Genomic DNA, 57671 nt, shown 5'->3' on the forward strand with positions numbered 1-57671 from the left:
TGTAGCTGTAGTGAGTGGCTGTGGTGCAAAAGTAAGTGATGTTGCATTGGTAAGTGATATTGGTGGGCACACTGTAGAGGCTAAAGCAGAAGTGCAAGATACTATTAGTTTAGTTGATGGTCGAACTGGTACTGAAGTGAAAAAATTAGATTTATCTGGTTTAGGCTATTTTGAAGATGAAGCAAAATTTAAAAAGTCTGTAACAAAGGTTGTTGGTGAGGTTGGAAAAAGCGTCGACAAAAAAATGGTTCCTTCACGTATAGCACCTGATGGAAGTTGGCAAGAAGGAAAACCTTCTTATGAATTAATGGAAAAAGAATTAGTAGATAAATTGTTAAACGTTGGTATGTGGGATGCTACGTATCAGTTGCCGATTGTGGAGAAAAAACCAGTCGCAACATTAAGTGATGCGCAAGGAAATGGTACGGTAATTGGTAGATATGAAACGAACTTAGGTGGTTCAACAGGTGGCCGTATTGAGAATATTCGTTTGTCAGCAGCGAGCATAAATGGAGTTGTGTTAGCAAAAGGAGATCGTTTCTCTTTTAATTCATTAATCGGTGATACGACACCAGATAAAGGATATCAATTAGGGAAAGAAATAGTTGATGGTAAATTAGTAGATGGATATGGCGGTGGTGTTTGTCAAACATCTTCAACTTTATACAATGCAGCAGATCAAGCTGGCCTGAAAATGGTGGAGAGAACTACACATTCTAAAACGGTAGGTTATGTTCCACAAGGAAGAGATGCTACAATTGCATATCCATATTTAGATTTAGTATTTGAAAATACGAATGATGCACCTGTGAAGCTTTATATGGGCATTCAGGGTGGAAAGCTAGTTGCTGAAGTACATAAAATGAGATAAGAGTTAAAAAGCCACCTTTTCTAAAAGTTAGAAAAGGTGGCTTTTTATTATGAAAATAAAAATGCATGTAAATTCTGACTTTTCTTATTTACATAGGATGATTTTAGTTGTATCCTTCATAGTAACGGTTATATGTAATGGGAAAATATAGGGATAAGGAGATGAAGTTATTCATGGTACAAATTCATCCGAAAACACGTATTGGTCATGTTGAATTTAAAGTGAAAGATTTAGAGCGTCAAATTGCTTTTTATGAGAATGTTGTAGGATTAGAGGTAATTAAGCAAGAGGGGAATAAAGCATATTTATCTGGAAAAGGTGGAAAGAACGCGTTACTTGTTCTTGAAAAGTTAGAGGACGGGGTACTGCAAGAACCGCGTACGACTGGTATATATCATGTAGCCTTTTTAGTTCCGACTCGTGAAGCTTTTGCTTCTGCGCTATTTGGGGTTCTTCGTAATAAGAATGTAGTTGACAGCCCGGCTGAGCAAGAAGGGCGTTATACATATTCAAATGAAATTTTACCAATTTCAAGGTTTAATAGTGCAAGTGATCATACATATAGCGAAGCTTTTTATTTGCAAGATTTAGAGGGGAATGGTATTGAAATTTATGCAGACCGACCGCGCGATCAATGGGGAGAAGGACCAGGAGAAAGTACACCACTTGATTTAAAAGAATTGGCAACATTCGTTGATTATGAGTTTGATGGTTTGCCTGCTAATACTGTCGTTGGGCACGTACATTTAAGAATAGCTGATGTAGAGAAATCACATGAATTTTATGTGAAAACAGTAGGTTTTGAAGTACAACAGCGTGAAGAGGATTGCTTATTTATTTCAGCAGGGGGATATCATCACCATATTGGTGCAAATACGTGGAACGGAGTAAACAATCCACACCCGCCAGTACATGCAACTGGACTAAAGGTATATGCGATTGTACTACCGCATAAAGAAGCATTAGATGAAGTGAAAGAAAGATTAATAGAAAAACAACATGAAATAAATAAAACTACAAATGGGTTTGCGGTAGTAGATCCAAGTGGTATTACAGTGCAGTTTGAAATAGAAGCAGTGTAAAATAAGCGAGAAAGTGTTTAATCACTTTCTAGCTTCTTTGTGATCATTCATAGCTCAATCCAAAATCTTCTTACTACATTTCCATCTTCCTCAGTGAAATCATCATCACGAATCCCGCCGTTATGTAAAATCGTTTTTTCAGAAGCGGTATTTACTGCGTCGCAAACGACAAGTACTTTCGTGATGTCTAATTCCTTCGTTTTTTCTAATGATAATGCTAGTAACTTCGTAGCATAACCTTTTCTTCTTTCAGAAGGGCGAATGCCATAACCGATATGACCGCCAGCGTTAAATAGATGTTCAGTTAAACTATGACGTATATTAACAGCTCCCACAATTTTATTTTCATCTGTAACAAGCCAATATGTAGAGTCTGGTACCCAAGTTTCAGGGATATTTATTCCGTTATGCGCATCGAGAAGTTCTTGAACCATAGCTGGGAAGTTGGCAGGATTTTTTGAGATAACCCACGGGATCATTGTTTCATCGCTATCTTTCCATTCGTTATAGAAATCTAAGTATTCTTCTTGTAAATCAGTAGTAGGTGTAAGTAACGAGACGTTCATTGTTAGTAAGCTCCTTTAGTTATGTAGTTTTTATAAAAAATTATGACACAAAATGAAAGCGTTTTCTAAAATTTCTCAACCTAATTTCATGTAATTCACCTTTGTTTTTTTAGAAAATTAGTGGAGGTTTAAAATTAGAAGTTATTTATTTTATGTTAATATTTAAAATATTAACATAAAACGGTCGGAGTATTAAGTTTATTTTAGTGGTATTCTTTCGTATCGATAAATGGATGTTTGTGATAATTTTTGTTTTATCTATCTATAATGAATGAAAGGGGGAAGTGCCCGTGAGTGTAGATTTTGATTTTATTATACGAATCGGTGTTGCTGGCTTGTTAGGAGCAATGATTGGTATTGAAAGAGAAATTCGATCGAAAGAAGCTGGATTAAAGACTCATTTCCTCGTAGCGGTAGGAAGTGCGTTAATAATGGTTGTTTCGAAATATGCCTTTTCAGATATTGTGTTTGAAGAGCATATGTCTCTAGACCCAAGTCGTATTGCAGCACAAGTCGTTAGTGGAGTTGGCTTTTTAGGTGCAGGCACAATTATTATTCAAAAACAGGCGGTGAAAGGATTAACGACCGCGGCTGGTTTATGGGCTACTGCCGGCATAGGATTAGCAATTGGAGCGGGAATGTATGTAGTAGGCATTGGAGCGACGATTCTCGTTTTAATTGGTTTAGAAATTGTAAGTCGTATTTTTAAGGTGCAATTTTTATTTCCACAAAATATAACAGTGCAAATGTTTGTAAATAAACATGAAGCGATACAACAAATATTAGAAACACTACAAGTGAAAGGCATCCCAATACTCTCATATGAGGTGGAAGCTTCACAACAAGGTACAGAAACTGTTTATAAGGTAGGGATGCAACTGAAAAATATATCGTCAGAAGAAAAGAATGAGTTTATTCAGCATATGCAAACATTACCGGAAGTTACGTTTATAAAGTTAAAATCATAGTGTTGAAAACGAGGATAGATGTAGCAGGAATTTTGCTATTATCTATCTTTTTTTGATCTAAAATGCACGGAAAGTCAAGCGTTAATTTTACATGAAATGAATATATGTGTGAACGTTACCTTATTTTTTCTCAATACAGGACAAAAAGTAAAAATAGTAAAATAATGGAGCAGGACACTAAAAATGTAAGGTAGGGGAGAGTATGAAAGGCTATTCAAAGAAAATGTTAGTAGGGGTAAGTTTTGCTAGTTTAATGTTAGGGAGTTTTCAAGGGGGCAGTTTGGCAGAAGATACTAAGGGAGAGCAAGTTTCTTATCGAAATGTGCTCAAAATGGAGCCAGTCGGTGTACAACTACCAGTACAAGAATTAGCTCATTCATCGAAAGTGCTCGAAAGCAAGTCTTTTGAGAAAAGGCTACAATTTGCCGATTTATCACAAAGACCACCTGAGGTGAAAAAAGAAAGTAAGCAATTAGCTGTAGCGAAAACTTATACAATTGCTGAATTAAATCAATTAAGCAATCAGCAGTTAGTAGATTTACTTGTAACAATTGATTGGGAGCAAATTACGGGGCTATTTCAGTTTAATACAGACAGTCTAGCATTCTATCAAAATGATAGTAGGATGCAGGCGATTATTGATAAATTGAAGCAGCAAGGACAAGCCTATACGAAGGATGATTCAAAAGGGATTGAGACATTAGTGGAGGTATTACGTTCAGGATTTTATTTAGGATTTTATAATTCGGAACTTAGTAAATTAAATGAACGGAGTTATCATGATAAATGCTTACCTGCATTAAAAGCGATAGCTAACAATTCAAATTTCAAGCTGGGTACATTAGAGCAAAATAGAGTGGTATCATCATACGGAAAGTTAATAGGAAACGCTTCGAGTGATGTGGAAACGATAACATCAGCTGCGAAAATTTTCAAACAATATAATGATAATTTTTCTACATTAGTAGATAATCTTTCAGCTGGAAATGCTATTTACGATATTATGCAAGGTGTTGATTACGACATTCAATCGTATTTGTACGATACGAGGAAAGCACCGAAAGATACAGTATGGTATCAGAAAATAGATAGTTATATTAATGAACTAAGTCGTTTTGCATTAATGGGAACGATTACAGCAAAAAACGGTTGGCTTATTAATAATGGCATTTATTATACAGGTAGACTTGGTACGTTCCATAGTACAGGAACGAAAGGGTTACAAGTTGTAACAGATGCGATGAAAATTTATCCGTATTTAGGGGAGCAATATTTCGTAGCTGCTGAGCAAATCGCAACGAATTATGGCGGAAAAGATGCAAATGGTAAAGTGGTGAATTTAGATCAAATAAGAGAAGATGGAAAGAAAAAATATTTGCCAAAAACGTATACGTTTGATGATGGGGCAATTGTTTTAAAAGCTGGAGATAAAGTGACAGAAGAAAAAGTAAAACGTTTATATTGGGCGGCAAAAGAAGTGAAGGCACAATTCCATCGTACGGTTGAAAGTGATCAACCTTTAGAAAAAGGAAATCCTGATGATGTACTAACGATGGTTATTTATAATAGCCCAGCAGAATATCAATTTAATCGTCAATTGTACGGTTATGAAACGAATAACGGTGGTCTTTATATGGAAGGAACAGGTACGTTCTTTACTTATGAGCGTACGCCAGAAGAAAGTATTTATAGTTTAGAAGAATTATTCAGACACGAGTTCACGCATTATTTACAAGGTAGATATGAAGTACCAGGGTTATGGGGACAAGGGAAAATATATGAAAATGAAAGATTATCTTGGTTTGAAGAAGGGAATGCTGAATTTTTTGCAGGGGCAACGAGAACGGATAATGTTGTACCGAGAAAGAGTATTATAGGAGGATTATCTTCAAACCCAGCAGAGCGTTATACGGCAGAGCGAACGTTAAATGCAAAGTATGGAACGTGGGATTTCTATAATTATTCCTTTGCTTTACAATCTTATATGTACAATAAGAGATATGATATGTTCGATAAAATACATGATCTTATTAGGAAAAATGATGTAACAGCATATGATGCATATCGCTCTACATTAAGTAAAGATGTGAATTTAAATAAAGAATATCAAGACTATATGCAAATGCTAGTTGATAATCGTGAGAAATATAATGTGCCATTAGTATCAGACGATTATTTAGCGAATCATGCATCAAAGCCAGTTTCAGATATTGCGGCAGAAATAACGGCGGAAGCAAAATTGAAAAATGTATCAGTGAAGAAAAATAAATCACAGTTCTTTAATACATTCACACTACAAGGTACATATACAGGAACCGAAGCAAAAGGAGAATATGAGGATTGGAAAACAATTACACAAAACGTTAATGATACGTTAAAACGTTTAAGTGCAAAGGAATGGACAGGCTATAAAACAGTAACAGCATACTTCGTAAATTATCGCGTGAATGCATCAGGACAATTTGAATATGATGTTGTGTTCCACGGTATTAATACAGAAGAAGGTGCAGAGAATAAAGCACCAGTTGCAGTTATAAACGGTCCGTATAGTGGAAATGTAAATGAAGCAATTTCATTTAAAAGCGACGGATCAAAAGATGAAGACGGGAAAATTACTTCGTATAAATGGGAGTTTGGTGATGGAGCAGTAAGTAATGAGCAAAATCCAACTCACGTATATACAAAAGAAGGAACGTATACAACGAAATTAACGGTAACAGACGATAAAGGAGCAACTAATACTGCTACAGCGACTGTAACTGTTCAAAAGAAAGAAGATAACAGTGTAGAAAAAGAACCGAATAACTCATTCCAAACAGCAAACAAACTGCAGTTAAATCAAGTTTTACGTGCTAGTTTAGGAAATGGCGATACAAGTGATTTCTTTGAAATTAATGTGGAGACTGCTAAAAACCTTCAAATTAACGTAACGAATGAAAATAATATCGGAATGAACTGGGTACTTTATTCTGAAGCAGATTTAAATAATTATGTTACGTATGCTCAGCAACAAGGGAATAAACTAGTAGGTAGTTACTACACGTATCCAGGGAAGTATTATTTACATGTGTATCAGTATCGTGGTGGAACAGGGAATTATAGGGTGGAAGTAAAGTAGTAAAAAGGGGGTTGTCTTTTTCAATGAATGGCATAAGGTCTGTACTTTAATGGAAAAACAATTGTAGGAAATGTCTATAATGATAATAACAAATTAAGTGCCGAGAGATGTTATATTTACATTAAACAAATCTAATCAGTAAATGAGATAAAGTCGATGAACTAGTATTTCATCACGATGTAAGAAAAGTTATAAATATTAAGTGTTTTTAATTGAATTAAACTAAAGGATCAGAGTATATCTGTAACAATAGATAAGCTCTGATCCTTATTATTTTTAATTAACTAAACAGAAAATTTTTATCGCATTAGTAAGGGATACTAATAGAAAAGCGTGTCCCTTTACCTAAGTTACTCTCTATCTCTATATCTCCGTTTAATTCTTTAATAATACTATAAGCAATCATAGTACCAAGTCCAGTTCCTTTTTCTGTTGTTGAATAGAATGGCAAAGCAATTCGTTTTATTTGTTGAGATGACATCCCAATTCCTGAATCAATAATATCAATTATGATATTTCCTTTTACTTTTCGTATATTTATTTGTAATAATCCACCATTTTTCATAGCCTCAATTCCGTTTTGGATGATGTTGTTTAGACAGAGTTTGAATTTTTCGGGGTCCCCATTTATATAAAAGGAATCTGTACTATTTTGTTTGATTTCAACTTTGTATGATAGAGCGAGTGGTGAAATAGTATCTTTCACCTGATTTAAAATGTAATTAATATCTATTTTCTCTTTTAGGGTGTTCTGTGGTTTGGTTAAAGATAAATAGTTATTAATAGTAGATTGTATTTGCTGCATTTCAATTAACATGATTTCTAAGTATTGATCCTGAGATAGCTTAGAGGCATGTTTTTCATTTAATAATTGAGTGAATCCATGTACCGTGGTTAGTGGATTGTGGATTTCGTGTGCAATTGACGCTGCTAGTTCGCTAGCTATATAAAATTTTTCAGCCCGTTGTAGCTTTTCTTTCATTTTATATTTCTCGATCATTCCCTCTATTAAATAAACTGATAATAATACTGTGAAAATATTAATGATTATGTAATTTAATAAAAATTCTATGAGAGTAGAGTCTATTTTCCCTCCTGTATGTATTTGAGTTACAACACCGCAAATAGAAAGTGAAGTTGTACATACTAAAATAAGGAGTAAGCTTAATAATACTTTTTTTTCTTTAACATACATAGGTAATAAGTAACGAAAGAGCATTGTTATACCAAAAATAATAGTGAAGATAATAAATGATGGAAGAACGCCATTTCCGCCTAAGTAAAACCGATAAGAAAGATATAAAATTCCTATAAAAACAATGTTTTTTGTATTTCCATATAGAAAAACTAATATTATAGGAATAAAACGTAAATCATAAATAAATCCCACATGTAAATGAAAAGGAAAAGTCATACAAAAAATAATAGCAATGGAGGAAAGGATAGAAAATAATATATTATTACATGTTGTTTTTTCTTTAAACTCTAGCCAAAATACGTGATAGCTAAGGATACAAATTATTATAATAAAGGTATTTAATAAAAGAGTAGAAATTCCCATAGTTTTGCATCTCCGATAGTTTGTAAGTAGAATTATGTATGAGTTGGACATAGATGTTTAGTATTAGTAGACTTTTTATCTAAAAAAGGAAGGGTACTTGAAAAACATGCTGTTATATTACTCGTATTAAAATTGATAAGGATAATAGAAAAAATCTATTTAAATTTATGTACATATGAAATTATAAACTAACTTTTGTATAGGTAAAATTTGGATTGAGTTACTGATAAAATAAGGTTTTTAAGTATGAATATTCTGTGAAAATGATATGCGTGGTGACTCCTGTTTGTAGCCTTCGTTATATTAACATGGAATATATCAAATTACAAAGTGAAATTTTAGAAAAATTTTATTAGTACATTTTATCTGAAATAGAAATGCTATTTATGTGAGTATTTTAGTACTTACTCGTATAAAACTTTGTTAGAAAAAGAATTTAAAATTTACATGTTTTTTATGAAGCGTAATATTGTAACTTTATCTATGTGGGTTTCTCAATAACTATTAAGGTGAAGAGTTAAGATATATAGGTTTATAGATATGAATTATTACATAAAAACGCACTTGGAAAAGGATGTATGATGGTAATAGAATACAAACATCAAGGGGGAACTTAAAATGAAGTTAAATAAACTAGTGCTTAGTTGTGGAGTAGTTTCAGCATTAACACTTGGTGTGTTAGGGAATAATACTTATGCTGAAGAAGTACACAAAACGAATGATCCAATTCATGTAGTTGAACATGTTTCTGCAGACTTATTATTAACCCAAACAATGGATTATAGTGGCGAGGCTGAAACTTCTTTCGTATATGATGGGAGTACTGACTTAAGCTTCTCTATGAAAAATAATGGTCAAAATACAATGGGATATAGTGTAAAAGGTCCAAATACAGAGCTAATTGTTGGTGGTTATATAAAACCTGGAGAACAACAAATTAATGTTACAAATGTACGGAATGCTTTATCTCCATTACCGAATGGAACATATAAAATTTACGTTTCAAATGATGATGGTTCTAAGGGGCAATTCCAAGTTTCAGTAAGATCTATGAATTAAATTTAAAACGCTTTGCTTTTAAGTTAATTTAATCTTTACTTATTGGAAAGAAGCTAAATTGAATTGAGAATTACCGATAAAAATGAAAACGAGCACCTTATCTAATTGTGAGAGGGTGTTCGTGTTTTGCTATTAAACAGAAAACAATTATAAATACATTTTGATATTTCCATTGCTAACCTACTAGATTGTGTCAACGAGAGAATGTCTACTATAAAAGATATCAAAATAAAGATGATGTAACATTCCGCTAAATTATATGGGGAAATAGAAAAACCACTCTTATATGAGTGGTTTTTAGTAATTATTTTTAGGTTATACATTTAAAATTAGGCTAAGTTATAGAAATAATAAACATTTAATCCGTTGTTATTATTTTGGTTCTGGATAATGATTGTAGTATGAGATTCTAATAAATTCTTGGTAGACATTTGTTAATTTAGCATCTCTAAGAGCATCGTTGAATTTTTGCATACGTACACTCCCTTGAGCGTAGCCTCCACCTGGAGTATAAGGGTTTCTTGCTTCAAAGTCATCCAAAAATACTTTTAATTTTTTATAGTCTTGAGATTGATAGAAAGCCACGGCCTCTTCAGGAGTGACATCAAAGTAAGAGGATGACGTTGAGTTATAAGAAGCTGCTTGAGCAGTAGGTGCCTCTAGCATAGTTGCAGCTCCACCGAACATAGTAAGCGCCATAGAAGATACAATAATTTTTTTAAACATAATAAAACCTCCATGTAGAATATTGGATTAATAGTAATCCTGTAATCATTATAGTTACAATGAAAATGATTATCAAATGCAATATTGCATAATGTATCCCGCTATTTTGGGGCAGTAAGACTCCCGCCCAAAAATTCAATGAAAGCAAAGAAGTTAGATGGGAATCGGGAGGATTAAAGTTTCACTTTATTCTTTGAACGAGAAGTCACCTTTATATTTAAATGGAGGAGTGTAATAGATTAAAAGAGGTGTATAAGTTACTCAGGTTAACAAGAAAATGAAGAGGATATTTTTAATAGGGGGAAAGCTTAATAACTGGAGTAAAGGAATTGCTATTTATATATTTAACATACATATTTGTTTTTTAAATTGTAGGCGTGTTTTAGAATTTGTATATAGTAAATTCGTTAAAAAACTTGATAAACAATAAAATGTGTAAATTTTTTGACTATTTAATTAAAATTATTTAATATTTGTAATTTATTGTTTTATAATGATAATCGGGTCGATCGTGAATGTTTTAGATATTGCGATATATACTCGGATTAATTTATTCTAGGGAGGTTACAAAATTGGGTAAGAGAGTCATTATAAGAGTTTTTACATTATTATCAGTACTGGCATTATTCCTTAATGTATTTTTACCTAGGGCTAGTGCAGAGGTTATGACGCATGAGAAATATTCAATGGACTGGAGTTATAGTAATAGTCTAGGTAAGTACATTCGCACTGAAATGATTAAAAATTCAAGTGGTCAAATTGCTTATTGCTTAACCCTTGGATTAAAATCACCAAATGGTGAAGATCTTCCTGAAATGGGGAAAACAGATAATGTAGTATATAGAGTCTTATTAAATGGTTTCCCGCAAAAAAGTGCTGAACAGCTGGGAGTAGCTAATAAGAATGAAGCGCATTATGCAACGCAACTTGCGGTTTGGAATGCATTAGGTCAACTCGATGTAAATGAATTAAAACATGAGAATAAAAATGTTGAAAAAGCAGCTAAGGCTATTATTAGTAATGCTAATAATAGTGAAGAGACTCAAGATGTTTTTATGAATGTGATTCCTGCTGAAAAGCAAAAAGCAGAATTAAAGGGTGAATTCTTCGAAACAAATCTATATTCAGTACAAACAAATGCTAAGAGTGGTTCTTATAAGGTAGTAGCGAAAAATGCACCTAATGGAGTTAGAATTGTAAGTGAAAATGGAGAAGTGAAAGATCAGCTTTCAGTTGGAGAAAAATTTCGTATCCAAATTCCTAAGAATACAAAAACGGGTGAATTTAATTTAAGTGTTGCTGCTAATTTAACTAAAGTTCAAGCAATTGCTTACCGTGGTACGGATACTGTTCAGAATGCTACAGTACTATTAGAAAGAAATGAAGAAAAGCTTAGTAGTGATCTTGCAGTAAATTGGGAAGCAGCTGGTTCTTTAAAAATTAAAAAGGTTGGAGAAAATGGAGAAGTTTTAGCGGGTGCAGTATTTGAGGTCTTTAATGCAAATAATAAATCAGTTGGAAAAATCACGACTGGTGCTGATGGTATGGCAGAATTAAACAACTTACCAATTGGTACTTACACATTAAAAGAAATTAAAGCACCAACAGGCTATGTTTCAGATGATAAACCACAAACTATTGAAGTTAAGACAGGAGAAACAGGAGCTGTCCAAATAGTAAATAACAAAGTAAAAGGTAACATCGAAATTAAAAAGCTCAGTGATTCAGGAAAGGTTTTACCAAATGTTGAATTCACAGTCTTTACTGAAGATGGAAAAGAAGTGCAAAAAGTAGTAACAAAAGAAAATGGAATTGCAAACGTTGAAGGTCTTACGTATGGTAAGTATTATTTCTTAGAGACAAAAACACCTAATGGATATATTGGAAATAAAACAAAGTATCCTTTTGAAATTAAAGAGCACAATAAAACACTTACTTTTACAGTGGAAAATACCGAAGTGAAAGGTAGTGTAAAATTACTAAAAGTAGATAATGAAGATATTAGCAAAAAATTAGAAGGTGCAGTATTTGAATTGAAAGATGAAAGTGGAAAAGTAGTTGGGGAATATAAGACAGATAAAAATGGCGAGATTAACGTCAAAGATTTAGCGTATGGTAAATATTCATTTGTAGAAAAGGCTTCTCCACATGGTTACGTTCTTGTTAAAGAACCAATTATGTTCGAAATAAAGGAACATGGGAAGATTATTGAGTTATTGGCAGTTAATCATCTTATCAAAGGTGATCTAGAAATTACAAAGGTAGATGTAGCTGATGGAAATAACAAGCTTCCAAATGCAGAATTTACGATTTATAACGAAGCAGGAAAAGAAGTAGTAAAAGGAAAAACAGACGATAAAGGAATCGCTAAATTTGAAAAATTACCATTTGGAAAATACACATATAAAGAAACTGTTGCGCCAAAAGGTTATGTATTAAATGAAGAAACGTTCTTTTTTGAAATTAAAGAGAATGGTCAAATCATTAAACACATTGTCAAAGATGAAAAGATTCCTTCAATAAAAACAACAGCTACTGATAAAACAGATGGTACAAAAGAAATGCACACGTCTAAGTCTGTAACAATCCAAGATAAAGTGGAATACAAAGACCTACAAGTAGGTAAAGAATACACTTTAAAAGGTAAATTAATGAATAAAGAGACTAATAAACCATTAGTTGTAAATGGTAAAGAAGTAACAGCTGAAACGAAGTTTACACCAAAAGAAGCAAATGGCTCTATTACATTAGACTTCACATTTGATGCAACTGGTTTAGAAGAAAAAGAGGTAGTAGTATTCGAAGAGTTATTGAAAGAAGGAAAAACTGTTACAACACATGCTGATATCAATGATAAAGGTCAAACAGTTAAGTTCGTTAAGCCATCAGTAAAAACGACAGCAACAAACAAAGCTGATGGTGGAAAAGAGATTCATTCAAAGGATTCCATCACTATTCAAGACAAAGTGGAGTATACTAACTTAGTTGTAGGTAAAGAGTACACTGTAAAAGGTAAACTAATGAACAAAGCTATTAACAAACCATTATTAATTGATGGAAAAGAAGTAACAGCTGAAACGAAGTTTACTGCAAAAGAAAAGAACGGTCTTGTAACATTAGACTTTACTTTTGTTGGTGCTGAACAGCAAGGAAGAGAAGTAGTCGTGTTTGAAGACTTATTATATGAAGGTCAAGTAATTGCAACACATGCTGACATTAACGATATAGGTCAAACAGTTCGATTTGTAGAACCTTCTATTAAAACGACAGCAACAAACAAAGCTGATGGTTCTAAAGAGTTAGACGCTTCTAAATCTGTAACAATCCAAGATACAGTGGAATACAAAGACTTAATCGTGGGTAAAGAGTATGTTGTAAAAGGTAAACTGATGGATAAAGCAACAAACAAGCCATTATTAGTTGATGGTAAAGAAGTAACAGTAGAATCTAAGTTTATTGCTAAAGAGAAGAATGGTTCTATCACACTAGATTTCACATTTAATGCTTCTGCATTACAAGGTAAAGAAGTAGTCGTGTTTGAAGAACTGTATCAAGATAATATATTAGTAGCTATTCACGCTGAAATTGAAGATAAGGGACAAACAGTGAAATTTAAAGAGGTAAAGCCGGAACAACCTAAACCAGAACAGCCAAATTCAGATAAAAATACTCCAACACCAGAGCAGCCTAACGAGCAAGTAAAAGAACAACCACAACCTAAGCAAGAAATTCAATCTAAAATTGGATGGTTACCGCAAACAGGTACTAATCTTACAAGTTGGATCTCTATGGCTGCAGGCGCATTACTGTTAATTGTTGGTGGAGTGATTTTCTTAAAACGTAAAAATGCATAGAAATTAAAAAATAAGCACATCTGTTTTTATAACAAGATGTGCTTATTTTTATCATTTTAGCCAAGAAGACTCCTATATTCAAGCGTGAATGGTATTTAAAATAGCAAATTTATTTGTAGTAAATAATACATAATTTTGTTTTACTGTTTTAATTAAAATACGGTCTGTTGTCCCATAAGCTGTTCCAATACGTATGACATCTACTTCTTCAACACCAGCATAGGTAGCATCTTCGGTAATCTCAATCACATCACGTAATGGAATTGTAATCTCCGCCAATTGCCATGAAATAATTAACTCTTCATTTGTTTTTTTTACATTAATGCCTAGCATTATACCAAGACCCTTCAATAATAATACGCTACACTTCTAATCTTATTATATAAATTTTTAGATTTTTTATCTATATGTAGGAATAGAATTTATTTATATTTGTGAGCATCTTAATGATGTCAAACAAATAGAAGGATATACAGTCTTTCTATTAAGAAATATGGTAAGAACAAAAGTTCACTTCAAATTAATATGAATTTGATATGGTTGAGATATTATGAACGAGAAATAGTAAGAGTTGCAGGAAGGAAATGAATAATGAGACTTAAATTAGTAGGAATTTTCATTTGTGTAATTATGATGTTAGGTATCTTTATAATTTACACCAATCAATCTATTGGTAAAGAACCAGATAAGACGAACTATGAATCTCGTGAAAACTCCATAAATAAAGAGAAAGATAGTAGAGGAAAAGGGCAATCAAAATACAATGAAAGTTCTTTTGCTAGTATACAGGCTGTAGTTAATAAGGAATATGGATTACCCGAAGACTATAAACCAGAGGATTTAGTTGTACCAAATGTACCATTCTCATTTAGTGGAACGGTAGAAAAGAGCCACCTCCGTAAAGAGGCGGCAGAAGCACTGGAAAAGTTATTTGATTTAGCAAAGCAGGAGGGGATTCAGTTAAATGCTGTTTCGGGATTTCGTTCCTATGACTATCAACAACGATTGTATACAAACAATGTGAAAAGAAAAGGACAAGAGCATACGGATCGCTTCTCGGCAAAACCAGGACATAGCGAACATCAAACAGGGTTAACAATGGACGTTTCTTCTAAAAGTGCGAACAATGAACTAGAGTTATCCTTTGCTAATACGAAGGAAGGAAAATGGCTGAAAGAAAACGCGCATCGCGCAGGGTTTATCATTCGTTATCCTAAGGGAAAGGAAAGTATTACAGGTTATGCATATGAACCTTGGCATATTCGCTATGTAGGAGATATTGCTGAAAATATATATAAACAAAAGCAGACTTTAGAAGAATACATGAATCTATGAAAATAGAATTGAAGAATTAAACTGGCTATCAATAGACGTGAGATTGTAAAAGGCAGGGGATATAAATTAAGGTGTTTTTTAATTTTTTTGGTGAAGAGGGAAGGTATCCCTCTTCTTTTTTCAGTCCTTGTAAAATTTGAGGATGTCTTAAGGGAGTGAAAAGATGGATTGTGTGAGTGTATTAATAAAGGCTACTTTAGGTGGCTTCTAGAGATTTTTTTTGAGGAAATACTAGTATTCATTGCAGCAATCGCCTATATTATAGGAGCATTCACGTTGGGATATAACAGAGAATTATAGAGTAAAGTAGGATTCAAAAGCATTGTTGAAAATGCGGTGGTTATAAGTTATTTTCCTATTAAAATAATTAGTCTTTGTTCAAAATTTAAGATTGTTATTTTATTATATCTAGTAACTATTTATAATATTTAATAATTACTTGGTTTACTATTAAGGTGGTTATCTTACAAAATTGTAAGGTTATTTTAATTGACACTCGTATGTATAAGTAACTATACTGGTTACACGATGTTGGTGAGTATATTTAATAATCTCTATCTATAAGTGTATGTCCGAGGATTATTTTTAGAGTAATAGTTCGATTTAAAATTCATTATCCGTTATATATTAATATAAACGAATTAATCTATTCTTTATTCAAGGTCGTATTATTTAAAGATTAATTATAAATGATATATTTACCAAATTGTAATAACTTGATAGAGGTGTTCATTTTGAAATACAAATTAATTGCTACAGGAATTCTTGCTGGAAGTTTATTATCCTACTCATCTAATACATTTGCAAATACTCATAAGTTCCTAGATGTTCCTGCATGGGCGGACAAATCCGTTAATTATTTAGTTGATAAACAGGTATTGAATGGCTATCCAGACGGAACTTTCGGTTCAAATGACTCATTAGACAGAGCTTCAGCTACAAAAATTATGACAAAAGTTTTAGATATACAAATTGACTCTAATGCAAAACCATCATTTACAGATTCACAAAACCACTGGGCTACTCCGTATATTGCTGCTGCTGAAAAAGCTGGTATTGTTAAAGGTGAGGGTAATGGAATCTTCAATCCATCCGGAAAAGTAACTCGCGCTGCTATGGCTACGATGCTAGTAAATGCATATAAACTACAAAGCACACCAAATCATAACGAGCAGGTTAAATTTGAAGATTTAAAAGGCCATTGGGGAGAAAAATATGCCAATATTTTAATCGGTTTGAAAATTTCTAATGGTACTGAGAACGGTTGGCAACCAAATAGATTTATAACACGTGCTGAAGCTGCTCAACTTACTGCAAAAACAGATATGATGCAACATCGTCCAAAAAACCCATTAGAAAGCAAAATAATCATTATTGATCCTGGACATGGTGGCGAAGATCCTGGGAAATCCACAAAGGGATTACCTGAAAGTAAGATTGTACTAGACACTTCTTTACGTCTACAACAATTACTTGAAAAGCATACACCATTTACAGTTTTATTAACTCGTCAATCTGATAATAGACCAGGACATGATCAAAAAAGTTCTTTACAGGAACGTGTTAAATTTGCTAAGAAAAATCAGGGTGATATCTTTATAAGCGTACATGCAAATGCTTTTAATGGTAATGCAAAAGGGACAGAAACATATTACTATAAATCTTCTAAATCCGAAAAAACAAATCCTCATGTGGAAGAAAGTCGTGTTTTAGCGGAAAAAATTCAAACACGTTTAGTAGAGGCACTTCAAACACGAGATAGAGGAGTTAAACATGGAGACCTTCATGTTATAAGAGAAAATGACATGCCAGCTGTGTTGACGGAACTGGCGTTTATAGATAATGGTATTGATTACAGTAAATTATCTACGGAAAATGGCAGACAAATTGCAGCAGAAGCCATTTATGAAGGAATTTTAGATTATTATGAATGGAAAGGAAATAATGTATCTGAATATAGGCTGTAATAAGTAATTGAAAATATAGTAATTCTCGAAATGAAGAATTCTATAATTTTTTTGCAGTTTTTTAAACAACAATTTTAAATTTGTATTTAAAATTGTTGTTTAAATCGTTATTTTATGTTTTAATAATGTTGATAATAGTTATCAATAATAGTGAGAGGAAGATTAGTGAAACATGTGTTTTTAGTTAGTGTCATAAAAGTTAATGAATTTCTATATTGTATGGCTATGAATCTATCTCTATTTTTGTGAACTAGAAATAATATATTTATATCTTTTAAATGTTTAAGAAGGAGTGGCTGTCTGTATGAAAAAAGCAAAAGAAATAGCTAAATGCGTTGCGGTAGCGTCCGTTATTATGTCTGGATCATTTGGTTTACAAGCAACATCTGCATTTGCAGATTCTAAAGGAACTGTAGAAAATCTTCAAAATGGTGGGAAGGTCTATAATAGTTTTAAAACTACTTATGACATGAAGCAGAATATCAAAAATTCAGTAAAAGTTTCTTTTATTGAGGATCCTTACGCAGATAAAAAGATTGCAATTGTTACCACTGATGGTAGTAATATAGATGCTAAATATACAATTAATAGCGGATACTATAACGCAGGTTTAAAATGGCCATCAGCCTATCATACTGAAGCAGAAATAACAAGTGGTGATAGTGCTCAATTCCATAAAGCTGCCCCAGTTAATACAATGACTTCAGCAAAGGTCACTTCTGAGGTAGGGTATACACTTGGTGGAAGTGTTAAAGTAGGAGTAAATGATAAAGGGCCAAATGCCGATGCAAGTATCACAGGTAGCTTTGCTTGGAAAGAAAGTGTATCTTATGATCAAGTAGATTATAAAACGGTATTAGAGACTCACACAGATAAAAAATTAAATTGGAAAGTAGGATTCCAATCATTTAATTTCCCAGAATGGGGAATTTATAATCGTGATTCATTCAATACTTTCTATGGTAATCAACTATTTATGAAATCACGTAGTTATAATGAAGGAACGAATAATTTTGTTTCAAAAGATACAGTACCAGCTTTAACAGGCTATGGTTTTTCTCCAAACGTAGTAGCGGTTATTACTGCTGATAAAACAGAAACTACTTCAGATTTAAAAATAACAAATCGTAGAATTTCAGATCAGTACAATATCGAATGGGTAAGTTCAAAATGGTGGGGAACAAATAATAAAGATACATATAATGAATTCTTTACGAACCACTATAAATTAGACTGGAAAAACCATCAAGTTACTCTTGATAACCAAAAAGCCCTTGAAGAACAAATGAATAGTATCAACAGCGTGAATGATAAACTTAACAAAGGAAAAGGGAAATTATCTCTTTCAATGAATGGAAATCAACTCAAAGCTACGTCTAGCAATGCTGGTTATGGTATCAGTTACGAAGATAAAAATTGGGGTATCTTTGTAAATGGTGAAAAGGTCTATACTTTTAATGAAAAATCAACTGTAGGCAATATATCTAATGATATTAACAAATTAAACATTAAAGGACCTTACATCGAGATTAAACAGATTTAGTCAGAAAATGATGGACGATTGATGGATAATTATTTCATCAAGATACGAGTGCGCTAGTTTATTTTAAATTTGTATAATGTAACGAAAGGATCAGATCTTATTTATTTTATAGATAAGGTCTGGTCCTTATTATTTTTTTGTTTGCACACGAAGTTAAGATAACATTAGATGTTTTTTGTCCAGACTTTCACTCGATTAGAAAAGAGCGTAAAGTAGTTGAAAGCTATTGATGCTACGCAAGGGGATATTGTTTAAAGTAATCAGAACCTCATCGGTTGTTAAGTTACCACTTTAAATATATAATTAAATTTCATTAAAAAGATACTCTATTCAAAGTCCTTATTGGGTTTTTGAAGTGAAATATATACTATTTGAGGTGTGTGAAATGGGGAAATCTCGAGAGCAGACGATGGAAAATATCTTAAAGGCTGCTAAGAAAAAATTTGGAGAGCGTGGCTACGAAGGTACGAGCATACAAGAAATTGCAAAAGAAGCGAAAGTGAATGTTGCTATGGCTTCTTACTATTTTAATGGGAAAGAAAACCTATATTATGAGGTATTTAAGAAATATGGCCTTGCTAATGAGCTACCCAATTTTCTTGAGAAGAATCAATTTGATCCTATCGATGCCCTTAGAGAATATTTAACGGTTTTTACTATACATATAAAAGAGAACCCTGAAATTGGATCGTTGGCATATGAGGAGATTATTAAGGAAAGTGCACGATTAGAAAAGATTAAACCGTATTTCATAGGTAATTTTGAACAGTTAAAAGAAATATTACAGGAGGGTGAAAAGCAAGGAGTTTTTCATTTCTTCTCCATAAATCATACGATACATTGGATCACTTCTATTGTTTTATTTCCAAAGTTTAAAAAGTTTATTGATTCTTTAGGACCAAATGAAACGAATGATACAAATCATGAATGGATGCCGGAAGACTTAGTGAACAGGATTGTTACTGCATTAACAGATAAACCTAACGTGTAAATTATTCAGTGTATATGAATTTTATTATTACTATTTAAAGCCTAATTTCTCAATGTATTGTAGAGAAATTAGGCTTTTTTCAACACGTCATTAAAGTTTTTATAATTCAATGACTCAATTTGCTGATTATATTTTCAAGTATTCGTTTTGAGCTACATAGATATAGTTTTTGTTGCAACTGTTTGTTGAAATGCTTTATCATGCTCAACAATAACCATTGTGGGATTAAATTGTTGAATAAGCTCTTCGATCTGCATACGGGAATAGATATCTATAAAATTTAGTGGTTCGTCCCATATATATATATGAGCTTTTTCACATAAGCTTTTAGCGATAAGTAGTTTTTTCTTTTGGCCACCAGAATAATGAGATATATCTTTCTCAAATTGAATGCGGTCAAAGTCCATCTTACGTAGGATGGATTTAAATAAGGTCTCATCAATCTTGTGCTGTTCAATAAAGTCTGATAGTGATCCCTTCAAATGAGAAGTATCTTGTTGGACATAGGAAATGATGAGTCCTGTACCTAAAATAACTAAGCCTGTATGCTGTATCGGATGTCCTAGAATTAGTTTTAGGATACTACTTTTTCCGCTCCCATTCGTTCCATCAAGTACAATTCGGTCACCTTGCTCGACTATGAAGCTAATCGACTCATTCACAATTTGGTCATCGTACTTAACGGACACATCAATCAAAGTAATCAATTCATTTGATTTAAATTGTAATTGTTCCAATTTTAATGACTCAGTTTTCTCCACATTTTTTAGTAATTTTGACTTTTCTTCAATAGCTTTTTGTTGCCTTGATTCAAGGTTTTTTGCTCTTTTCATCATCTTGGCTGCTTTATGTCCTACAAACCCCTTATCCAACTTAGAGCCTGAATTCCTCGTTCCATTTTTTGAAGCTTCCACATCATGAGACCAACTTGCTGAACGCTTGGAAGACTGTTTTAATCTCCCTATGTCTTTTTGTAGACGCTCATTTGTAGTCTCTTCGTGCTCTTGCTGTCTATCAAAATTTAACTTCCAAGAAGAATAGTTACCACTTTGAACTTCAATATTTGCTCTATTTATAGATAGGATATGGTCAACGCATCCATCTAAAAAGATTCTGTCATGTGAAATTAAAATAAATCCTTTTTTCTTCCTTAGATAATCAGAGACTATCTTTCGTGCATCAGTATCTAAGTGATTTGTTGGTTCATCAATTAATAGAAATTGACCCTCATTTAAAAACAGTGCAGCAAGCAACACCTTTGTTTGTTCCCCATTTGATAATGTTTTAAATGGTCTGTACATGACCTCAGCATCAACATTTAAATAGGATATCTCACGCAGAAATTCCCAATCTTCTGCTTGGGGACAAATTTCTTCAAGGATTTCATGAGTGAATTTGTTCCTATCTGCAACAGAGTAGGGGAAGTAATTGAATTCTACCGAAGCAAGGATTTTCCCACCATACTCATAATTCCCTAACAATAAATTAAAGAATGTCGTTTTACCTCGTCCGTTTCTACCGATAAATCCTAGCTTCCAATCCGTATCTATTTGGAAGTTTACACTTTCAAAAATATTATCAAAGCTACCTGGGTATGAAAAAGTTAAATCTTGGACTTTTATCATTGACATAATAATTCCTCCTTTATATATCGAAACGTTTCATATAAAGTCGGAACATCCATCCAGTTTTTAATTGCTCTATATAAGTTTGATGGATATTAACGACTTATATAGAGCATTACATGTGTAACAATAGTGTCTGAAGTACTCATTTTTCTTGCTCCTTTATTTGTTGGGTAAATTTAACAATTAATAAGTTCCAACTAACATAAATGGGAATAAAAAAATCCCCCAATTGTAATCGGAAGGATTAGTCTTTCGTCTATACTTAATAAGTACTTATTAATCATTTGAATCATGACAAATAAAGTATGAACTGAATTTTAAAAATGGATAGACTAACCCTATATTTTGTAGTTTGAAGTTATGAAATTCAACTTAAAATATAAATTAGTTAATCATTGTTCATCCATCATTCCTTTCATAATTCTGCTTTTAGAGTAACATTCTTTTTAGGGAGATGCAATATTAGCTTCAATTTCATCTAATCCTAAATCATTTATAATTCTTTGAGTAAGGAGATAAAACTTTACCGCCCTTTTTATAAACATCACATTTTTGTTCAATTGGTCATGTCTTTTGTCCGTTAAAAGGGAGGATATGAAATTGACATCAACTTTTCGTGTAACTATAATGGTTACAGATAGTTTCGTAAACTAATTTGAATTTCTATTTTAAAGATAGTAAATTTCATTCCTTTTTAAGTGTGACAGATAGCAACTAACTATAATTCAATAGAGGATTAGATTCTATCTCATATGTAAAGAGTAGATAAGTTGTACCCGCCAAATTTACGATGCGCAAATACTTAAAAAACTACATTTTTCAGCTTATCCTTTTTAGAATCCTCAGTATTGATAATTGTAAACATCTACAAAAAGTTAACAAGACTGTTGTATGTAGAAAGAAATCTTTTAAAAAGGTCATAATATACATAATAGGTTGCACACATTTTAATTAGTAGGAGTTGTGCCACTATCAAGACCTTTTTAATAAAAGTATAGAAAAAACTCAAGAAGGTGAGTCCATTGCGTAAACATGCATATGTGCAATTTTATGTATTGCTATTGGCTTTAATAGCTTATATAAGTTTTTGTGTTATATTTTTATTTGTTTTTCCGAATCTTTATTTTGTATCAGATTTTAATATCCGGCTATCATCTTTAGTTGTTGAAACTACTGTATTTATCTCATTACTGTATTCTATATTATCCAGAAGAATTAAGTTAGGAGTATTCTGGGTTTGTATTACTATTGCGATAGGGTGTTTCTTGATAGGGAATTTCATATCTGCTTTTCAAGTACTTAATGTAGAATTACCAATACAAAATTTTAATATCTCTGATGTATTTTTGTTATTTTTCTTGTTCTTCTTTCTCTTTGCGTTCTTTTATAAAATTATGATGGAATGTAATAAATGGGAGAAAGCATATTTAATTTGTGATTTATGCATTGTTGTTACTGCCATTTTTACATTAGAGTGGTACCTATTTAATAAACCATCTGCAAATATCTTATTCTTATCAATTGGAGATGTTTTTCTCTCATTTATTTTTCCAATTATAGATTTATTACTTCTATTACTTGGAGTTACACTAATCTTTCGACCTGCTATTTTCAATGCAAAAATTAAATTGTTTATTTTTATTCTAGTATTAACTGGATTGGCTATTACGGACTACTTGTATTTCTACTTACAGGATGATTTGTCAGAGCGTTCAGTTATATTTTTAAGGTGTTTGTATAGAGTTTTACTATTATTTATCGCTATTGCTGCTACAATTCCAAAGGATGCTTCTTTTAAAAGAAATTATTTTATTATTAATCCGACATTTGGAGAGAAACTTCTTGGTATATTCCCTTATCTTGCAGTTGCAGTCTTAATTGGCTTTACTTTGAAAGAGCAAACTTCTTCAGCTACATTGATTACGGGAAATTGTATTGCTTTTGTATTTGTACTGATTCGTCATACAATCGTACGAATGCAAAACAAAGAGTTAACTAAAACATTAAAAGTGTTTAATAATCAATTAGAACAAACAGTATCTCAGAGAACAAGGGATTTAATAAATAAATCTAATGATTTGGTAAAAAATCAAGAGAGATTTAAGTCATTATATGAGTATCATCCGGATCCTATTTTAACGATTGATTCAAACGGTATCGTATTAAATATAAACCAGGCTGGAAGTATGTTATTAGGAAAAGAAAGTACTGCATTAATAGGGAAAGAGTGCTTCTCTATTTTTTTAGATGAAGATAAATCTGAATTGGAAGCAGCTATAAAGAAAGGGAAACGATGTAGTTCATCTTCGTTACAGTTACGTGTGAAAAATAACAATGAGAAGGACATGCTCTTTTGGTATGTCACTATAGTTCCTATTATGATAGAAGGTCAAATTTTTGGGAGTTATGTAATGGTAAAAGACATAACGAGGATGAAACAACAACAGGAAGAGATAAATTACCTTGCATTCCATGATACGGTGACGGAGATTGGAAATCGTATATTCTTCCAACAAGAATTAGATAGATCCATTAAGCGTGCGAAAAAAACACAGGATAAATTTGGGCTCCTGTATATTGATTTAAATCGCTTTAAGACCATTAATGATACATTGGGTCATTCGATTGGTGACAGAGTTTTAAAAGAAGTTGCCAAACGTTTTAGGACATATCTGTCACCGACTATTCCTCTAGCAAGAATAGGTGGAGATGAGTTTGCAATCATTGTCCATAACCAAACAGAGCAACAGCTATTGGATTTGTGTAAAACTTTATTTCGTATAACTGAAGAACCATTTGTAGTAAATCAGCATAGTTTTTACTTATCTCTTAGCATAGGAATAGCAGTGTATCCATTTGGAGGAATAAATACTACTACACTTTTACAACACGCTGATATCGCTATGTATAGCGCAAAAGAAAAAGGTAACAATGCTGTTTGTATGTATGACGAGACATTATCTCAAAAAGTAACTCGTCGATTACGATTAGAACAGGATTTACCAAATGCAATTGAAAATAATGAGTTGTTTTTATTGTATCAACCACAAATTGATAGTAAGGCAGGTAAAGTTATTGGTGCAGAGGCTTTAATACGCTGGCAACATCCAGAGCTTGGGCTGATTTCTCCTTTTGAGTTTATACCTATCGCAGAAGAAACGGCGCAGATTATTTCAATTGGGAAGTGGACGTTACAGAAAGCGTGTCGACAACTGAAAGAATGGCATTCTATGGGCTTTTCAAATCTAAAGATCGGGATAAATCTATCAGCTATAGAGTTTGAACAGAAAGATTTTGTTCAAACAATGATATCTACTATAGAAGAGATAGGAGTACCTGCTAATTCGATTGATTTGGAATTAACAGAGCGAATAGCAATGGTAGATGAAAAAGAAACCTTATCAAAGTTAAAAGTATTAAAATCATATGGTGTACATTTATCAATTGACGATTTTGGTACAGGTTATTCTTCACTAGCGTATCTGCCTCTTTATCCAATTGATACTTTAAAAATTCCAAGAGAATTTGTTAATAGGATCGGAACTTCTACTGATGGAGATGAAATTATACAAACCATTATTTCACTTGCTCATACTTTAAACATGAAAGTGATAGCAGAAGGGGTAGAAACGAAGGAACAATTAACAGTGTTACAACGTAATGCGTGTTATCTAATTCAGGGCTATTACTACAGTAAACCTGTAAATGAAGATGAATTTATGGATTTTTTAAGTACAATGCAAAATGAATAAGTGAAAAATCAGTATATGTATAAAGTAAAGTGAAAAGACGTTCTATCTATATGGATTTGAACGTCTTTCTTATGTTTATTTTCAATAGTTATGCAGCAAGGTTTCAGCCTTTGAAAGTAAAATAAGTATCTATATTCCTTGTATTTTGGGCTAATGGGGTATGAGGTGAAAGTTGCTTCTTGTGAAAACACATTAGGGACAGCTTGTATATTCTTAAAGCAATTTGAAAAAGGATTAGCAGTTTGTATGGAATTAGGAAATGAAGAGTATGTATATCATTTCAATATTTTACGTTCTCTTAATGAAGATGAAGCAATTAAACTCTTAGAAGAAGTGAAAAAAGTATTTCTTACTTCGAAAAGCAAGGTTTATGGGATTTCGTAGAAGAATATGCAGATCTAAAAAAGGAAAAAATTATACAATAATCACATGCTATCATTTTTAATAGCTAATTAACAAAGGGACTCCGATTATGGAGTCTCTTTGTTAATGGGGTAATGATTTGGTTTATCTAACTATAATAATATTTGTAAAAAAAGTGTAAAAGGGTCCTAGTTTGGAGGGGGAATTATTTAATCTTTTTTATTTAATAAAAGGGATAATATTTAGTTATCTGCGCTTCTTAATTATGTTTTCTATCACAGTTTGAAGTAAATTTCAGTTAATCTTATTTATTTTATAGGAATTATAAGGTATACTAAAAGTAGGTGCAAAATGTACCATTTGAAAAAGAGTGCATTGCAAAAAGGGATCCGTAAAGGATTCCTTTTTTGTTTCTTTGAAAATGAAGCAATGTTCTAATTATCTCTTTCATTTCTATGAATGCGCTGCGATCTTATAAACTAAAAAAGCATTTTTGGAAAATTGCCATATTCCTGTAACAAAACAAAGGTATGTTATGTGTGTTAAATATAAAGAGAAAGAAGGAAAAGTTGTGAAAAAAATTTTGCCAATTGTTGCGTTATTAGGCATGATGAGTTTCGGAGTACAGGAAATGAATGTAAGAGCTGATACATACCACAAAGGCGATTCAAAAATTAGTTTTTGGGATTCGAAAAGAAAGGGTACTAATTTCATGAATAGTACGTCATTACCTGAAAACTATAAAAGTGCAAAAGAAGCTAATATTGAATATGTACGTTTAGCACCTGATAAATGGGCAAAAGATAAAGATTTTCTATTTGAGGATAAACCAGATACTTCTGGAAAGGATTTTCTGATAGGTAATGCAGATAACTATCAGGGATTAGTAAAGGAGGATTTAGAAAAATTAAAGGCGGATTTAGATGCCGCACAATCACAAGGAATGAAAGTTGTTCTTACAATGTTATCCTTACCTGGTGATCGATGGCGCCAATTTAATAATAACAAGAATGACGACAGAATATGGGAAGAAGAGAAGTATCAAGAACAAGTAAGTCAATTTTGGAAGGATCTTGCTTTGGAATTAAAAGATCACCCCGCGGTGGTTGGTTATAATATTATAAATGAACCACATCCAGAAACAGCTAAAAATAATAGATATAATGATTTTTGGACGGAAGATTATGAGAAATGGTATGCAAAAGTGAAGGAAACGACAGCGGATTTAAACAGATTTTATCAAAAAGTAATCAATTCCATTCGTGAAGTAGACCAAGAAACACCGATTATTTTAGATTCAGGTTTATATGCTACTCCATGGGCCTTTAAATATTTAAAACCAGTAAATGATAAAAAAACCCTATATGCATTTCATATGTATGAACCATATGAATTAACGAGTCAAGGTGAAAAACAAAATAAGGAGTATCAATATCCAGGATTAGTAAAAGTAAGAGATTTAGAGAAACCTGTAATGTGGAATAAGCAGGGATTAGAGCAATTTTTGAAGCCAATCCAACAATGGTCTAAGAAAAATCATGTATCATCTAATCGAATTATTGCAGAGGAGTTTGGAATTAACCGTACTGTTCCAGGAGCTACCCAATACATGCAAGATCTTATTTCTATCTTCAACCAAAAAGGTTGGCATAAATCATTCTATGCATTTCGTGAAGACACATGGACAGGGATGGATTATGAATTGGGAACAGGAAAAATAAAATGGGATGAAGAGGGTAAACCAATGCGTCAAGATAATTCACTCTGGGAAGTAATAAAAAAAGATTTACAAGTACATAAATAGTTTAGAATATTTGTCCTAAGGACTAAATGTAAGCATCTAATTCAAATGGAATTAGATGCTTTTTTTTCAAAAAGGTGGAGGCTTAAACAAATGTGGTTGCAATTATATTAACCTTTAAAGTGAAAAAAGTTTTATGAATTTTTTTGTGAGATCCGAACCCTTAAATGCTGAAAATTATTTACTTATTTCTCCAATTGGGTGTATTTCTCCAATTAGATGGAAGTTTAGAATACAGAATCAAAACATAATAGGCTGTTATCGATGAGTTTATCGTAAAGTTGTTATTTAATGTGTCATCAAATAACATTTATATACAATAATAAATAAAGAAAAGGAGATATTTATGAAAAAATATAGAGTAATAGACACAACTTAAATAGTATGAATAGTTTAGATTGTAAAAACATGAAGAAGAAAACAAAAAATCCTTAAGAGTACTAAGGAAAAATGAGGGAGATAATATGGGGGATAATTCAAAACATAAAACTAGAAAAATACTTGCAGCTACTGCTACAGTAACTATGCTTGCGACTGGAATGATTTCTTCATCAGATGTCTTTGCGGAGCAAAAGGAGCAGCAAAAAAATTTATCGACATCACTGCAAAGTGAAAAGTCAGTTAAATCAGAAAATATAACATTTACAGTCCCAGGAAAAGGAGATGTTGAGGTACTAAAACAACAGGAAAGAAAAAGTATGGCATTTAGTCCATATGAACCAACTGGTTTATATGCAAAACCAAATGAACAAATAACGATTAATGTAGAAGGTAATCAAGATATTCAGGTATATATTGGAACGTATTCGTATGATGCTTCTTGGAGAGAAGATTCTAAGATAAAATCATTTACATTAAAACCTGGTGTAAACACAATCCAATCTCCAAATGGGGGGCTGATTTATTTTTATAATAAACAGCAAGGTGGTACCATTCGAACAACAATCACAACAGGTGGAACGACTACGCCTTTCTTTGAACTAGGAAAGCATACGAAACAAGATTTAATAAACATGCTGGACCAATATCCTAATGCACATGCAGTGGAGTTAAAAGGCGAACGTGTATTAATTACGGCCAGCCCTGCACGTGTTAAGAAATATTTGTTGGGTTCTAATACAGATCCTGTACAACTCTTAAAAAAGATGGATGAAGCTACTCGAATTCAAGACAAAGTAGCTGGATTATCTGAAGAACAAGTAGATAAACATTATGTTCATTACGTAGAAGAAAATCATTCTCCTGATTATTATATGTATGCAACTTCTTATCGAACAGCATATGTAGGAGATGCAATCCAATACGTGTTAGATATTAATAAATTTGTAAAAGATGGATGGGGTCCTTGGCATGAGGCAGGACATTTAAGACAACAATCACCCTGGAAGTTTTATAATATGACAGAAGTACAAAATAATATATACAGCCTTTCTGTAGAAAAAGCATTTAATCAAACATCCAACTTAGAGAAAAATGGAATTTATCCAAAAGCGTTTCAATATCTAGAACAAGTGAATAAAAATTATGATGAAATTAGCGATGTTTTTGTAAAGCTTGTTATGCTTTGGCAACTACAGTTAGCGTATGGAGAGGATTTTTATCCTAAATTGCATCAATTGTATAGAGACATGCCTTCAAGTGAACTTCCACAAACTGATGAAAATAAAAAACAATTATTTATGATTTCAGCATCAAAAGTAGCCAAACAAAATTTGATTCCTTTCTTTGAGAAGTGGGGATTACGTCCAAATAACGATACCATTCAAAAGGTAGCTGCATTAGGATATCCAATTTTAACAGCAGAGATTTGGAAGGGTACGGATTCTAATCCAATTAAACCAGATATGCCTGATGTAAATAATATTTTAGAAGGAAACCAGTTTGCATGGTCGCTGAAAGGGATTGGAGATTTTGAATTCGCAAAAGTAAATTTAAATAAATCAACAGAAGAAATGCAAATTGATCTAAAAGCAGGTGTACCACATAACTACTTTGATAGTACATATGCAAGTATTAAAGTGCAAAACACATCAGGTAAAGTAGTATATAACAAGGAGTTTTATGGGAATAAACAGCAAAATGCTGGAACACAAAAAGTTTCAGTAAAGACCGGTGATCTTATTGAGCTTACACATTTAGAAGGCAGAGAGAGGGCAACATTAATAAATTTAGATAACAATAAACGTGAAAGCCTTGATAAAAAAGTAATGTATGAAGTTACAAAGAATGGCCTGAAAAAAGTAAATCAAATTGTTAATCCGAAACCAGATACAGAAGCTCCCACACAGCCAAAAGGATTATATGCAAGCAACCTTACTTCTAACAGTGTAGAGCTAAAATGGAATCCTTCTACAGATAATATAGGTGTAAAAGAATATCAGGTATTACGTGATGGGCAATTGATTCAAACGGTACAAGGAACGACGTTTACTGATCAAAATTTAACAGTTAATAAGGAATATAAATATGCAGTGAAGGCTGTAGATGCAGCTGGAAATACATCAATTCAAAGTGAAATTCTTCTTGTAAAAACCAAAGATCAAAATGTATCTTATGAAAAATGGGATCCAAAGAAGGCATATACAAAGGGCGATAAAGTAGAACATCAAGGGACAGTGTATGAAGCTGTTCAAAATCATCAAGGAAATGGTGACCCGAATTGGATATTTGCGTTATCTTTATGGAAACCACTTACAATCAAATAACATGTAAGAATCAGATGTGAAGATAGAACAACATAAAATTGGGGCAGTATTTTAAAGATTTACTGGATGTTGTTTGAATTTTGATAGATTTCTCTACTAAGTTATTATTCAATAATAAAAATTAGAAAAGGATGTAGATTAGTGATTAGTCAGAAAACGAAGAAAAGATTTAATAAAGTTATTATAATGACCGCAGCATGTAGCATGTTTTCTATGTTTGGAACGTCTATTTCGCACACTAAAGCTGCAACACATTCAGCTGCTCCAGCAGTTTATGTGAGTCCCCAAAATATACCTGCCTCAGATATTATTAGTATAGACTGGTCACCAGTTCAGACTCCACCTTATACGTACTGGGCTGTACACAACTGGAATGCAGGTGGTGAAGCTGGAGGATATGCTGGTTTTCAACAACAAAGTGGGTTTGATGAAAATGGAAAACGCACTTTACATTTTGCCTTATGGGATCCAATTTCCTCTAAAGAAGCAATAAAGGCCGAATACTTATCTCCGAATTCGCAAGCTGGACCCTTTGGAGGAGAAGGAACAGGAATGAAGGTTCAAACAACTTATGGTTGGAAAGACTACAATTGGTACACAATGACAATGCGTTCATGGCAAGAAAATGGTCATACTAAATTTGGACAATGGATGAAAGATGTAACAAAGAATAAATGGCATCAAATTGCAATTATGGACTTTCCGGTTGCTAATGTTGCATTTAATCATGGATTAGGAATGTTTCAAGAAGACTGGGCTGATAGTGGACAGAATGTTCGAGAAGCGCGCCTAAAAAATGGTTATAGCCGAAAATTAGTTGATAAACAATGGAGTTCTTGGAATAATCAAAGTATTTCTGGAACGCATGATAATACTTATCAATATGATGGAGGATCTACTTCAGAATATGTATGGGTCAAAGCAGGAGGTAATACGCAGTCTACTATTGGGTCAGGAAAAATATTCAAGCTAAATCAACCTACTCAACCTGAAATAGGAAAATTAGATTTTGATATCCAATCTATATATTATGAAAATGAAAAATTAAATGTATCTTGGAAACTAAAAGAAAATAGTACACCGCAATTTAAGGGGAAAATTGAAATTTATAACAATGAAAATATGACGGGCCAACCTATTAACGTAATTAATGATATTAAATCCTATCAAAATGTAATCAGTCAATCTATATCATTACCAACAAATGCTTATGCAAAAATTGTATTAACGGATATATTTGATCAAACTGTTGAGAAAAAGGTACAAATCAAAAATGAATCTCCAAACATTTTTGAAGGTAATGAATTTGCATGGTCGCTGAAAGGGATTGGAGATTTCGAATTTGCGAAAGTAAATTTAAATAAATCAACAGAAGAAATGCAAATTAATCTAAAAGCAGGTGTACCACATGACTACTTTGATAGTACATATGCAAGTATTAAAGTGCAAAACACATCAGGTAAAGTGGTCTATAACAAAGAGATTTATGGAAACAAACAGCAAAATGCTGAATCGCAAAAAGTTCCAGTCAAAGTAGGCGATTATATAGAGTTAACACATCTAGAAGGTGTACATAGAGCTACTCTTACAAATGTAGATAATAGTAAACAAGAGAGCTTTGGAAAAAAAGCCATATACGAAGTTACAAAGGAAGGTCTGAAGAAAGTAGAAAAAATGCCAGAAGCAACAATTTTAGAAGGAAACAAGTTTGCATGGTCATTAAAAGGATATAGTGATAGAGAAATTGCAAAAGTAGATTATGATAAAACGGTAGAAGAGATGAAGGTAAAACTAGAAGCAGGTGTACCACATTCCTATTTTGCTAGTACGTATGCGAGTATTAAGGTCCAGAATTCTTCTGGTAACGTTCTGTACAATAAGGAAATCGTGGGAAATAAACAACAAAATGCTGAAAGCCAAACTGTGCCTGTCAAGGTAGGGGATTACATTGAATTTACCCATATAGAAGGAGAAGCAACAAAGGAAAAAACGCGAGCAACTTTAATTAACCTTGAAAATAACAAAAATGAAACCATTGGAAAAACAGCAAGATATCAAGTTACAAAAGAAGGCTTGAAGAAAGTAGAGAAAATGCCAGAAACAACGGTTTTAGATGGAAATCAATTTGCATGGTCATTAAAGGGATATAATGATCGAGAAATCGCGAAAATAGAATATAACAAAGCAACAGAAAAAATGCAGCTTAAATTAGAAGCGGGTATACCCCATTCTTATTTTACTAATACGTATGCAAGCATTAAAGTCCAGAATTTATCCGGTAATATTTTGTACAATAAAGAAATTATAGGAAATAGACAACAAGATGCTGAGAGCCAAACTGTTTCAGTCAAGGTAGGAGATTGTATTGAGTTTACTCATATAGAGGGAGAAGCACAAAAGGAAAAGACACGCGCCACACTTACTAATCTTGAGAATAATAAACAGGAGTATATGGGAAAGAAAAGAATATATCAGGTTACCTCTATGGGATTATTAATAAAGTCATAGATTTCACTACAAAAGTTAAATTATAGATTTATATATTATATAAAAATCTTAACCATTATACGCATTAAAAAATTCTCAAGAAAATATAGATCGGCGGGTATAGTATGAACATATTCAAAGGGTTTCTAATTTCATCAATTGCAATGACCACATTTGTAGGAACAGATCTAATCCTACAAAATGATAGTATTCATAATAAAGTTTACGCTGAATCTTATAATGTCACATACAAAGAAAGAGATTCACAGGAAGAAAGATTAATTGTAAAGTTTAAAAATCAAATTGATTTACCTTATGAAGATGGTATTGAAAAACGAATAAAAAATGGAGATTATGATAACAATTTAAAGAAGTTATTTTCCGAAAATACAGAACTTACTTTGAATCGTCTGTTCTCATCTGTAAATCCGATAGAGATTGAAAAGTTATCAGTACAATCTAAATCAGTTGCTAATGAATCAGCTAATAATTTATTAAATTATTATATTGTACAAGCCCCTAATAACATAGAAATAGAATTATTACTGAAAAAATTTGAAACATCTCCTCTCGTAGAGGAGGCTTATATACCAGAAAAACAAATTTTGACACCCCCTGAAATACAGTTATCAGATTTATCTGTTAATCCGTACGATGATCCTAGATTTAAAAATCAAGGATATCTTGAAGCGGCACCAAAGGGAATTAATGCCTCGCATGCTTGGAGCATTAAAGGTGGTGATGGGAAGGATACAACTTTTGTGGATATGGAATATGGATGGTTATTGAACCATGAGGATTTAGTCAATAAAAATATTAAGCTTATGTCGGGACAAAATATAAGCCAGCATAGAGCTCATGGTACTTCTGTATTAGGAATTGTTTCATCTGAAGATAATCAAATTGGAAATATTGGAATTGCACCAAAAGCAAATGTAAAAGTAATATCCCAGATTAGGGATAATGGAATTTATAATACAGCGGATGCTATTTTAAGTGCTGTACATAATTTACAAGCGGGAGATATTCTTTTATTAGAGGCACAAGCTTCGTATGATGGGTATGGGGATAAATATTTACCTGTAGAAGTACATCCAGATATTTTTGATGCAATTCGTGTTGGTGCAGATAAAGGGATTATTATTATAGAAGCTGGCGCAAATGGTTCAAACGACTTAGATAATTTTAAAGATCGTAATGGAAAAAAGATCTTAAATCGAAATAGTCCAGACTTCAAGGATTCAGGTGCTATTATGGTTGGGGCGGGATCATCAACTGTTCCACATAAACGTTTATGGTTTTCAAATTATGGAAGTCGATTAGATGTATATGGATGGGGAGAAAATGTTGATACAACATCAGCAAATTCAAGTCAAAATACTACAAATTTATATACATCAACATTTAGTGGAACATCAAGTGCTTCACCAATTATTGCTGGAGCAGCAACTTCGATTCAAGGTATTGCTAAAGAACATCGAGGTTCTCCTTATACACCAGCCGAATTAAGAAATATCTTAAGTAATCCGAATACAGGAACAAAATCTCAAGATCCGTGGAATGATAGAATAGGTGTTTTACCTGATCTAAAATCTATATTAGATAACTTAGGTTTTAATTCAGATATCCCGAACTCTTCTAGTATTTTAGAAGGAAACCAGTTTGCATGGTCACTAAAAGGAATTAGTGAATTTGAGTTTGCAAAAATTAATTTCAATAAGTCAACGGAAGAAATGCAAATCGACTTAAAATCAGGCGTACCGCATCATTATTTTAATGAAACGTATGCGAGTATTAAAGTACAAAGTGCAACAGGAAAAGTAGTATACAATAAAGACATTTATGGAAACAAACAACAAAATGCTGAATCGCAAAGAGTTCCAGTCAAAGTAGGAGACTATATTGAATTAACACATCTAGAAGGTATTCATAGAGCTACTTTAACAAATGTAGGTAATAGTAAACAAGAAAGCTTTGGAAAAAAAGCAATATACCAAGTTACAAAGGAAGGTCTGAAGAAAGCAGAAAAAATGCCCGAAGCTACAATTTTAGATGGAAATCAATTTGCATGGTCACTAAAAGGAATTAGTGATTTCGAGTTTGCAAAAGTTAATTTTAATAAGTCGACAGAAGAAATGCAAATCGACTTAAAAGCAGGCGTACCGCATCATTATTTTAATGAAACGTATGCGAGTATTAAAGTACAAAATGCAACAGGGAAAGTAGTATACAATAAAGAAATTTATGGAAACAAACAACAAAATGCTGAATCGCAAAAAGTTCCAGTTAAAGTAGGAGATTATATTGAGTTGACACACCTAGAAGGTGTGCATAGAGCTACTTTAATAAATGTAGACAGCAGTAAACAAGAAAGCTTTGGAAAAAAAGTCATGTACGAAGTTACAACAGAAGGCTTGAAGAAAGTAGAAGAAATGCCAGAAACAACGGTTTTAGATGGAAATCATTTTGGGTGGTCATTAAAAGGATATAGTGATAGAGAAATCGCAAAAGTTAATTATAATAGGACAACAGAGAAAATGCAGGTGAATTTAGAAGCAGGCGTACCACATTCTTACTTTAATAATACGTATGCAAGTATTACAGTAAAGAATTCGACCGGTAGTGTTGTGTATAATAAGGAAATAGTGGGAAATAGACAACAAACTGCTGAAATCCAAAAGGTGCCCGTAAAAGCGGGAGATTACATTGAGATTACCCATATAGAAGGGGAAGCAGTAAAGGAAAAGACACGCGCTACACTTATTAACCTTGAGAATAATAAACAAGAATATATAGGCAAAAAAAGAACCTATCAAGTTACTTCAACGGGATTAAACAAAATAGATTAACATGAAGAACCTTCTAATTATTAGTTAGATGCAAATAGTCGTTCATTATGAACGGCTATTTGGCTTTTATTTAAAGAAAAGTGAAATGAAAATACTCTCTCTTTTGTATATACTCTCCTTGCCATCAACTGCTACATTTGTTTATCAGGGGGAAAAAATTTTAAAAATGTGCTTGAGAATTGATACATGTTTAAGTGTTATAGATTTGAGAAAAAAGAAACAGAATAGTAAGGTATTTATTGATAAACCCTCTCTTTTATTACAATATTTTACAAATTTGATATGATGTATATGAGTTCTATGTATATTAAGGGAGGAATGGGAATGAAGAGGTTCATAACATGTGCAAGTGGTAATACAATCTCAAAAAAGTTAGTTTTAATGATGTTGCCGATGGTTTTAATGATATTGATGATTACACCATCGAATGATGTATCGGCAGCCAATCTATCAAAAGCAGGTTCACTAAAAGGCGTGAATTTATTTAATGGAAGTTGGACAGTTGCTATACAGGCAGCAAATTTACAATATGTTTCTGCTGAGCCTTTGGGAAATGTAATAGCAAATCGTAATGCAGTTAATGAATGGGAGAAATTTGAATTAATTCCGACGGGGGAATTATATACGTACGCTTTAAAAGCTAAAAGTAATGGGAAGTATGTTTCGTTTGAGCCAAATGGTAGAGTAGTAGCAGATCGTACATCAATTGGGGCATGGGAAAAATTTATCTTATATAATGGTGGGGATAATAGGATATATGTATTACAAGCACTAAGTAATGGTAGATATATATCAGCAAATGGTGGTAGAGAATTAACAGCTACTAGTTATGTAGCTGGAAGCTGGGAAAGATTTGTTATTGTATACTTCTAAACTTTGAAGTGTTATATATCTAAATGATAATGGCATGTTTAGTTGGTATAAATACCTAATACAATAAAGTTTTAAGCATGTAATACAAGTGTATATTAACGTGTAAAAGGGCTGCAAATAATTAGCAGTCCTTTTTGCATGTTAAATAAGGACTTACTGAGGTTATAATGAAAAGAAAAAGAACCCTATAGGGTTCTTTTTCAGGGCATATTAACAGTAAGGAGAATCATGAAATGCTACTTCAAATCTTTATTAGGGGAAAGATTTTGAATAAGATTAACATACGTCTATTTTCACATAAATGTAATATATAGTAAATTAATAATATTTATACTTACTATTACTAATATTCAATTAAGATAGTTAACACTATTTGTGTAGTGTTAATGAAGTGCATATTTAGAAAATTAATAATAGCCCCAAGTTGGTTAAATATGTCTAATATTATATTTTATTTGCTAAAAGAGCTTATAGTTATATCATTTCAAAAATTAATTAGCATTTAAACAATTTTAACTGAAATTGGATGTGTATTAAATAAAATAAACAAAGACCCTGTAATAAATACAGGGCCGGATACAGGGTTAAGGGAACGCATAGTTTCTTAAAATCATAATAGCATAGATTCTTTGTATAGCTACATGAGGATTTTGACAGAATTAAGAACAAGACAGAAAATCTGTAGGAAAGCAAATATAGTGCTGGAAATGTGATTTTAAATTAAGCTATAGGTATATTGAAATGGATGAAAACTCTTGAGTACCATGATTAAATTGACTTTAATTATGAGGTTTAGGTTAGAGGGATAATTGGATCTTACTGAAAAGAAAAAATGTTTTTTAGATTAAAAGAAGAAAAGACAACTTTTGGGTGTTTTTTCTTTAGGTAAACAGTTCACATATTGCTGAATTAGATACGAAACCATAATTCGACTACGAAGTAAATCCTAACATAATCTGAACAGAAAAAATATGTAATATTACATTTTTAGTTTTTAATTATTTTATTCAATATAGAGAAGCAACGTAAATAAAAGGGCATGCAGTAGTATCTGCAGCCCTTTTTAGGAGGAACTCAAGACACCATTAGGACACGTATTGGAAACAGGTTCAAAAATAGTATGTGTGAAAAGAAAAAGTCCTATACCAAAAGTAGACAGGACCTTATCTTTTTTACATTTTAAAAAATGAAATTCTGTCCTTTTGAAATCAGTACAGCACACACTTGGTTCGAAATGAAATTAGAAAAAGTATACATGAAAATGGCAGACAACTATTTTGTTGCCTGCCGGTGCCAGTGGGTTGAATGAGTTAGTCAATTCAATAAATTGTGCTATCCCATTACCAGAAGAGTGAAGCCGCTAGTTCAAACGGCTTAGATATAGTTTGCCTAACAAAGAAAAAATTATGAGTAGAGATTTTGTTTACTCTATATGAAAAGATAAATAGATATTCATCAGACAAGGATAATTTAGCATACCTTGAATATGGTGTAGGAACGAATTAAAGAAAAGGGTGAAATATTGGATAACTCGAAATGGATGCCTTTAAGTAATGTTGATGATGATGAGGAAATTTGGGCAGGAGCAAGAGTTAGGTTGTACAATGTTGATATGAATAGAGAAGACAAAGAAAATAATTTCTATGAATATATTATTTCTTATATCTACGACAACAATAACTACTTACAACTAACTAATTTAACAACAGGAAAAGCAGGTTATATTATTTGTGTCATTGAAAAAGAATTACCAAATAATTATGCTTTGGGCAGAACATTAAAGCAAAGAATAGGTTTAGAAAATACCTATTTTAGATTTGAATAATCAACAAATAAGGGAAGCACCAACTCTAAGGTGTCTTCCCTTATTTAATACAATATTAACAGAGCCTAAATAAAAAAGTGAGAAAAATGATAAACATTCTTCTCACTTTCATCAATTAGGGTGGCATATACATAAATATGCGTTTGGGTGGATTTTTGGATGAAAAATCCACATGCATAGTATAACAAACTACATAAGGTAGATTATATGTAATATTGCATATAGGGAAAGATTCTTCTATAGAACTAAAATACAGTTTATACTGAATTATTTATTTATTATAAAGTAATAATATATTATCGGATTTTATATCTATTACTTATGTATACGTGTTACAATGAATTTCTCCAATTTATTTTATTCTTTTATATAGAATTTATGGTTTAGTTATCTCTTACAACAAAATCGGCCGTAGTAAATGATTCATGAATAGTGTGATGCATTTAGAATGGTTCAAAGGCTGTTAAACATAATCATACAAAGAATAAATTTATGTAGTTATTTTTTAGAGAATTTATTATGGTAAAGACTTCATCCGATTTGAATAGCGCTAAATTAAAATTTATATCCAATCAAGGTCAAATAATATCTGTTAAATGAAGGTTATGTTTCATCCATTTTATTGGGAACAATTCGTAGTTTTAGAATTGCTGAATATGGAAAGATAACATATTCGAAAGGAGGATAGATAAAACGCTGCCTGTGAAATTTAAATCGTTAAATAAGGAAGTTGAGATGATAGGATTTAATAGGGGTTTCATTTCGAATGGTACTGTAAATATATGTAGAAAAAATAAAGGAGAAAAATTTAAATAAACTATATCAGTAGTAAAAGTGAAAGGGAGAAGTATCTAGTGTTTAATATAAAAGAAAGATTGGGACAAATAAAGCTTAAAACGAAGTTGTCTATGGCATTTATAGCAATATTAATTATACCAAGTCTAATCGTAGGAATATCATCTTATAATAAAGCAAAAACAGATCTTAATGAAACAATTTTACAATCAGCACAAGATAATATAAGTATTTTAGATAAGATTGTTGATGATGAATTAGAAAATAAGCAAACAGATGTCTCTCATTTTGCAAAGGTACTCACACAAGGGGATTATAATCCTGAACAATCGCAAAATGTACAGAGTAAATTTGATCAATATATACAGTTACATCCAGAGATAGAAACGATTTATACGGCATCCAGTAACAATCAATTTATTCATGCACCTGTTGGAAAAATACCAGAAGGGTTTAATCCGTTAGAAAGCAGTTGGTATAAGGATGCAGTAAAAGCAAATGGAGAGATTATTGTTTCATCTCCATATAAATCAAAGTCTACAGGAAATATGGTAATAGCAATTGCAAAGCAAAATGCAGATAAAAGTGGTGTCATTGGCGTAGATTTGAATATTAAAGATATAGTAAAAACATCCAAAATGATTAAAATTGGAAAGCAAGGATTTGTATCTATAGTCAGTCAAGATAAAACAATAGTTGTTCATCCATCACTAAAGCCAGGAGAGAAATTAGAGAAAACTTTAGCGGATGAACTGTACAAAAAAGAAGATGACGTAATTACTTATAGCCTTAACGGGGAAGATCGAAACATAAGCTTTAAGACAAACAAAAAAACAGGTTGGAAAATAGCTGGCGTAATGCCTACGAAAGAAATTGAAGAAGCTACCAATCCTATTTTTTATAAAACGCTCACTATAATAGGGGCTTCATTATTGTTAGGTGGAATTGTAATTTTATTCATACTTAGATCTATTATTAATCCACTAAGACAATTAGTTATTTCGGCCCAAAGAATTAGTCAGGGAGATTTAACCGAGAAAATAGATATTCGTTCAAAGGATGAACTTGGTCAATTAGGCGGTAGTTTCAATACAATGGCAGAGTCGTTACGTAATATTATTTCTCAAATTAATACATCTGCAGGACATGTAGCTGCGTCTTCTGAGGAACTAACTGCTAGTGTAGAACAAGCAAGCGTTGCGACGGAACAAATTACAAAAGAGATGGAAGAGATCTCGAATAGTGCAGAGGTTCAAAATAATGAAGTTGAGTCTGGAGCTGAATTAATTGGTGAGGTAACACGAAATATTCAATATGTAGCTGAGAATGCATCTGAAGTATCGGCTTCATCCATATACACAAAACAAAAAGCCAATGAAGGTGAACAATTAGTAGAACAAACTGTAACACAAATGCAGTCTATCCATCACTCTGTTTCTCAATCCGATAATGTAATAAAATTATTAGATAAGAAATCGCAACAAATTGGAAGTATATTAGAAGCGATTCAAAATATTGCGGAACAAACAAATTTATTAGCATTAAATGCAGCAATTGAAGCAGCTAGAGCAGGAGAACAGGGGCGAGGATTTGCAATTGTTGCCGATGAAGTTAGGAAGCTAGCAGAGCAATCATCCGATTCTTCGATGGAAATTGGAAGTTTAATTAAGGAAATACAAGCAGACGTACATGAGACTGTAAAAGCTATGAATGAAGTAGGAGTAGAAGTACAGTCGGGAATTAAGGTTGCGAATGATACAAAACAAAGTTTTTATGAGATTTCAAAATCTGCAAATGAAATTGTATCAAAAGTACATGGTATGGTAGAACTATCAAATAAAATGACAACTGATGCAATGAAAGTTGATACATCGATTGATCAAATAGCTATGGCTGTAAAAGAGAATTCTTCAAGTATGCAAACGATAGCTGGTTCATCTGAGGAACAACATGCTTCTATGGAAGAGATAAATTCTTCAGCAATACAATTAGCACAGATGGCGGAAGAACTTCAAGAGTTAATTGGTGGATTTAAGATTTAAGTTGAGATTCTAGGAGAGAATGCTAGAATCTTGTTACAGAGTGGAAATGAAAAATCTTATAACATAGTATATAAGTATAATACGTACTCTCTACACGTATTGAACAGGCAGGTAAGCCATTTAAAAACCCTCCATTTGGAGGGTTTTTAAATACATTTACATTAAATTTGTTGTGGTGCACCACCATCACTATATGAAGGAGTAGGATAATGTCCATGAGTAGCAAGCTGATCTGTTTTAGAAAACTGAAAAATTCCCACCGTTAATACCCCAATAAAAGCAATGCCTGATAATAATAAGCTAATTTTTTTCATTATTTTAACACTCCTTTTGCGATTGATTTTTGTCTTGCCTGATAACAAATATGGAAATAGTCACTTACCTTTTGGTAGTTCTCTAATTGTCTACATTTTGTGGCAAATAATTCAGCGTATTCGACAACATATTCCCATAATTCTTCTTCCTCAAAGTATAAGATTCCTTCTTGAATGATTTTTTCTAATTCTTCCAATGGAATATTTTCGTTTAATTTTTTTAAAATAGAGAAGTGGTGTGTGTATTCTTCGTTATGAATTTCTCTGCAAATTTGTAGTCCCTTATCAATGAGTTGACTGGCCGTTGATTGTTCTCCTAACTTATAATGTTCCTTAGCTTGTAGGAAGATGGCCTTGAAGTGTGTAGGGATTTTCTCTGTTACTTCTGAAAGGTGACGAATAGCTAAAGTAGACATACTTTGATCAGAATACAGCCACCCCATAGTATTTTTTACGTATAACAAGGAATCTTCTTCCCTATTTTTTTGTAGTAAATCAATTGCACAATGTAGATATTCTTCTGCTTGTTCGTACTGTTTTAAATAGATGCAGCAGCCACCTAGCAAACTATTACAAAAGGCTGTTTTTACTTCATAACCTTCATACTTTGAAAAGATTGCTCTCGATTTATTTGCGTATTCGATAGAAGCAAGCATGTTATAGGTATGGTGATAAAAAGTAGCAATTCTATAGTAGAATTCAGCGTGTTCAATTTCATCTGGTATGTCTACTAATATCTTTTCTGCCAGTTTATAATGTTCCTCTGCCTCAGTATAATTTGATATAAAAGTGGAATGAATGGATTTAAAAAAGTGATAATAGAAGCGTAGAAAATGGTCTGTAGGCATATCATAGTCACTAATAGCATCAAAGCTATTTTGTTGAATACCAAGGCTATCTGTTAAGACATTGTAACGGAATTCAAGTAGTGAGTAATATAGTAACAAATTTTGATCTTGATGTTCTTGATTTGGCTCAGTACTTAATTTGCTGATTTTTTCATCAATTTTCTTTTTTAGATTAGTAGCTTTTATAACTTGTTGAGATAGCATAGATCGATACCAGTCGTTCAATAGAGAGGTTAACTGCTCATTTCCTTTTACTGAGACACTCATAATATACGCCCCCATCTTATAGAAATATCCTAATCCAATTTAATTGTAACTATCATAGCAAAATAGAAGAAAAAATAGTATGATTTTACAACTTTTTCAAGAAAATTCAGAAAATAATCAATTATTGTCGAATGTACTTAGAATAAAACATCCAAAAATTATCAAAAGATGATATGAGTCTTTATACGTTCTATCAGGTGAACTAAGAAACTGTGATTGAAGATTTATGAAATTTCCTTTTCTTAAAACGGATCAATTACATATTACTTTTTAAATTGTTTATCAGATACTATAGTATGTATTACAAACAAATATATAAATCTTGCGTGTGTAAATAAGAAGAGAATAAAGAAAACAAAAAAAGAACTTGTAAGAATTCCTACAAGTCCTTATTTAGATAATGTAAAAAGGTGAAACAGAATACCTCATTATTTTTAATAGGGAAATTATCTTACTTATGGCTTGGTTTTATAGAAGATGTACTATATTGAAGATTTGTTCTTATTGTTGATTAAAGGGAAATTTAAGACTGGTAAGGGGAAAGTGCATAAAAGAGAAAGTCTCCTTTACTTATTCTAAAAAGATAATTCAAAAAGCTATTTGTGTATAGAATAAGCTATGCATAAATTCATCAACATTGGTGATGATAAATAAGAGAATCAATATATAAGCATAAACTTGTTAAAGCTCAGTGTAATTCTATAAATAGTAGATATAATTATCTAAAAAAACATTATTTACTTTTTGAGTAGGATAAGTAGAAGAAAATAGGAAGTTTTTCTTTGAAGAAAGCTCTTTTGATAGGGATAGATTTTTTATAACTAGAACAAATAAATTAATAATTGCATATACTGTATTGTCGTTAAAGAAAGACATTATTTTCTCAGAACAGGGGAATCACTAGAAAAATATGTGATTCCTTTATTCTTCAGTATAATGTCAATAGTTGATTTGAAGTAACCGAAGAAATAAAATCTTTATTAATGAACAATCACATAATTCTAGGTATAGTAGGTTTATAATTTAGACTATAAAAATTAATGTGTCTTTTATTATTTAACCAAGAAGACTCACTCCATAAGGAACTCACAGCAAGTATGAGCATGTGGGAGTAGTTCAAAGCATGCAATATTGTTTGATTTGGCTAATACATAGATTTATCATCTCAGAACTGGTGTAAGAATTATAACGTTTATACCACTCTATTGTATTTTCTATAGTTTGTTGTAGGGACCATTTTGGCTGCCAATCAAGATTGAATTTTGCTTTGCTAATGTCAAGGTTTAGTAAATTTGCTTCATGAAAATTTATTGGACCTATATTTTCTGCTGTCCAATCCCCGCAGCCCCAAATATCTAGTAAACGGGTCACTAATTTTTCTACTGAAACAATATTGCTTAGGGATGGCCCGAAGTTCCATGCCCCTGAATAAAGGATACCATTATTTATAATTTTTTCTGTAAGGAGTAAATACCCGCTTAAGGGTTCTAGTACATGTTGCCAGGGTCTAATAGCAGTAGGGTTTCTAATAATAATCTTTTTGTTTGATTCTAATGCTCGTATACAATCAGGAATAATTCTATCTATTGACCAATCACCACCACCAATTACATTACCAGCTCGAACGCTTGCAATTATTTTCTTGTGGTGAGAAAATTTTTCTTCTGAAAAGTAAGAATTACGATAGGAAGAAATTAAAAGTTCGCAGCATCCTTTACTTGAGCTATATATGTCATGGCCGCCCATAGGGTCAATTTCACGATAACCCCAAGGCCATTCTTTATTTTCATAGCACTTGTCACTTGTCACCATAATTCCTATTTTAGCTGATTCATGTAATCGAATTGCCTCTAGTACATTCATAGTTCCTACAACGTTTACCTCGTATGTTTCTCTAGGATATTCATATGAATACTTAACTAGAGGTTGGGCAGCTAAATGGAATACAATTTCAGGTTTATAATCTGTAAAAACCTTATTTAATTTATTAAAATCTCTAATGTCTCCACGAATATCAATTATATTATTTTGAAGGTTAGTAATGTTAAAGTTATCATTTTTATTTTTAGGATCTAATGAATATCCGATTACAGTAGCACCTAATTCATTCAACCATAGGGATAACCAAGAACCTTTAAAACCAGTATGTCCAGTAATTAAAATTGTTTTTCCGTAAAAAGCATTATTAAAGTTTTGGTTTAACAATTAGTCCACCTCCTTTAGTACCCTATTTTTAGGGAGTTAGGTATAAATGTTTATTATTTTTATACCAATTAACAGTTTTTATAATTCCTTCTTCAATACTAATTCTAGGTTCCCAGGAAAGAGAGTTTTTTATTTTTTGCACATCTGCTTCAGGAACCCATCTTTCATTTGTTCTAGAGGAAATTGCACCGTAATTTGGTCTGGAATTGGTTTTCAAATGTTTGAATAATAATTCTACATAATGTTTCAAGGGGTGAATAGTGCCGCTCCCAATATTAAAGATTTCATTTTGTACAGTAGTATTTTCTACTGCTAGGATACAGGCATCTATTACATTTTCTATATAACAATAATCTCTTAATTGATTACATAAAGTTAAATTTACATCTTTGTTTTGTAATACTCGCAAGATTATATAGCTAAAAATTTTATGCGGCTCTTCGCCTTCTCCGAATATGCCAAAAGGTCTTAATGTTATAAGATTAATATTGTTTTCGCTAGCAATTTGATGGGCGAGTATAGTAGCAGCAGCTTTGGTACTTCCATAGATATCCACAGGAGTTAGTAACATATTTTCATGAATAGGTTCCATCTTGTTACCGTATTCAGAACTACTCCCAAAATTGATGATTTTTTTACAATTCACCAATTTTGCTGCTTGAATAATGTTACAAGTCCCTATAACATTTGTTTCTATAGCATGGATGTAATCTGTATGGGCAGAATTTACACCATAGGCTGCCAGGTGAAAGATATAATCGGGATTAATTTTCTTTATTGCATCTTGTACTTGTTTTTTATCTCGTATATCTATTTCATAGGTTTCAATATATTTTAGAATATCCTTTAGTCTCCAAGAGTTTGATGGTGTTCTTATGAAAAGAACAATTTTTGCTTGTAAATTTAAAAGTCTTCGTGCCAAGTGAGAACCAATAAAACCGTATCCACCAGTAATAAGGAAAGTTTTATTTTTAAATGAAGCAATCATAATGATAATCTATCCTTTATTAAGATGTATTTTTAGTTGCTGAAATAAATAGATTTATTTTTAAATAAGGAAAGTATCAGTCTTAATTGTGATGATGGGAGGGGTATTTAAAATAATTTTTTATTGTTGTTGTATCAATTTGGTCAGCAAATAAAGAGGAGGGAGATTTTTGAAAAGTATTATGAAGGGTATGACATGTCTTGTTCAATTGTTCAATATAAGGAATGTATATATAATCTAAAACTGCTGGAGGTAATTCTAAAGTTTCTTGTTTCCATAAATCGAACTCGTTTGGATTAATAATTTGCATACTTCCAAAATGAAAAGCTATTAATTCATCTTGATCAATAAAAACTTTATTATCTGTTTTAGATATAGAACTGCTATTTAAAATGACATTCCAAGGTGCTGCATCAATACCTTTATGAGTCATGATTTTTATATTAGAAAAGATGTTAGGAATGTGATTTAAATATTTTTGGTCGCCCCATCTATTCATTTCAACATCATAATGATTATTACAATATTCTAGGCATTTATCTTTCCACCATGTTAAAATTTCTTTACTATTTTGATCGTTTTTGAAGCCTACTAAACCAGCTTGGTATATACCGTGTATGCTTTCAATTGCAGTAGAGCTTCTTTGAGGGCAAAGGAATACAGAGTATTTCCACCACTCATCAAGAATGATATTAGGTGCTGTAAAGAAATACATATCAGCATCACAATATATAATGTGATCAACTTCCGGATAAAGACTAAGGACATGTAGACATAGGGGCGCTTTTAATGTCCAACAATATTCTTGTAAACTTCTATCATTTTTTATACTGAGGAGTTCATGATTTTCAATTTCTTTTACTGGAATTAGTATGGCGTGCTTTAATTTTAATTTCTCTAATATTTGATAAGTTAAATCATCCATACAACAGATCCATACAGTAAATTTAGCGTTGAAATTTTCTAAGGAATAATAAGAGGTCAATCCTTGAATTAATCGTTCTTTACTTATAATCATGGAAAAGTTCATAAAATGATTGGATTGATTCATTTTTCTTCTTAATTGTGAATCTTTATATAAAGTTTGAGCTTTATTTATATCTTTTTTACTTAAAAATTGTTTAGTATCTTTATTGAATTTATCCTTTAATTGCTTTAAAACAAATTGAATTCTCTCTAAATACGGAGTGTAAATATGGTTTAATATATTATTGGGTATTGAAATTTCTCCCAAAGACCAAAGATCAAAATCATTTTCAGTAAAGATAGTAATACATGCAAAATGGTAAACAACTAGTTTGTCGTTTTCAATAAATACATCGTTTTTAGTCTTGTCAATTTTATAATCGTTATTATATATACAGTTCCAAGGCGCAGCATTTATACCTAAGTTATTTGAAATTTTTACTTTTGGAAAATATATAGGGATATAATCTAAATACTTTTGGTCTCCAAATTTCCCCTCCTCAGCCTCGGCACTGCACCAATCTATACATTTATTTTTCCACCATCTTACACTTTTTAGTCCATAGAGATCATTCTTAAATCCAATTAGACCGGCCTGATATTTTCCATACATTTTTTCTACCCAATCACGATCTCTTTGGGGGGTTAGGAAAATAGAATGGTCACCCCATTCCTCAAAAATAATATTAGGGTCAGAGAAAAAGCATAAATCACCATCACAATATAGAATAGATGGTAAATCATAATTGACCAATAAATATTCTATCAAGACAGATTTTAAAGTCCAACAATATTCATTTACTTTTCTTTTTCTCTTAATTGCTTTTAGTTCACGATCTTCTAATTCTTCAACTTGTAAAAGGTTTACATTAATTAAACTCATTTCTTTTAATAGTGAATATGCAAAAGGATCTATACAACAAATCCACAATGTGAATTTTTCTGAGTACTGCATTAGTGATTGCTGTAAAGCAATAATTTTCAAGACATACTCACTACCTACAATGACGCAGAAATGATTATTTAGATCATGTTGTTGATTATAGAATTGGGGATGTCTTTTTTGAGTATTTTTTTTGGAGAGATTTGAAGCTTTAATTCCTGTTGAAAGTGGGTTAACTATTTTCTCATTAGAGGGGATATACAATCGAGGTAAACTTATTTTTTTATCATTAGAGTTCAATGCTTATTCAGTCCTCTCCACTAAAATTTATTTGGATTCCAACTTTCATTTACAGTTTTTAAATCTTTAGGTGTATCGACACTAGCCCAAAAGTCATTGTGTTCATAGACTGCGAGCTCATTGTCTTTTATTAAATTTCGAAGAGGATCTTCTTCTAGAACACAATCATCATTATTACTTAAATAATCGAATATTTCTTTGTTAAATACAAAAAACCCGCCATTAATTACTTCATCGAGTAATGGTTTTTCTTTAAAATCAATAGCAATTCCATCTTCGACCGCCAATAGGCCGTATTGACTATTTTTTTTAATTCCAGTTAATGTAGCAATTTTTCCTTTTTCTTTATGGAATGCTACTAGTTGATCAATATCTATATTGGCTAATCCGTCACCATAAGTTAATAAAAAGGTTTCACCCTGTACAAAGGATTCAAGTTTTTTTAGTCTTGCCCCGGTCATTGTATCAATTCCTGTATCTATAAAGTGTATATTCCAATTTTCTAATTCCTGAAGTAGCGTATATTGACTGGTTTTAAAATTCAAACTAAAGTCATTCTCTTTCCAGCTAAAGTCCATAAAATATTCTTTAATTTTCTCACCTTTATATCCTAAGGGCAAAATGAAATCAGAATGTCCATATTTTCTATACCAATTCATTATATGCAAGAGGAGAGGCTTTCCTTGAACTCGAACTAATGGTTTGGGAATGTCCTCTAAAATTCCTTGCATCCGAAGCCCTTTTCCGCCACACAAAATTATGACTTTCATAGATTTATTTCCTTCCTCTCTATATATTTTACTAATTTAAACTATGTAGTTTGTTTGATAAATGTATACACGGTTGTACCATAATGACAATCAACTAAAAAATATATGTTAGATTTATAATTCAAATGCTGATTAAACGTAAAGAATACGCACTGTAGTTTATTCTCAATCTTATGTAAATTAGGTTATTTTAAAATCAATGCTTTCTTTTATTTAATACTAATGAAAGAAATTGCTTGTTTATAAGATAAAAGAAGGGGAGGGGAATCAAGGGAATTGAAGAAGCTTATAATGAAAAATCTAAGAAGGAAATTAACTATTTAAAGGAAAAGTGAACAAATATTGAATGGTAGATTTTACAAATTTAAAAAAGAGCACCGTATAAAGGTGCTCTAGTGATGGAATCAATTTTGTAAAGAACCATTTATTCAATAAAGAAGGACTTATGAATTATTATATGAACGGTTTATTAATTAAGTGTGTATCAATTAGTTGGCAATTTTATTTCTCTACACCTATTTTAATTTAATGGAAAAATTATGTTAAAAGTAAGAAGAAAAGTATTAAGTTAATGTTATTTTATTTAAAATATAATCCCAATCGGAATCATCACCTTCCCATCTATCCTGATAACGTGGGAGTTCAATTGAACAAACCCTTGATATTCCCCAATTTTGCTCAACGATATTAGATATATCCTCCTTAAAATTGACAATAAGAATATTAAAATCTTTATTTGTAATTTTGGATAATACGTTTTTCAATTCAATCGCTTCATCTCGATTTCCCCAAATCCTAATGAATAAAATCGATTCACTACTATTTATTTTTTCAAGGAATCGATTAATTCTAGTGTCTAATTTAGCTTTAAAAGAAGGATAAGTTGATTTCCAATCCTTTTCTGAGTCAATAGGAAAGTCATGCATTGAAAAACAATTATAATAAGTGTCCTTTATACAATAGGTAATTCGTTCTGCCCATTTAGTTTGATTATCAAATTCTGATTCAATAAGACCGTAACTTTCTGAACCTTCTATGACCATATTTTCCAACTTCATAAATTTTTCAAACCGACTTTGAAGTAATCTGTTTACATCTGAAAGTGATGGATAATAAAACCAATCTAAAGGTCCAGAAAATGTTCTTAAATGGTGCCTTTTGATTTGGTTAGTGACTTGACACAATCCTCCTAAACTTACAATTACGCTATAGGATTTTTGTATATCATCTAGGTTCATCCTCATCATCCTTTTTAAAAGTAATTTAAATTATCTATTCAGTATATGATGCAATAACATATTGATGTGGACATATATATCAAAGTACATAGAACTAAGACATTGGTATAAATTTGAAAAGTCAAAATCCCTAAGTTAAGGGATTATATCTTTAATGTTATATCATTGAGTTGCTATTGGGATGAAAGCTGGTAGGGATTATACTCTCCAGTAATTAAAATTAGAAACCAGTCCTTGATTACTACAGTAAAATTGTTGTACCTTTAAAAGAATCCTTAGATAAAAAAATCTATTGGTTAGCATTTAACCAGTAGATTTTTCTTTGAGTTATTATCTTTTACATCATAATTATAGAAGATGAAAAATTCCACTTAGAAATAATTTTAAGCAGAAGAATAGACTAGTCTAATTTCTAATGGTCCCAGTATCTTTTATTTTGACGTGTGTCTTTACATTTATTTTAGCCTCTGCTAACGCTTGCAACCAATCTCCCTTTACTTTTTTCCACTCTTTATATTGAAATGCTCTAGCATATAGGGATAATCCGATTGGATCAATTTTATTCTGCTGTATTTCATACAACATATTTTGTAAATTATTATTAATTTCTTTTTGAATAGCACTTTTTAAATTATTTATATTTTTTTTATTATCATAGTGTCCCTTAATTGAATTCGCATTGGTTTTTTCTATTAAAGCTACATTAGCATATATATCGAGATTAAATACAAACTTTCCGTTTTGAAAATTAACAACTACCTTCCTTGTCGCGTTCTGTACGAAGATAGAAGTATTTGTTTTTTTGTTGGAATTTTTAGGAGGAAGTGCAAGGTGTAATATCATTCGCCCGTTACTTTTTTGCTTATTTATAAGATTGAAAAATTTAACATCTTTTTTAGGGATATGAGTTAAATATTTCCCTTTTTGATTTAAAAATGCAATTCCAACTGTGTCGATTTCATTCTTTGTTTTTTTGATAATTGGAACAGTTTGCGTCATTCCTTCTTCATTTTGTTCTCGCATTAATTGTTGAATTGTAGAAGAGACGGATTGGTTATTTTGAATTGACGATTCGATTACACCATTTATATAAGATGAAAGTGATGGTTTACTAGGCTTATGAATTTTAAAAACTTCTTCTGCAGGTCCATCTACAAGTACTACTTTAGCATTAATGGTAGCGTAAGGATCACGGTAAGAAGAATCAAGCTCCTGCAACCAATTTGCTTCTTGCGCTAATTTTTTCCCAATTAAAATGATTTCAGCTTTGGAAGCTGTCATAAAGCCTGTTAACTTCGTATCTATCTTACTGAATCCAGTATATACAGTTGATGCTTGTGTCCAATGTTCTATAGTACTTTTTGGTTGTTTATGATGAAAGAGTGGTATGCTTGTTCCAACTTTTATGTCTCCATTAGGGGTTCTATCCAAGCCAATTAACAGGATTAATGAAACCTTCTCAAGAGGAATTCTCTGACTACAACCAATTATATATACACAACAAATTACAATCCATATCCATTTTCGAATCAAAGTTGTTTCCTCCTAGTAATCCAAGTAAAAAGAATACTGTAAGCGAAAAATAAGATTGGTAATAGAATAAAGAAAACGACATTTAAGATATCCATAAGAGAATATATAAACAAATATTGATCCACATCGGGATTTAGGAAAATAAATAGGCCAACTATAAGTAACATAAAAGCAAGTAGCGCCCAATTGCGGGCGTTTTTTTGAAGTGAAATGGTCACAGATTCAAAACTGAAAAATAAATACGGATATATTGTAGTGGAAAATACAATTAAATAGTAAGCGATATATATAATTTCTAATCGTTCCATGAAAGAAAAACGAACCCCTTTTAACAGATGAAATACTGGCCAGATTACGTCTTTTATCCCCTCTGGACTAAAGTATATATAAGAAAGGATAGTAACATATAGATAGAAAAACATGGTTCCAGTATTCGCTATTAGTAGTCCTTTTATGGCTTTTTGTTTTTTTTGTAAGAATGGGTATATATAATATGCAATTTCTAGGCCAGCATAAGGAGTAATGGTTTCTTTTGTTGCCTTTACAATAGGGTATAATCCTTCTTTAAATATAGGTAGTAGGTGTAAAGGATTGTAGTTAGTCTTTAGTGAAAAAAGAAGAAATAGCGGCATCCAAGTAGTGAAGAAGAAAACAAGCATAGAATAACTAGTAAGAGCCCTTAACCCACTCAGGGCTAAAATAATAAAAGGTAATAGTAATAATATGGTGATTTGATAAGCAGGAGTGGAAGGGAATATCCACACTTTTACAATATCAGTTGCCTTTAATAAAGTATTAAATCCAGCAAAAAATAGATAAAAGGCATATGCAAGAAAAAGAATTGTCCCTATCCATTTACCAAAGTATGTTTTTAAGATTTGTGAGAAATTTTTGTTAGGATTTTTTTGTAACATTAATATAATAAATACACCGATTATAGAAGTAACTATCCATCCGAGAATGATCGAAATCCAGCCATCTGTACCAGCAGTAGTAGCAAGTGGGCTTGGCATAATTAACATACCAGATGCGAGTTGCAGCGAATGAATGAAAATAATAAATTCGAATAAAGTTACTTTTTGGAACTTAAGATTCCCCATGTTAACCACCTTCTTTTTTCTTTCTTTGTTTCGGCTGTCCTGTACTCGAGCGGGTGGTAATCATCGAAATAGGAAATCTTACAAAAGAATCTTTTAACTCTTGGAGACGAAATGGTGCGATTGGCATTCCGTATGGTGAACCATAGGAAGTTAGTGAAACAAAATGAGCAAATAAGAGCATTAATCCACTAACAATACCTACAATCCCATAAAAGTAAGCCAATAACATCATTGGAAAACGGATAAGGCGTATAGAACTTGATAAATCATAATTAGAAACAATAAATGAAGCAATGGCTGTAATAGATACAATAATAACCATAACGTTACTAACAAGACCAGCTTGAACAGCCGCCTGTCCAATTACAATCCCTCCAACGATTCCAATAGTTTGTCCAATTGGTTGTGGTAAGCGAATGCCAGCTTCACGTAGCATTTCTAGTGTAATTTCCATTATAAAAGCTTCCAATAAGGGGGAGAAAGGGACTTTGACTCTTGATGTTGCAATAGAAGTGTATAAGTCTATAGGAATAATTTCAAAGTGAAAAGAGACTATAGCAATATAAAATGCGGGTAAAAAAATAGCTATAATAAATCCTGCAAATCGTAATAAGCGAAAAAATGATGCGATGAGCCAATGAATATTATAGTCATCTGGGGTTTGAAAAAATCCAATCAAATTCATAGGAACAACCATTGCACCAGGGGATCTATCCATTAATACTGCTACTTTCCCATCAAGTATATGATTTGAAATGGCGTCTGGGCGCTCGCTTAAATAAGCCTGTGGAAAAGGAGTCCAATTTTGATCTTTTGTATAATTAGATAGCTCTCCAATACTTAATACCGCATCTGTTTTGATTTTACAGATTCTAGTTTCAATTTCTTGGACTACATCTGCGTTTGCTACATCACCTAAGTAAATTAAATAGACTAAAGAAGTGGCTCGTTCTCCAATCGTCAGCTTTTTGATTTTTAACTCTGTAGAAGGAATATATCGACGGATAAGACCTATATTTTTTGTGGCATTTTCAATAAATCCATCATGGGATCCTTTAATAGTAACTTCTGAAATTGGCTCTTGAATTGCTCTCTCTGCCCAGCCTTTTGTATTTATTAGAAGTGACCGCTTTTCTTTCTCCATAAACAGTACACATTGCCCCTCAAGTAATCCTTCTTTAATTTCATTCCATGTATATACTATTTTGGTATGAGTAGCAATAATATTAGAATTAAATATTTGACTGTCTTCATTTACTTCTTGTAATAATGGTGTAACAACATTGGTTTTTAATGCAACACCATCTGTAAGGCCTTCAAAATAATATAGTAAAATATTCGTGTTTGTTTTTAATTGCAAAGGATGTTCAATTAAATCTGCACTAATATCAAAGATATTATCTAGTGTATTTTTAAGTTGTTTTAAGTTACTTGTTTGGATCTTTTCAATGGTTTTATCTGTCTTAGTTTCTAAGGTCTCTTCATTTAAGGACAAAATTGACACCTCTTTAATATATAACGATTAGTTGTATTTATTATTTTTATATGATTGAATTTTATTCACTAATTTAAGATGAGAATTAATAAATTTGATGTGCTATATTATTAATTCAATAATTGAGAGCAAAAAGTAGATGTAATTTGTGTGGAAATGTAAGTATTAAGATAGAATTGAAATTTGAATGATTATAATAAAAAGAACCCTCGATAGGTTCTTTTTATTTGGTAAATATGTTGTCAACAATAGATGGCGATAAAGGTAGTAATTTAGATGTCTTTATGTTAATCAGCTAAATTTTGTAGGAAGAATTCTTTTTTCATACCTTAATACTCAATGAAAAAGGATATTTCATTTATTTGGATGTTCTAGTGTATTTGAATTTTGCGCACCAACAAATTTTGTTTAGGGACAAAATGCATTTTCTTAATTATCAGAAAAAACAGCGCAACAAAATTCCTATTCATTATTTTGGTAGGTATCAAATATTTCTTTGGCCTTATTTTCTTGATATTACCGTACGTTTATATGTTTCTAAGGGAAAGAAATACTTTCATTTTTATTACCATCTATTGTTTGATTAAGATGGTAACATGAAAGTGAAACGTTTACAACCAGAAAATAAAGAAAAAATATTAAAATGCGACTTTTTTCGACAATTATTCTATGTTTATATTTCATTTTATTATAGGAAAAGGCGGAGGGAAGCGGACCTTTTCCTATAAACTGTTTTGTTGGAATTAGAAATAACTAAAAAAGTAATAATAGCTTAAAAGGAAAATGAAATTCAATGATAAAGTTATTATTGAATTTGTGAACCTCAGGTATCTTGAAAGTATGGTCAAATTTTAATCCACTTTGCGTTTCTTCCTTTTGTAACTAGCTTAATATGGCCAAACAGTTGCAAGGAATTTAAAGCCTTACTGATTGTGCTCTCTGCAATGTCTGGATAAGTGTTACGAATACTTTCCTTAGTAAAGGGTTGTTTTTGTTTAAGTATAAAATTCTGAATTCTCTCAACTTTAGTATGTTTACATATAGAATCTAGAACTGTGTTATGAAGATCTTTATAAGCCTCTAATATAATTGTTAAAAACGTTTTTAACCAAAAGCTATTATTATGTTCCTCGCAGTACCAATTCACCGAAGATTTATAAATCGAATTGTAATAATCAGATTCATGTTTCTTAATATATTTATCCAAACATACATATTTTACAAATGTGTGTCCACTCCTAATTAACAGCAATTGCATTAACATAAATGCCAACCTGTTATTACCTTGATTGAAAGGGACTATGCAATAAAAATTTAATATAAAACGAGCTATTAATAAAAGTGAATGAAGCCCCTTACTAGTATTTAATGAGTTGTATTGATCACATAATTGCTCCATAAACCGTGGGATAAGTTCATGCGGAAGAATGCGGTAACTATTCAAGTGCATTCCATGTTCTGGAACTCCTGGAATAATAAAAGGTTTTTCACGCCATTTGGCACTGTCAGAGGTAATATAATGTATTAGTTGAAAATGTAATTCCTGTATAGTTGCTGGATTAATTAATAAAGTACAGGAGTTTTTATGTACAAAAGAAAGTGTTTGATAATAGCAGAAAATAGCATCTTCAGAAATATTTTGAGGTACTATATCATCTAAAATAAGTTCTTTTAATCTTTTATTAGGAACTTTTATATCCTCATAAATAGTTGTGAAATTTTTTATGTAATGTAGTGGTATAGTTTTTTCTAAACTATTAAATATGTCAGGGTTTTGTTCCTGATAAGCAGCTAATTTTCCTTTGAATTCGCTAATCTCACTTATTAAATTGATTAACCTCCTTTTTAATTCAATATTTTTGTACTTATCATCAAAAAAGTCTCTCATTTTTGTTCCTCCTGTAACCCCTTAACACGTTGTTGCATATATCTTTCCATTCTAAAGGTATGCCACGAAATCATTGTAAAATAAAGATATTGTAGGTCTGATTTTGAATATATATATATCAGAATCTATATTTTTATTTAACAATTAAAATATGGAAATTATAAAGAAGAATCGTTACGATTCAATTTTAATAGGCATAATCCTAACATCAAATGCAAAAATGTACAATAAAAAAATATAAAATATAAAACTATCAAATCTTTTGAAAGATTATCTAAAAGAGTTTTAAGAAATTGTAGGTATAGATGTTCTTTGGTTTAGGAGTAAATAATAAAGCGATAATAAAGTTTTCATAGGTAATTAAAAAGTAGATAGACTATTAATTTGTGACAATTACGTGCCTAATCTATCATATGCTTTTATGAGAATTCTAAAATTAAATCCTAACGAGCTGAATTTTCTATATTTAGCATAAATATTAGGGAGGCGTGCTGATGAAATGTATCATTTTATATAGAAATATGTAACGTTTAACACTCGTATTGTAAAATATTTTGACATACGTTAATTTAAATATTAGGTACAGGAACATTTAATAAAAACTCAGTACTAAAATACCCTTTAAACGTTTCACCCTAAGAACTTTTCTCAAGCACACTGAAGTTCATCCTTTGTTTCTGTGCCTTATTAGATAAAAATAACACAATAAATTATTAGAATGTGATAGTTGAAATTGGATTTTAAATCTTTTCTCTTTTCTTAAACATTAACAATTTCTTGATAATCTGTTTAAAGTAAGGGGATACAGGATAGAAAATAGCTATTAATAAAGAAAATAAAGTTAAGCTAGATACCTTAAGTTATTTTATAAGTAATTAAGCGTTAGTTTGAATTAGTAGGGGTATTATATGTGTTTTAACCTCAAGTGTATATGTTTAAGGTTAAAGGATTTGTGAGTGCTATAAAAGTAGCGGAAGTCTGGAAGAAACGGATATAATCGGTTTCTTCCAGACTTTTTTGCTTTTTGTAATATAAAAAATTTATTTTTCCTACATGAGGAATTTTTTTGTTTTAATATTTGAATTTTTTGTGAAATTAAATGGAGTTTTTATTCTTCTTTTAATACATAATGTTACAAAATTGCTTAATTGTATTTACTTTATTTTTATAGGAGATTAAAAATAATAATAAATGTACCAATTTATGAGAGATATTAATATATTAATTGACGATTTGTTCGTTTATCCCTATATTGCTATTATATTAGCGAAAGCAATATATTGGGGGGACAAAAATGAAATTGAAATTAACATCTAAATTGGAAAGATTAAGAACAAGTAAAAAGGGGATTGGTGCTTGTGTTTTGGCTGCAGGCATGACAGCAATCACAATGACTCCTCAAAGTGCGTATGCACACGGGTTTGTTGAAAAGCCGAGTAGTCGTGCTGCTTTATGTAGTCAGAATTATGGGGCATTAAATTTAAATTGTGGAAATGTAATGTACGAACCTCAAAGTCTAGAAGCACCTAAAGGATTTCCAGATAGTGGACCGATTGATGGGAAAATTGCTTCGGCAGGAGGATTGTTTGGGGGTATTCTTGACCAACAAACATCAAATCGTTGGTTCAAAAACACAATTAAAGGTGGAGTAAATACATTTACATGGAAATATACAGCGCCACATTCTACAAGTAAATGGCATTATTACATTACAAAAAAGGGGTGGGACCCTAACAAACCATTAACACGTGCTGAATTAGAACCAATCGGAACTGTGAAACATGACGGTTCGGCTGCATCAAATAATTTAACACATACAATTAATGTACCAACTGATCGTAATGGTTATCATGTTATTTTAGCTGTATGGGATGTAGCAGATACGTCAAATGCGTTTTATAATGTAATTGATGTAAATTTAGTAAATAATGAAACTCCTGATACAGTAGCTCCAAGTCAACCAACTGAATTAAATGCCTCTAAAGTTTCTGCCAATAGTGTTGAAATAACATGGAAGGCTTCTACTGATAATATAGGTGTAAAAGAATATCAAGTGTTACGTAATGGAGAAGTAATTGATACGGTACCAGGTACAACTTTTATTGATAAAAAACT

The 57671-nt window shown here is 31.7% G+C and carries 36 protein-coding genes (2 of these 36 cut by a window edge); 20 read left to right on the forward strand and 16 right to left on the reverse strand.

What is annotated here, in order from left to right; translation table 11 throughout:
- On the forward strand, positions 1 to 871 hold the 3' portion of the coding sequence (locus H6481_RS15910; protein WP_000488980.1) for a VanW family protein. Its footprint begins 41 nt before the window's first position; the window shows 871 of its 912 coding nt (coding positions 42–912); its start codon lies off the left edge, out of view; it ends in the stop codon at positions 869 to 871.
- 173 nt (positions 872 to 1044) lie between these two features.
- Positions 1045 to 1953, forward strand: a complete 909-nt coding sequence (locus H6481_RS15915) for a VOC family protein (RefSeq protein ID WP_182812291.1) — start codon at positions 1045 to 1047, stop codon at positions 1951 to 1953.
- A gap of 47 nt (positions 1954 to 2000) precedes the next feature.
- Here the strand turns inward: H6481_RS15915 and H6481_RS15920 are convergent, their stop codons facing one another.
- Positions 2001 to 2519: a GNAT family N-acetyltransferase gene (locus H6481_RS15920; RefSeq protein WP_182812293.1), complete on the reverse strand. Its 519-nt coding sequence runs from the start codon at positions 2517 to 2519 to the stop codon at positions 2001 to 2003.
- 290 nt (positions 2520 to 2809) lie between these two features.
- Here H6481_RS15920 and H6481_RS15925 point away from each other — a divergent pair, with 290 nt between their 5' ends.
- Together H6481_RS15925 and colA are read left to right on the forward strand one after the other, a co-directional pair.
- Positions 2810 to 3487, forward strand: coding sequence for an MgtC/SapB family protein (locus H6481_RS15925; RefSeq protein ID WP_000109719.1), 678 nt, complete (start codon positions 2810 to 2812; stop codon positions 3485 to 3487).
- Between the two features lie 202 nt (positions 3488 to 3689).
- A complete protein-coding gene (colA, locus tag H6481_RS15930; RefSeq protein WP_182812296.1) occupies positions 3690 to 6605 on the forward strand; it encodes a collagenase ColA in 2916 nt (971 codons plus the stop codon).
- A 307-nt stretch (positions 6606 to 6912) separates the two neighbouring features.
- Here colA and H6481_RS15935 read toward each other — a convergent pair whose 3' ends face one another.
- Positions 6913 to 8166, reverse strand: coding sequence for a HAMP domain-containing sensor histidine kinase (locus H6481_RS15935; RefSeq protein ID WP_182812299.1), 1254 nt, complete (start codon positions 8164 to 8166; stop codon positions 6913 to 6915).
- A gap of 618 nt (positions 8167 to 8784) precedes the next feature.
- On the opposite strand from H6481_RS15935, the gene H6481_RS15940 reads away from it, so the two are divergent.
- Positions 8785 to 9225 (forward strand): hypothetical protein, encoded by a 441-nt coding sequence (locus tag H6481_RS15940; protein ID WP_000773517.1) that lies wholly within the window; start codon positions 8785 to 8787, stop codon positions 9223 to 9225.
- A gap of 372 nt (positions 9226 to 9597) precedes the next feature.
- On the opposite strand, the gene H6481_RS15945 is transcribed toward H6481_RS15940, so the two are convergent.
- Positions 9598 to 9951, reverse strand: a complete 354-nt coding sequence (locus tag H6481_RS15945) for a hypothetical protein (protein ID WP_000473483.1) — start codon at positions 9949 to 9951, stop codon at positions 9598 to 9600.
- A gap of 572 nt (positions 9952 to 10523) precedes the next feature.
- Here H6481_RS15945 and H6481_RS15950 point away from each other — a divergent pair.
- Positions 10524 to 13805 (forward strand): VaFE repeat-containing surface-anchored protein, encoded by a 3282-nt coding sequence (locus H6481_RS15950; protein ID WP_182812302.1) that lies wholly within the window; start codon positions 10524 to 10526, stop codon positions 13803 to 13805.
- 78 nt (positions 13806 to 13883) lie between these two features.
- Here H6481_RS15950 and H6481_RS15955 read toward each other — a convergent pair whose 3' ends face one another.
- Positions 13884 to 14138, reverse strand: coding sequence for a hypothetical protein (locus H6481_RS15955; RefSeq protein WP_182812305.1), 255 nt, complete (start codon positions 14136 to 14138; stop codon positions 13884 to 13886).
- A gap of 258 nt (positions 14139 to 14396) precedes the next feature.
- On the opposite strand from H6481_RS15955, the gene H6481_RS15960 reads away from it, so the two are divergent.
- From H6481_RS15960 to hlyIIR, 4 genes are all read left to right on the forward strand, one after another.
- The gene (locus H6481_RS15960; protein ID WP_001237442.1) at positions 14397 to 15140 is read left to right on the forward strand and encodes a M15 family metallopeptidase; all 744 of its coding nucleotides are present in this window, start codon (positions 14397 to 14399) and stop codon (positions 15138 to 15140) included.
- Positions 15141 to 15874: 734 nt separating this feature from the next.
- Positions 15875 to 17107 (forward strand): N-acetylmuramoyl-L-alanine amidase, encoded by a 1233-nt coding sequence (locus H6481_RS15965; RefSeq protein ID WP_182812308.1) that lies wholly within the window; start codon positions 15875 to 15877, stop codon positions 17105 to 17107.
- A gap of 304 nt (positions 17108 to 17411) precedes the next feature.
- Positions 17412 to 18650 carry a hemolysin II HlyII gene (gene hlyII / locus H6481_RS15970; protein ID WP_182812311.1) on the forward strand — a complete coding sequence of 413 codons (1239 nt, stop codon included), beginning with the start codon at positions 17412 to 17414 and terminating at the stop codon, positions 18648 to 18650.
- 385 nt (positions 18651 to 19035) lie between these two features.
- A complete protein-coding gene (gene hlyIIR, locus H6481_RS15975; protein ID WP_000520482.1) occupies positions 19036 to 19641 on the forward strand; it encodes a hemolysin II regulator HlyIIR in 606 nt (201 codons plus the stop codon).
- A gap of 152 nt (positions 19642 to 19793) precedes the next feature.
- Here hlyIIR and H6481_RS15980 read toward each other — a convergent pair whose 3' ends face one another.
- Positions 19794 to 21272 (reverse strand): Lsa family ABC-F type ribosomal protection protein, encoded by a 1479-nt coding sequence (locus tag H6481_RS15980; protein ID WP_063548266.1) that lies wholly within the window; start codon positions 21270 to 21272, stop codon positions 19794 to 19796.
- A 1019-nt stretch (positions 21273 to 22291) separates the two neighbouring features.
- Between H6481_RS15980 and H6481_RS15985 the strand changes: the two genes are divergently transcribed.
- From H6481_RS15985 to H6481_RS16025, 9 genes are all read left to right on the forward strand, one after another.
- Entirely contained in the window at positions 22292 to 25021 is a 2730-nt protein-coding gene (locus H6481_RS15985) for a GGDEF domain-containing phosphodiesterase (RefSeq protein WP_063548264.1), read from the forward strand.
- A 153-nt stretch (positions 25022 to 25174) separates the two neighbouring features.
- Entirely contained in the window at positions 25175 to 25405 is a 231-nt protein-coding gene (locus H6481_RS15990; protein ID WP_063548262.1) for a hypothetical protein, read from the forward strand.
- Positions 25406 to 25919: 514 nt separating this feature from the next.
- A complete protein-coding gene (locus H6481_RS15995; RefSeq protein ID WP_182812315.1) occupies positions 25920 to 27188 on the forward strand; it encodes a cellulase family glycosylhydrolase in 1269 nt (422 codons plus the stop codon).
- Positions 27189 to 27649: 461 nt separating this feature from the next.
- Positions 27650 to 29890 carry a M60 family metallopeptidase gene (locus H6481_RS16000; protein ID WP_182812319.1) on the forward strand — a complete coding sequence of 747 codons (2241 nt, stop codon included), beginning with the start codon at positions 27650 to 27652 and terminating at the stop codon, positions 29888 to 29890.
- Between the two features lie 141 nt (positions 29891 to 30031).
- Positions 30032 to 32398 (forward strand): putative mucin/carbohydrate-binding domain-containing protein, encoded by a 2367-nt coding sequence (locus tag H6481_RS16005; RefSeq protein ID WP_063548256.1) that lies wholly within the window; start codon positions 30032 to 30034, stop codon positions 32396 to 32398.
- Positions 32399 to 32502: 104 nt separating this feature from the next.
- On the forward strand, positions 32503 to 35226 hold the full coding sequence (locus H6481_RS16010) for a putative mucin/carbohydrate-binding domain-containing protein (RefSeq protein WP_182812322.1): 2724 nt from the start codon (positions 32503 to 32505) through the stop codon (positions 35224 to 35226).
- A gap of 324 nt (positions 35227 to 35550) precedes the next feature.
- Complete coding sequence (locus H6481_RS16015) at positions 35551 to 36099, forward strand: hypothetical protein (protein ID WP_000819406.1); 549 nt, start codon at positions 35551 to 35553, stop codon at positions 36097 to 36099.
- A 1540-nt stretch (positions 36100 to 37639) separates the two neighbouring features.
- Positions 37640 to 37924, forward strand: a complete 285-nt coding sequence (locus H6481_RS16020; protein ID WP_043924817.1) for a hypothetical protein — start codon at positions 37640 to 37642, stop codon at positions 37922 to 37924.
- Between the two features lie 854 nt (positions 37925 to 38778).
- On the forward strand, positions 38779 to 40761 hold the full coding sequence (locus H6481_RS16025; protein ID WP_065229164.1) for a methyl-accepting chemotaxis protein: 1983 nt from the start codon (positions 38779 to 38781) through the stop codon (positions 40759 to 40761).
- Between the two features lie 161 nt (positions 40762 to 40922).
- Here H6481_RS16025 and H6481_RS16030 read toward each other — a convergent pair whose 3' ends face one another.
- The 11 genes from H6481_RS16030 to H6481_RS16080 form a co-directional block, all read right to left on the reverse strand.
- Positions 40923 to 41075 carry a hypothetical protein gene (locus H6481_RS16030; protein ID WP_078994435.1) on the reverse strand — a complete coding sequence of 51 codons (153 nt, stop codon included), beginning with the start codon at positions 41073 to 41075 and terminating at the stop codon, positions 40923 to 40925.
- Positions 41075 to 42190 carry a tetratricopeptide repeat protein gene (locus tag H6481_RS16035; protein WP_098377498.1) on the reverse strand — a complete coding sequence of 372 codons (1116 nt, stop codon included), beginning with the start codon at positions 42188 to 42190 and terminating at the stop codon, positions 41075 to 41077. The genes H6481_RS16030 and H6481_RS16035 overlap by 1 nt, the downstream gene beginning before the upstream one ends.
- 1116 nt (positions 42191 to 43306) lie before the next feature.
- Positions 43307 to 44395, reverse strand: coding sequence for a CDP-glucose 4,6-dehydratase (gene rfbG, locus H6481_RS16040; RefSeq protein WP_023522666.1), 1089 nt, complete (start codon positions 44393 to 44395; stop codon positions 43307 to 43309).
- Positions 44396 to 44423: 28 nt separating this feature from the next.
- Positions 44424 to 45383 carry an NAD(P)-dependent oxidoreductase gene (locus H6481_RS16045; protein ID WP_023522665.1) on the reverse strand — a complete coding sequence of 320 codons (960 nt, stop codon included), beginning with the start codon at positions 45381 to 45383 and terminating at the stop codon, positions 44424 to 44426.
- 82 nt (positions 45384 to 45465) lie between these two features.
- Entirely contained in the window at positions 45466 to 47532 is a 2067-nt protein-coding gene (locus H6481_RS16050; RefSeq protein ID WP_023522664.1) for a hypothetical protein, read from the reverse strand.
- A gap of 20 nt (positions 47533 to 47552) precedes the next feature.
- Complete coding sequence (locus H6481_RS16055; RefSeq protein WP_023522663.1) at positions 47553 to 48302, reverse strand: sugar phosphate nucleotidyltransferase; 750 nt, start codon at positions 48300 to 48302, stop codon at positions 47553 to 47555.
- A 563-nt stretch (positions 48303 to 48865) separates the two neighbouring features.
- The gene (locus H6481_RS16060; protein ID WP_098277264.1) at positions 48866 to 49540 is read right to left on the reverse strand and encodes a papain-like cysteine peptidase; all 675 of its coding nucleotides are present in this window, start codon (positions 49538 to 49540) and stop codon (positions 48866 to 48868) included.
- Between the two features lie 405 nt (positions 49541 to 49945).
- The gene (locus tag H6481_RS16065) at positions 49946 to 51073 is read right to left on the reverse strand and encodes a Ger(x)C family spore germination protein (protein ID WP_098277265.1); all 1128 of its coding nucleotides are present in this window, start codon (positions 51071 to 51073) and stop codon (positions 49946 to 49948) included.
- On the reverse strand, positions 51070 to 52173 hold the full coding sequence (locus H6481_RS16070) for an endospore germination permease (RefSeq protein ID WP_000527368.1): 1104 nt from the start codon (positions 52171 to 52173) through the stop codon (positions 51070 to 51072). The genes H6481_RS16065 and H6481_RS16070 overlap by 4 nt, the downstream gene beginning before the upstream one ends.
- A 1-nt stretch (position 52174) precedes the next feature.
- On the reverse strand, positions 52175 to 53668 hold the full coding sequence (locus H6481_RS16075; protein ID WP_016080747.1) for a spore germination protein: 1494 nt from the start codon (positions 53666 to 53668) through the stop codon (positions 52175 to 52177).
- 844 nt (positions 53669 to 54512) lie between these two features.
- The gene (locus tag H6481_RS16080; RefSeq protein WP_182812326.1) at positions 54513 to 55556 is read right to left on the reverse strand and encodes a Fic family protein; all 1044 of its coding nucleotides are present in this window, start codon (positions 55554 to 55556) and stop codon (positions 54513 to 54515) included.
- A 1294-nt stretch (positions 55557 to 56850) separates the two neighbouring features.
- Here H6481_RS16080 and H6481_RS16085 point away from each other — a divergent pair.
- Positions 56851 to 57671, forward strand: the 5' portion of a protein-coding gene (locus H6481_RS16085) for a lytic polysaccharide monooxygenase (RefSeq protein WP_182812329.1). 556 nt of this gene lie beyond the right edge of the window; the window shows 821 of its 1377 coding nt (coding positions 1–821); it begins with the start codon at positions 56851 to 56853; the stop codon falls past the right edge of the window.

Origin of the sequence: Bacillus sp. ME78, from assembly GCF_903970865.1 — a bacterium.
Taxonomy (GTDB): domain Bacteria; phylum Bacillota; class Bacilli; order Bacillales; family Bacillaceae_G; genus Bacillus_A; species Bacillus_A cereus.

Bases quoted from the DNA above. Each gene is read 5' to 3' on its own strand.
- H6481_RS15935 (WP_182812299.1), bottom strand. From the start codon at position 8,166: ATGGGAATTTCTACTCTTTTATTAAATACCTTTATTATAATAATTTGT.
- H6481_RS15920 (WP_182812293.1), bottom strand. From the start codon at position 2,519: ATGAACGTCTCGTTACTTACACCTACTACTGATTTACAAGAAGAATAC.
- H6481_RS16070 (WP_000527368.1), bottom strand. From the start codon at position 52,173: ATGGGGAATCTTAAGTTCCAAAAAGTAACTTTATTCGAATTTATTATT.
- H6481_RS16060 (WP_098277264.1), bottom strand. From the start codon at position 49,540: ATGAACCTAGATGATATACAAAAATCCTATAGCGTAATTGTAAGTTTA.
- H6481_RS16010 (WP_182812322.1), top strand. From the start codon at position 32,503: ATGAACATATTCAAAGGGTTTCTAATTTCATCAATTGCAATGACCACA.
- H6481_RS15945 (WP_000473483.1), bottom strand. From the start codon at position 9,951: ATGTTTAAAAAAATTATTGTATCTTCTATGGCGCTTACTATGTTCGGT.
- hlyIIR (WP_000520482.1), top strand. From the start codon at position 19,036: ATGGGGAAATCTCGAGAGCAGACGATGGAAAATATCTTAAAGGCTGCT.
- H6481_RS15980 (WP_063548266.1), bottom strand. From the start codon at position 21,272: ATGTCAATGATAAAAGTCCAAGATTTAACTTTTTCATACCCAGGTAGC.
- H6481_RS15990 (WP_063548262.1), top strand. From the start codon at position 25,175: ATGGGGTATGAGGTGAAAGTTGCTTCTTGTGAAAACACATTAGGGACA.
- H6481_RS15915 (WP_182812291.1), top strand. From the start codon at position 1,045: ATGGTACAAATTCATCCGAAAACACGTATTGGTCATGTTGAATTTAAA.
- H6481_RS16015 (WP_000819406.1), top strand. From the start codon at position 35,551: ATGAAGAGGTTCATAACATGTGCAAGTGGTAATACAATCTCAAAAAAG.
- H6481_RS15940 (WP_000773517.1), top strand. From the start codon at position 8,785: ATGAAGTTAAATAAACTAGTGCTTAGTTGTGGAGTAGTTTCAGCATTA.
- H6481_RS16055 (WP_023522663.1), bottom strand. From the start codon at position 48,302: ATGAAAGTCATAATTTTGTGTGGCGGAAAAGGGCTTCGGATGCAAGGA.
- H6481_RS16035 (WP_098377498.1), bottom strand. From the start codon at position 42,190: ATGAGTGTCTCAGTAAAAGGAAATGAGCAGTTAACCTCTCTATTGAAC.
- hlyII (WP_182812311.1), top strand. From the start codon at position 17,412: ATGAAAAAAGCAAAAGAAATAGCTAAATGCGTTGCGGTAGCGTCCGTT.
- H6481_RS16080 (WP_182812326.1), bottom strand. From the start codon at position 55,556: ATGAGAGACTTTTTTGATGATAAGTACAAAAATATTGAATTAAAAAGG.
- H6481_RS15960 (WP_001237442.1), top strand. From the start codon at position 14,397: ATGAGACTTAAATTAGTAGGAATTTTCATTTGTGTAATTATGATGTTA.
- H6481_RS16020 (WP_043924817.1), top strand. From the start codon at position 37,640: ATGCCTTTAAGTAATGTTGATGATGATGAGGAAATTTGGGCAGGAGCA.
- H6481_RS16030 (WP_078994435.1), bottom strand. From the start codon at position 41,075: ATGAAAAAAATTAGCTTATTATTATCAGGCATTGCTTTTATTGGGGTA.
- H6481_RS15995 (WP_182812315.1), top strand. From the start codon at position 25,920: ATGTGTGTTAAATATAAAGAGAAAGAAGGAAAAGTTGTGAAAAAAATT.
- H6481_RS16000 (WP_182812319.1), top strand. From the start codon at position 27,650: ATGGGGGATAATTCAAAACATAAAACTAGAAAAATACTTGCAGCTACT.
- H6481_RS15955 (WP_182812305.1), bottom strand. From the start codon at position 14,138: ATGCTAGGCATTAATGTAAAAAAAACAAATGAAGAGTTAATTATTTCA.
- colA (WP_182812296.1), top strand. From the start codon at position 3,690: ATGAAAGGCTATTCAAAGAAAATGTTAGTAGGGGTAAGTTTTGCTAGT.
- H6481_RS16045 (WP_023522665.1), bottom strand. From the start codon at position 45,383: ATGATTGCTTCATTTAAAAATAAAACTTTCCTTATTACTGGTGGATAC.